40 protein-coding genes (1 of these 40 running past the window's edge) are annotated in these 42,285 nt (G+C 68.4%); 30 read left to right on the forward strand and 10 right to left on the reverse strand.

Annotated features, from left to right (window positions below; translation table 11 throughout):
* On the reverse strand, window positions 1–948 hold the 5' portion of the coding sequence (locus ACWF4Z_RS10620; RefSeq protein WP_452242733.1) for a phytoene desaturase family protein. The gene continues 360 nt to the left of window position 1, outside the view; the window shows 948 of its 1,308 coding nt (coding positions 1–948); it begins with the start codon at window positions 946–948; its stop codon lies off the left edge, out of view.
* 35 nt (window positions 949–983) lie between these two features.
* Window positions 984–1,595, reverse strand: a complete 612-nt coding sequence (locus ACWF4Z_RS10625; protein WP_452242734.1) for a DUF4126 domain-containing protein — start codon at window positions 1,593–1,595, stop codon at window positions 984–986.
* 173 nt (window positions 1,596–1,768) lie between these two features.
* Between ACWF4Z_RS10625 and ACWF4Z_RS10630 the strand changes: the two genes are divergently transcribed.
* Both ACWF4Z_RS10630 and ACWF4Z_RS10635 read left to right on the forward strand, forming a co-directional pair.
* A complete protein-coding gene (locus ACWF4Z_RS10630; protein ID WP_452242735.1) occupies window positions 1,769–3,691 on the forward strand; it encodes an N-acetylmuramoyl-L-alanine amidase in 1,923 nt (640 codons plus the stop codon).
* Window positions 3,692–3,700: 9 nt separating this feature from the next.
* On the forward strand, window positions 3,701–4,444 hold the full coding sequence (locus tag ACWF4Z_RS10635; protein WP_452242736.1) for a nucleotidyltransferase domain-containing protein: 744 nt from the start codon (window positions 3,701–3,703) through the stop codon (window positions 4,442–4,444).
* On the opposite strand, the gene ACWF4Z_RS10640 is transcribed toward ACWF4Z_RS10635, so the two are convergent.
* The 3 genes from ACWF4Z_RS10640 to ACWF4Z_RS10650 are packed head-to-tail and all read right to left on the reverse strand — an operon-like array spanning window position 4,431 to window position 5,502.
* Entirely contained in the window at window positions 4,431–4,901 is a 471-nt protein-coding gene (locus tag ACWF4Z_RS10640) for a YbaK/EbsC family protein (protein WP_452242737.1), read from the reverse strand. The two genes, ACWF4Z_RS10635 and ACWF4Z_RS10640, sit on opposite strands and share 14 nt — an antisense overlap.
* A 10-nt stretch (window positions 4,902–4,911) precedes the next feature.
* Window positions 4,912–5,127 carry a DM13 domain-containing protein gene (locus ACWF4Z_RS10645; protein ID WP_452243007.1) on the reverse strand — a complete coding sequence of 72 codons (216 nt, stop codon included), beginning with the start codon at window positions 5,125–5,127 and terminating at the stop codon, window positions 4,912–4,914.
* Between the two features lie 6 nt (window positions 5,128–5,133).
* A complete protein-coding gene (locus tag ACWF4Z_RS10650) occupies window positions 5,134–5,502 on the reverse strand; it encodes a hypothetical protein (RefSeq protein WP_452242738.1) in 369 nt (122 codons plus the stop codon).
* Between the two features lie 403 nt (window positions 5,503–5,905).
* Between ACWF4Z_RS10650 and ACWF4Z_RS10655 the strand changes: the two genes are divergently transcribed.
* From ACWF4Z_RS10655 to ACWF4Z_RS10675, 5 genes are all read left to right on the forward strand, one after another.
* Window positions 5,906–6,310, forward strand: a complete 405-nt coding sequence (locus tag ACWF4Z_RS10655) for a DUF6504 family protein (protein ID WP_452242739.1) — start codon at window positions 5,906–5,908, stop codon at window positions 6,308–6,310.
* Window positions 6,307–6,780 carry an SAV_6107 family HEPN domain-containing protein gene (locus ACWF4Z_RS10660; protein WP_452242740.1) on the forward strand — a complete coding sequence of 158 codons (474 nt, stop codon included), beginning with the start codon at window positions 6,307–6,309 and terminating at the stop codon, window positions 6,778–6,780. The genes ACWF4Z_RS10655 and ACWF4Z_RS10660 overlap by 4 nt, the downstream gene beginning before the upstream one ends.
* A gap of 129 nt (window positions 6,781–6,909) precedes the next feature.
* Window positions 6,910–7,164 carry a hypothetical protein gene (locus ACWF4Z_RS10665; RefSeq protein ID WP_452242741.1) on the forward strand — a complete coding sequence of 85 codons (255 nt, stop codon included), beginning with the start codon at window positions 6,910–6,912 and terminating at the stop codon, window positions 7,162–7,164.
* Window positions 7,165–7,276: 112 nt separating this feature from the next.
* Window positions 7,277–7,849, forward strand: coding sequence for a hypothetical protein (locus tag ACWF4Z_RS10670; RefSeq protein WP_452242742.1), 573 nt, complete (start codon window positions 7,277–7,279; stop codon window positions 7,847–7,849).
* Window positions 7,846–9,300, forward strand: a complete 1,455-nt coding sequence (locus ACWF4Z_RS10675) for an outer membrane protein assembly factor BamB family protein (protein ID WP_452242743.1) — start codon at window positions 7,846–7,848, stop codon at window positions 9,298–9,300. Before ACWF4Z_RS10670 ends, ACWF4Z_RS10675 begins: the two co-directional genes overlap by 4 nt.
* Before the next feature lie 93 nt (window positions 9,301–9,393).
* Here the strand turns inward: ACWF4Z_RS10675 and ACWF4Z_RS10680 are convergent, their stop codons facing one another.
* Both ACWF4Z_RS10680 and ACWF4Z_RS10685 read right to left on the reverse strand, forming a co-directional pair.
* The gene (locus ACWF4Z_RS10680; protein ID WP_452242744.1) at window positions 9,394–10,479 is read right to left on the reverse strand and encodes a DNA glycosylase AlkZ-like family protein; all 1,086 of its coding nucleotides are present in this window, start codon (window positions 10,477–10,479) and stop codon (window positions 9,394–9,396) included.
* Window positions 10,480–10,509: 30 nt separating this feature from the next.
* A complete protein-coding gene (locus ACWF4Z_RS10685) occupies window positions 10,510–11,460 on the reverse strand; it encodes a sigma-70 family RNA polymerase sigma factor (protein ID WP_452242745.1) in 951 nt (316 codons plus the stop codon).
* Between the two features lie 151 nt (window positions 11,461–11,611).
* On the opposite strand from ACWF4Z_RS10685, the gene ACWF4Z_RS10690 reads away from it, so the two are divergent.
* From ACWF4Z_RS10690 to ACWF4Z_RS10705, 4 genes are all read left to right on the forward strand, one after another.
* Window positions 11,612–13,021, forward strand: a complete 1,410-nt coding sequence (locus ACWF4Z_RS10690) for an MFS transporter (protein WP_452242746.1) — start codon at window positions 11,612–11,614, stop codon at window positions 13,019–13,021.
* A 48-nt stretch (window positions 13,022–13,069) separates the two neighbouring features.
* Window positions 13,070–14,281, forward strand: a complete 1,212-nt coding sequence (locus tag ACWF4Z_RS10695; RefSeq protein WP_452242747.1) for a DUF480 domain-containing protein — start codon at window positions 13,070–13,072, stop codon at window positions 14,279–14,281.
* A 72-nt stretch (window positions 14,282–14,353) separates the two neighbouring features.
* Window positions 14,354–15,100 (forward strand): class I SAM-dependent methyltransferase, encoded by a 747-nt coding sequence (locus ACWF4Z_RS10700; RefSeq protein WP_452242748.1) that lies wholly within the window; start codon window positions 14,354–14,356, stop codon window positions 15,098–15,100.
* Between the two features lie 269 nt (window positions 15,101–15,369).
* The gene (locus ACWF4Z_RS10705; RefSeq protein WP_452242749.1) at window positions 15,370–15,771 is read left to right on the forward strand and encodes a DUF3040 domain-containing protein; all 402 of its coding nucleotides are present in this window, start codon (window positions 15,370–15,372) and stop codon (window positions 15,769–15,771) included.
* Window positions 15,772–16,176: 405 nt separating this feature from the next.
* Here the strand turns inward: ACWF4Z_RS10705 and ACWF4Z_RS10710 are convergent, their stop codons facing one another.
* Genes ACWF4Z_RS10710 through ACWF4Z_RS10720 form a run of 3 tightly spaced genes read right to left on the reverse strand, consistent with a single transcriptional unit; the run spans window position 16,177 to window position 20,803 of the window.
* A complete protein-coding gene (locus ACWF4Z_RS10710; RefSeq protein ID WP_452242750.1) occupies window positions 16,177–18,534 on the reverse strand; it encodes a transglutaminase family protein in 2,358 nt (785 codons plus the stop codon).
* 40 nt (window positions 18,535–18,574) lie between these two features.
* Window positions 18,575–19,861, reverse strand: coding sequence for a DUF58 domain-containing protein (locus ACWF4Z_RS10715; RefSeq protein ID WP_452242751.1), 1,287 nt, complete (start codon window positions 19,859–19,861; stop codon window positions 18,575–18,577).
* Window positions 19,862–19,864: 3 nt separating this feature from the next.
* Window positions 19,865–20,803 (reverse strand): AAA family ATPase, encoded by a 939-nt coding sequence (locus tag ACWF4Z_RS10720; RefSeq protein WP_452243008.1) that lies wholly within the window; start codon window positions 20,801–20,803, stop codon window positions 19,865–19,867.
* Between the two features lie 515 nt (window positions 20,804–21,318).
* On the opposite strand from ACWF4Z_RS10720, the gene mraZ reads away from it, so the two are divergent.
* The 19 genes from mraZ (at window position 21,319) to ACWF4Z_RS10815 (ending at window position 42,116) form a co-directional block, all read left to right on the forward strand.
* A complete protein-coding gene (gene mraZ, locus ACWF4Z_RS10725; protein WP_131351384.1) occupies window positions 21,319–21,750 on the forward strand; it encodes a division/cell wall cluster transcriptional repressor MraZ in 432 nt (143 codons plus the stop codon).
* Window positions 21,751–22,014: 264 nt separating this feature from the next.
* Entirely contained in the window at window positions 22,015–22,980 is a 966-nt protein-coding gene (rsmH, locus tag ACWF4Z_RS10730; protein WP_452242752.1) for a 16S rRNA (cytosine(1402)-N(4))-methyltransferase RsmH, read from the forward strand.
* Window positions 22,980–23,606 (forward strand): hypothetical protein, encoded by a 627-nt coding sequence (locus ACWF4Z_RS10735; RefSeq protein ID WP_452242753.1) that lies wholly within the window; start codon window positions 22,980–22,982, stop codon window positions 23,604–23,606. The genes rsmH and ACWF4Z_RS10735 overlap by 1 nt, the downstream gene beginning before the upstream one ends.
* A 4-nt stretch (window positions 23,607–23,610) precedes the next feature.
* The gene (locus ACWF4Z_RS10740) at window positions 23,611–25,791 is read left to right on the forward strand and encodes a peptidoglycan D,D-transpeptidase FtsI family protein (protein ID WP_452242754.1); all 2,181 of its coding nucleotides are present in this window, start codon (window positions 23,611–23,613) and stop codon (window positions 25,789–25,791) included.
* A gap of 50 nt (window positions 25,792–25,841) precedes the next feature.
* A complete protein-coding gene (locus ACWF4Z_RS10745; protein ID WP_452242755.1) occupies window positions 25,842–27,371 on the forward strand; it encodes a UDP-N-acetylmuramoyl-L-alanyl-D-glutamate--2,6-diaminopimelate ligase in 1,530 nt (509 codons plus the stop codon).
* On the forward strand, window positions 27,368–28,783 hold the full coding sequence (locus ACWF4Z_RS10750) for a UDP-N-acetylmuramoyl-tripeptide--D-alanyl-D-alanine ligase (RefSeq protein ID WP_452242756.1): 1,416 nt from the start codon (window positions 27,368–27,370) through the stop codon (window positions 28,781–28,783). The genes ACWF4Z_RS10745 and ACWF4Z_RS10750 overlap by 4 nt, the downstream gene beginning before the upstream one ends.
* Complete coding sequence (gene mraY, locus ACWF4Z_RS10755) at window positions 28,780–29,841, forward strand: phospho-N-acetylmuramoyl-pentapeptide-transferase (RefSeq protein ID WP_452242757.1); 1,062 nt, start codon at window positions 28,780–28,782, stop codon at window positions 29,839–29,841. The genes ACWF4Z_RS10750 and mraY overlap by 4 nt, the downstream gene beginning before the upstream one ends.
* The gene (murD, locus tag ACWF4Z_RS10760) at window positions 29,838–31,277 is read left to right on the forward strand and encodes a UDP-N-acetylmuramoyl-L-alanine--D-glutamate ligase (RefSeq protein WP_452242758.1); all 1,440 of its coding nucleotides are present in this window, start codon (window positions 29,838–29,840) and stop codon (window positions 31,275–31,277) included. Before mraY ends, murD begins: the two co-directional genes overlap by 4 nt.
* 15 nt (window positions 31,278–31,292) lie before the next feature.
* Complete coding sequence (gene ftsW, locus ACWF4Z_RS10765; RefSeq protein ID WP_452242759.1) at window positions 31,293–32,552, forward strand: putative lipid II flippase FtsW; 1,260 nt, start codon at window positions 31,293–31,295, stop codon at window positions 32,550–32,552.
* A gap of 26 nt (window positions 32,553–32,578) precedes the next feature.
* Window positions 32,579–33,667, forward strand: a complete 1,089-nt coding sequence (gene murG, locus ACWF4Z_RS10770) for an undecaprenyldiphospho-muramoylpentapeptide beta-N-acetylglucosaminyltransferase (RefSeq protein ID WP_452242760.1) — start codon at window positions 32,579–32,581, stop codon at window positions 33,665–33,667.
* Window positions 33,664–35,118, forward strand: a complete 1,455-nt coding sequence (murC, locus tag ACWF4Z_RS10775) for a UDP-N-acetylmuramate--L-alanine ligase (protein ID WP_452242761.1) — start codon at window positions 33,664–33,666, stop codon at window positions 35,116–35,118. The genes murG and murC overlap by 4 nt, the downstream gene beginning before the upstream one ends.
* A gap of 18 nt (window positions 35,119–35,136) precedes the next feature.
* Complete coding sequence (locus ACWF4Z_RS10780; RefSeq protein WP_452242762.1) at window positions 35,137–35,877, forward strand: cell division protein FtsQ/DivIB; 741 nt, start codon at window positions 35,137–35,139, stop codon at window positions 35,875–35,877.
* Window positions 35,878–36,037: 160 nt separating this feature from the next.
* On the forward strand, window positions 36,038–37,549 hold the full coding sequence (gene ftsZ, locus ACWF4Z_RS10785; protein ID WP_452242763.1) for a cell division protein FtsZ: 1,512 nt from the start codon (window positions 36,038–36,040) through the stop codon (window positions 37,547–37,549).
* Window positions 37,550–37,611: 62 nt separating this feature from the next.
* Window positions 37,612–38,616 (forward strand): S41 family peptidase, encoded by a 1,005-nt coding sequence (locus ACWF4Z_RS10790; RefSeq protein WP_452242764.1) that lies wholly within the window; start codon window positions 37,612–37,614, stop codon window positions 38,614–38,616.
* A 27-nt stretch (window positions 38,617–38,643) separates the two neighbouring features.
* Window positions 38,644–39,375, forward strand: a complete 732-nt coding sequence (pgeF, locus tag ACWF4Z_RS10795) for a peptidoglycan editing factor PgeF (protein ID WP_452242765.1) — start codon at window positions 38,644–38,646, stop codon at window positions 39,373–39,375.
* A complete protein-coding gene (locus ACWF4Z_RS10800; RefSeq protein WP_452242766.1) occupies window positions 39,372–40,082 on the forward strand; it encodes a YggS family pyridoxal phosphate-dependent enzyme in 711 nt (236 codons plus the stop codon). Before pgeF ends, ACWF4Z_RS10800 begins: the two co-directional genes overlap by 4 nt.
* A 73-nt stretch (window positions 40,083–40,155) precedes the next feature.
* Window positions 40,156–40,740, forward strand: coding sequence for a cell division protein SepF (locus ACWF4Z_RS10805; RefSeq protein ID WP_452242767.1), 585 nt, complete (start codon window positions 40,156–40,158; stop codon window positions 40,738–40,740).
* Window positions 40,741–40,790: 50 nt separating this feature from the next.
* The gene (locus tag ACWF4Z_RS10810; RefSeq protein ID WP_452242768.1) at window positions 40,791–41,096 is read left to right on the forward strand and encodes a YggT family protein; all 306 of its coding nucleotides are present in this window, start codon (window positions 40,791–40,793) and stop codon (window positions 41,094–41,096) included.
* 258 nt (window positions 41,097–41,354) lie between these two features.
* Window positions 41,355–42,116, forward strand: a complete 762-nt coding sequence (locus ACWF4Z_RS10815) for a DivIVA domain-containing protein (protein ID WP_452242769.1) — start codon at window positions 41,355–41,357, stop codon at window positions 42,114–42,116.
* The last annotated feature ends 169 nt before the right edge of the window (window positions 42,117–42,285 follow it).

The following is a 42,285-nucleotide window of genomic DNA, read 5'->3' on the forward strand; positions in this document are numbered from 1 at the left end:
GTCCGGCACCGGCTCCTGTAGCCCAAGATGTACGACGTAGGCCGCCTGCGCCTGGTGAGTCGACAAGACCTTCTTGCGAGCCTTCCTGGCCGCGGAGTCATCCACCAAGTGCCCGTAGAGCTCGCTGGGGTCGATGTCACTCACCACGATGTCCGCAGGCAACTCTGAACCGTCAGCCAGCCGTACGCCGGTGACACGGCCGCCGGACGTGGTCACTGCGACCACCTCGGCGCTGGTGTGGACGGTGACCTTCCGCTCGCTCGCCCGCTGCACCAGTGCGTCGGCCAGCGCGCCGAAACCACCGTCGATCGTCCAGCGGCCGAACGTGCGTTCCAGATACGACCAGACCCCGACGTACCCGGGGGTGAGCTTGGCATCGGATCCACCCTGGGCTGCGAAGTGCCGCAGCACCGCTCGGGTCCGTTCGTCGCTCAGCTCGCTCTGCGCGACCTTCTCGATCGATTGCCAGGGCTTGAGCTGCCGGACGGTCTTGAGCGGCAGCTTGTCCTGCAGGGGTGGCTCGAGTGAGGTCTTCCGCAGGATCTGCCAGGTCTCGCCGTACGCGTCGACCAGCGCTGTCCACTCCGCGGCGACCTTCGCGTCGGCCAGATCAGCCCAGGCATCCTGCTGTGCTCCGCGGTCACCGACCGGCAGGTCCAGCACCGAGCCGTCGCCGAACATGTGCCGCCGTGGCTCGGTGACCGGGTCCAGCTGAACCAGGCTCTCGATCGGACGACCGCTCTTGCGGAACAGGTCCCGCAGGGCGGCCGGGAGCGTCGTACTGGCCGCTCCGGCGTCCCAGGTGAACCCGTCCGCTTCGATGCGGCCGAGGACTCCGCCGAGGTGCTCGTCGCGTTCGCAGACGGTCACCTGGTGGCCGAGCTTGGCCAGTCGAACAGCACTGGCGAGACCGGCCAAGCCGGCCCCAACCACGATCACATCAGCCATTCCTTTTCCTTCCCCGCCCCACCGCCCCGGTCAGGCTACGCGGCACTACTCCCAGTCGCAGGATTGCTTCGTTTCTCTCGCCAGGCTTGGAATCTGACGTAACCCCGCCGGATGAAGCGGAAGGCGACGTACACCCCGATCAGGCCGAGCAGCAGGAGGACCGCCGCGATGATCAGCGCGGCCTGCGGATGGAACGCGGCCAGCGAGACCACACCCGCGACGGCGACGTCCTCACCGGACGACGCGGCGATGTTGGTGACCGGCTCGGGGGAGGTGTTGATCGCGAGCCGGAGACTCGCCTTCACGGTGTGCGAGAGCAGCGCGACCAGACCGCCGATGGTTGCGATCACGGCCTGGTGCAGAGTGCTCGCCTGACCTGACAGCAGAGCGGCCACGATCGCGCCGATGGCCGGCCGGATCACGGTCGAGATCGCGTCCCAGGCGGAGTCGATGTACGGAATTTTGTCGGCGACGAATTCGAAGGCGAAGAGAACACCCGCTGCAATCAGAACGCCGTTGCTCGTCAACGCGGCCGGTACGTCGTCGGCACCGGCGAAACGGCCCAGCAGACCCAGAATCAGCACGCAGGCATAGGCATTGATGCCACTGGCCCAGCCCGTCGTGAACGCCAACGGCAACGCTTCCATCGTCCTGCCTCATAACCCTCAGTCGCCGTCGAGCCCGCGACATGCCTTCGTCAGTATCGAACCCATCCGGGTGAGTTTTGGTTAACCGTTGACATCCGGGTCGCCTCGACCCACAGTGAGCAAGCCTGCCAGTCTTTGTGACCGGCACCCCGCCTTGGGTTCAGGAGATCAACATGCTGCGTCGTTCGAAGATTCTCGCCGCACTGGCTGCGGTAGCGCTGCCCATCACCCTGACCGGCGTGTCGTCCGGAGGTCCACCCGCCGCTGCGGCACCGCCCCCCGCGCCTTCGCTTGTCGAGGCCTCGGCGTACCAGGCCGCCGCCGCGCAGTACGGCGTACCGGAGGCGGTGCTGCTGGCCGTGTCGTACTCGGAATCACGCTGGGACGACCACAAGGGTTCGCCCAGCACGTCGGGCGGCTACGGCCCGATGCACCTGACCGCACTGGACCCCACCGAGGTGGAGAACCTGTCCGGCAAGCAGAAGGTCGCCAAGGCCGAGTCTCTGCGGACGTTGTACACGGCGTCCGACCTGACCGGTTTGGATCCCGCCGCGCTGCGTACGGACGCCACCGCCAACATCAACGGTGGTGCGGCCCTGCTGGCGTCGTACCAGCGGTCCCTGGGCCTGCCGGTCGGCGCGGACACCTCTCCGGCCCAGTGGTATGGCGCGGTGGCGTCGTACGCCGAGGCAGGGGACAAGGTCGCCGCAGCCGGATTCGCTGACGACGTGTACTCGATCATGGCGCGCGGAGCGGTGCGTACGACGAACACCGGTCAGCAGGTCGTGATGCCTGCCACCGCGGTGACGCCGGACAAGTCGCAGGTTCAGAAACTGTCCCTGCCCGCCGGAGTCAAGCCCGGTACGTCCGACGTGGAGTGCCCAGCGTCGCTCGGGTGCGAGTGGCTGCCCGCGCCGTACGCCGAGTTCGGCACGACCGGCGACTACGGCAACCATGACACGGCGGACCGGCCGAAGACCGGGAAGATCGACTACATCGTCATCCACGACACCGAAGGCACCTGGCAGGGTGTGCTGAACCTGGTGCAGGACCCGACGTACGTCAGCTGGAACTACACGATGCGGTCGTCCGACGGTCACACCTGGCAGCACGTGAAGGCCAAGGACGTCGCGTGGCACGCCGGCAACTGGTACGTGAACATGCACAGCATCGGCATCGAGCACGAGGGCTTCGCGCCGCAGGGTGCGACCTGGTTCACCGAGGCGCTGTACCGCAACTCGGCCAAGCTGGTGAAGTACCTGGCCGCCAAGAACAACATCCCGCTCGACCGGGCCCACATCATCGGCCACGACCAGGTACCGGGCACGGTGCCGTCGACGGTGGCCGGCATGCACTGGGATCCGGGACCCTACTGGGACTGGGAGCACTACTTCGACCTGATGGACGCACCGATCTACGGGCACTCGATCTTCCCGGTGCACGCCGGTTCGATCGTGACCATCAAGCCGGGATTCGAGGGCAACGTCCAGGTCGTCAGCAACTGCGACGCTCCGAACACGCCCTGCACGCCGCAGGCGACGAACTTCGTCTACCTGCGCCAGGCGGCCGACGACAACGCTCCACTGGTCAAGGACATCGGACTGCACCCGAGCGGGATCGATGGGACCACTGCCGTCTCCGACATGGGTTCACGAGCCGCTGCGGGCTCGCAGTACGTCGTGGCGCAGCGACAGGGTGACTGGGTCGCGGTCTGGTACCTCGGTGCGCTGGCGTGGTTCAAGAGCCCGGCTTCCGCGCCGGATGCGTTCGCCAAGCCGGGTGTGGTGGTGAAGCCGAAGGCGGGGAAGACGTCCGTTCCTGTGTATGGACGTGCCTATCCCGAGCAGACGGCGTACCCGGTTGGTATTCCCTACCAGACCGTCACTCCGCTGCAGTACTCGATCGGGGCGGGCCAGGCCTACCCGGTCGCTGACCTCAACATCGAGACGGACTACTACCGGGCCGTGACGTTCGCGGGACAGCCGCCGACGGACCACGTCCAGGTGCTCGGCAAGGACAAGTACTACGAGATCTGGTTCGGCCACCGGATGGCCTACGTCCGGGCCGCCGACGTGGACGTCCGCCCGGCCTTCTAAACTGACGGAGTGATCGACGAAGCCGTTCAGCAGCTGCTGGACGGCTTCGTCGTTGCTGTCGGCAAGGTCGCCGCTGTCGAGGCGGTCTGGCTGCATGGCTCGCTGGCCTTGGGGGACTACCAGCTGGGTCGCAGCGACCTGGACGTGATCGTCGTGACGTCGTCGCCGCCACCGCCCGCTGTGGCCGATGTCCACCGGCAGCTGATCCGCGACTTTCCACTCGCCGCGAAGCTGCACTGCTCGTACATGACAGACCTGAGCGATGTCTCGGTCCGGCACCCGACGTTCGCTCACCAGGAATACTTCGATCGGCTGGTTTCGCCGGTGACGCGGCGGGAGCTTGCCATTGGCAACTTCACCCTGATCGGTCCGCCGCCGTCGGAGTTGCTGCCGGCGATCACCGACGACGAGCTCTTGGACTTCGTCCGCCGTGACCTGCACGACTTCTGGCTCCCGGCCACGCAGAAGTGGAGGAACTGGTACACCGACATCTGGGTCGACCTGGGCCTGCTGACCGTGGCCCGTGCGCACGTCACGCTGGCGTCGGGTGACTTGATCACCAAACGCGCCGCCTTCGACGTACTGCCGTATCTGGGTGCTCCGGCGGACGTTGTCGAGGACGTTCGGCGCCGCCGGTACGGTCCGGTGTTCCGGACCGGGCCGGCGTGGCGGCACACCCGCGCCGGGCTGACCCGGCGGTTCCTGAGTACGGCGATCCCCGCCGTACTCGGGTCGTCGGTCAGTTCACGCTGATGGGCCTGCCGTTGGTGATGGCGACAAGCTCGGCGTAGGTGGTCGGGAAGACCGAGTGCGGGATCCCGGCAGCGGCCCAGACGACGTCGTACTGCTCGAGTGCGGTGTCGACGTACGTCGGGACCTGGCCCGGATGACCGACCGGGGCGACACCGCCGATCGACTGACCGGTGTGCTCCTTCACGAACTCCGGAGTGGCGCGGCGGAGCTTGCCGAGGCCGAGCTCGGCCGCGACCTTCGCCGTGTCGACGCGATGCGCACCGGAGGTCAGGATCAGCACCGGGGTGCCGTCGCCGTCGAAGATGAGGCTGTTGGCGATCGCGCCGACCTCGCAGCCGAGCTCGGCCGCCGCGGCAGCAGCCGTCGGGACCGCCTCGTCCAGGATCTTGATCTGTCCGGTGGCGCCGGCCTCCGTCAAAGCGTCGGCCACTTTCTGCACATTGGGATGACTGCTCACGATTCGCACCCTATGCGAGCTCGGCCGCTCCGAACGAAACATTGAAGCGGTCGCACCAGATGGCGAGACTGCGGAACTCCCCGAGCTGCACATTCGCGGGAATCACATAGTTCTGATTGCCGCGGTTGCCCTTCAGGCTGCCGAGATCGCGATAGTTGCCGTCGTCGAAGACGTGCCAGCCGGGCCGGCCCGCGACTACCTGGGCATCGCTCAGCCAGACCTTCAGGTCGGGTCAGTCGGACGTGTTCAGGTCCTCGATGCGCAGGATCCGGCGGCCGTCGGGCAACTTCAGCACGGCGACTGTGCCGGACGTCGAGTGTTCGTGGGTGATCAGCCTCCCGGTCAGGAGGATTTCCGGGGCTTCGGGTGGCGTGGATTTCGGTGTCGGATTCGGTGGGGGATTCGGTGTGGGTCGAGGGGCCACGGAAATTGTCGGTGGCGTCGTCGACGATGGCTGTGTGGAGATCGGAGCAGCGACCGGGAGCTCTTCGTCGACGATCGTGTCGGTGAAGAGCCGCCAGGGCTGGAAGAGCGGCAGTGCGACTGCCAACGCCACGACGACTACCGCCGTCGCGGTGATTCCTGCTGTCCGGATCGTCACTGCCGTCCTTCCCTTCGATGTCTGTCCAGTCTCGGGGCCGTGGGGCCCGCGTGGCGGCGCGCCGGGCTTACCGGCCGTTGACGATTGTCGGCGGGCGGCGCTACGCTTCCAGTGTTCGAACAGATGTTCGATTACCTCAACCCCGGTTTCGTCGGGAGGCCGGGCGCCTGATCAGCGGTCCAGGTGTGCAGAGGTGAGCCGGACAGCTGGACGGCTCCGGTGCGGAGTTGCGGCCGCATCGGAAACCGGTGGTCCCGGCGGGCCGGGCACCGGGGTGGACCTCGACCCCCACCCCGGACCGGCCCGCCGGGCCTCCGACCAGGCCGTCGAACGGGCCGTCGAACGGGCCGACGACAAGGCTCGCTGTCAGGGGAAGCGTTTCGTACACAGGAGGCGATGGAATATGTGGGAGTTCGACCAAGCCGTCGACGTGCATTCGGTGCCGGTGGACGGCGTCGAGACCCCGGACCAGTTCCTGTGGCGCGGACGCCTCTGGCGAGTCTGTTCGGTCCAGGCGCACTGGACCGAGACCGCGGCCTGGTGGGAGCGCGGCGTCATCGGCACGCGCGCTGACCAGGACACCCTCGTCGGTGTCCGCGCGGAGCAGGAGGCACTGGTGCCATGCGTGGCCGGCGGAGTCGCGGAGAGCTCAGCGGCGGTCGGTGTCCTGGATGCGGATTGGGGCCCTCGGCGCGCGGTGTTTCGGGTCGAGGCAGGGTGCGGCCGGCACGGTCGGCGGGAGCTGTTCGATCTCGCGCACGACCCGGATTCGGGCCGCTGGCAACTGGAGAGGGTGACGGACCGATGACTGTTTCACCAGTGTCCCCGGCGGCCGCGGGGTCGGCCAGCCGGGACTTGTCCCGCGCGCGAGCCGCGCTGGTCGAGGCGATGGAGACGAGCGACCACCTGATCCGCTACTCGACCGCGCACATCGCGGCGCTGCGGGTTGCGGCCGCTGTGCTCGCCGTTCGCGCCCGGCCGGTTCGCTCGAGCAGCCGTCGCAAGGTCCAGCGCAATGCCTGGGTGCTGCTGGCCGAGGTGGCGCCCGAGTTCGGCGAGTGGGCCACGTTCTTCCACGCCGGCGCCGCTCAGCGCGCCGCCGCCGAGGCCGGGCTCGCCCGCGCCGTCACCACCCGCGAGGCGGACGACCTGGTCCGCGCCGTCGACACCTTCTACACCCAGGTCGAAGCGAGCCTTCGCCTGTCCGACAGCCCCGCCCTCACGGCGACCACCGACCCCCAGTCCGTCCTCACCCAACCGTGGATGCAAGCCAGCTGACCCAGCCCTGGGCCGTGTCTGGCAATCCCTTGCCTACAGCGCGGCACTCGGCACGGCACCTCGCACCGAGCACCTGCTCGCGACGGCGACGGATTACCAGACACGACCTCCGACGCAGGAGACCCGACCGTGACTGAACAACGCCGAGGCATCGGCGAAGACCTGTGCGGCAGAGTGCACGCGATCACCGGTAGCGAATGCTACCTGCCCGACACGCACTACCCCCGACCCCACCACTCACTCACCGACGAGTCCTGGCACGACGGCCTCTGCACCCACTGCGCAGGCTCCGGCACCTACGCCAACACCCCCTGCCCCCGCTGCAACGGCACCGCCTTCGAGCCCCTCCTCCTCCCCGACCCAGAAACCCACCAACCCGGCTAGGCGCGTGCATCGGCCATCTGCCCGGGTTGTTGCACCGGGCAAGGTTCGCAGTGGCCGGTGCGATCGCGTGGTCAGCGAGCGGCCGGCCCGCAGGCTCTCGCAGGTCGTCTGATTGCAGGTTGCTGCAATCAGCGACTTTCTGACGGCCTGTCGACCTCAAGTCTGTCAGGATGCACGCGACGACGACCTGGGGAACGGGGCTTTGGTGCGCGACGCAGATGAGAAACGGCGGGACTTTCGGCTGATGTGCTTCGCCGCGTCTCTTGCCCTCCTGGTCCTTCTCGCCACGCCATGGCTGACAACCTGGAACGACGGCCGCGTGACGCCGCCGCAGGTGTACAGCGGCGTCAGCCTGATGGATCTGCTGTACGACCCCGGCACGCCGCTGGGCAGCCTGGGTCCCTGGCTGTTTCGCGGTTATCTCTTACTAGCCCTGGTGTGTCTGGTGTTTCCGGCAACTATCGGTGCCGTGATCGGCAGTTGTGCAGGGTTCGCGGTCACCGTCCTGATCATCATCGTCAAGCCGGACTCCTCGGCCTCCTCGCCCAGTATCGAGCACGTCGACTGGAGCGGGGCACCAGGTGTCGCGGCCGGCATCTGGCTGGTGACCGCGTGCGTCGCCGTTGCAGGTTGGTCCGCTCGGTCCGAACCGGCTGCACCGAAGCCCGATTCAACGGAGGCATGATGAAACAGCGGATTGTTGCGGTCGTTGCTGGAGTTGCGGTGGTTGCGGCCGCCGGCGTGGTGATCGGGCGGCCCGCGTGGGCGGGGCGGTGCTCGGCGAGTTTTGACGAGGTGCCGGCCGCGGACTTGGCCAAGCTTCACGCGGTGCCGGTCGGTCAGGTGAAGGCCGACGACTTCGAGCAGGAGTATCGGGAGAACGTCCGGAACCTGCTGGCGGTCGCACAGCATCCGGTGGCCCCTCTGGGGCAGGCCCGGAGTGCCGTCGTCGTACCCCATCAGGGCGGCTCGGCCAAGGCGAGCCTGATCAACTCGAACGACGGGAACGTCCGGTTGTCGGTCGGCGGTGGCGGCCTGATCGGGACCGCGACATCTGGCGCCGTCGTGCAAGTCAACGGACCGACCGGGCAGGCGGCGTGGGGACGCCGCCAGGTGGGCTACGGCGCCGGCGGTGGGGACGTGGCCGACCACATGGTGCTGATGCACACCCCCAGGAACAAGGCGCCACGGGTCACCGCGGTGAACACCAGCAATGGCGACCTCGACTGGTGCACGAAACTCGGCAAGGACAGCAGCACCGAGTACCGGCCGACCTTCGACTCGGCGGCGGCCGGAGATGCGATCTTCGTCGTTCGCGAGTCCGATGCGGACAACGATTCCGACGACGACGTGCGGTTGTCCCGACTCGACGCCGGCTCCGGCAAGGTCAACTGGGACAAGCCCCTCGCCGGCCTTCGCCAGGCTGATTCCTTGTGGGTGTTGCACGACCAACTCTTGCTCAGCCCGTTCCACACCGACCTCGACAACAACGGCCGACGGCAGATCCTGGAGCCGGACCAGCTGACCCAGCCGGTGAACGACCGTGGTGCGATTGTGGCGCGGTCGGCTGCGGACGGCGGCGCGAGCTGGTTGTACCGCGGACCGGACGATCGCGGCTGGATCAACAACGTCGTCGGCACCGGAAAGGATGTCGCGGTGGTGATCTCCCGCCGTTCGTCCTATCAAGGCAAGCTCATGGTCAACGAGACCTGGATGACCGGTATCGACCGGACCGGCAAGCGACTGTGGAAGCACGACTTCAAGGACCAGTTCGATTGGGAGATCAGAGACTCGTTCCTGGTGACCGGCGACCTCGTCCTCTCCTACGAGAAAGTGGGCGGCAAAACGCCCTCGGCCCTGGTCGCCCGCAGCCTCGCCACCGGTGCCGAGCTGTGGCGAACCCAGTTGATCACCACGGGCTCGCCGCTCAGACACAATGCCGCCCAGGTCCTCGGAGACAGTCTCCTGGCGAACAGCTACGACGACGGACTCACGGCCGTCGACCTCCGCACAGGCGCCGTGACCAACCCACTTCCCGGCCGGAAGATCGGCCCGATCGACCGCATCGTCAGCGACGGCCGCACCGTGACGATCGACGCCAACGGCCTCTTCCTGACCTTCGACCGAACCCCCTGACACGTCTGCGGCTGCTGAGGTCGAGCCCAGAGCTACAGCCTGAAGCTCCGAACTGCTGCCTGGATGGGTCGTCAGTGTCGTCGCGAGCGGAGGTCAGATCAGATGGAGGTTCCGGCCGAGGAGGGTGGCCAAGCGGTTGACCGCCGACTCGAGTTCGGTGGGCGGGGTGTCTGTGGACCGGGGGAACCAGGAGATGGTGAGGGTGTCTTTGCGGGTTGTCCAGGTGCCGGTGAGGACACCGCCGGTGAGGACGAGGCCGGCGCCGCGGGTGATTTCGGCGCGGTGTTTCGCGGGGACGACGCGGGCGTCCGCCGTACCGGGGCCGAGGACCCACTGGTCGTAGCCCGGCAGCAGGGTCACGGCTTTGGTGACTGGCTGTTGGGCCAAGGCGTCGAGGTGCTGCTTGGCGTGCAGCATCGGCTCGCCGTCTACGGTGATGTCGACGAGTTCATCGGACAGCTCGGACAGCCAGCGAGTAATCCGCTTGCGACCGGCGCTGAGGCAGTTGCCGAGCCAGTACTGGAGATTGTCCGCAGTCGCCGGACCGTACGCGTCGAAGTAGGCGCGGACAGCCTCGCGGCCGGCGAGTTCGAGTTCGGGGATCCCACTCCAGCCGGGGATCGCCTCAGGCGACTGGTACGTCGGTTGACCGTCGCGGACCGGTCCGAAACACAGATCGCCTTGCCACGCGAACGGCTTCAGCAACGTGTCGCTGGTATGCGCCAAACCAGGCCCAAGGTGACTGAATCGGCGATCCGCGGTCACGCCGGCGATCAGCTCCGCCCTGGTTACCGGACCGTCCGAGACCACGCCGCGGACGACCTCACGCAGCGCCGGCCAATCCTGTGCGCCGAGTTCGTAGTGACTCACCCAGCTTGGTAGCTCCCACATCCTGCTGGCGGCTCGCAGTGCCAGATGAACTCCCGCGCCAGCAGGCGTCATGAAGTGAGTCGCGCCGCGGAACGCATAGGTCTTCATGACGCGGCCGTCCTGCAAAGCCTGCGCGACATCGGCTTCACCGGGCACGGACAATCGGCGTCGTACGGCGAGCTCGGGATCACCCGAATGTGCCCCGACCGCGACCAGCCGGCCGACAACCTCCTTCACCGACCCGGCACCCTCGATCAGGAACTGCCGCCCTGACCGCCATGCCAGCGCCTGCCGCAGCGGAATGTCCACGACGCCACCATAAACACACCCTGGGTCCGCTCAGGTGGAGAGTTGTTGGGGGAGGTCGAAGTGGGGGAAGAGGGCTTGGTCGAAGAACGTGACGTTGTGGGTGATGCCGGGTTTGGTGACGGTGAAGACCTGGATGCTGTGGGCTTGGAAGTGGCCGTCGGGGTGGCGGACGTAGGCGCCGATGGCTGGTTGGGTGTTGGCGGCCGTGGGGACGAGTCGCCAGACCGGGCCGCGGAGGGTGTAGACGCGGGAGATGAATTCGGCGTACGCGTCGCGGCCGACGAACCACAGCGGGGCCGGCGGCATCTCGAGGATGACTCGGTCGGCGAGTAGGCGGGCCAGCCCGTTGACGTCGGCGGCTTCGAAGGCCTGGATGTAGCTCTCGATGACCGCACGGATCTCTCGGTCGTCGGGCACATCCACGTCGTCCTCGGTGAGGTCGATCTCGGCCAGGCGGGTCCGCGCGCGTTGCAGTGCGCTGTTGACGGCGGCCGGAGTGGTTTCGAGCGCCTCGGCGATGTCGGCGATCGGCCAGTCGAGGACGTCGCGGAGGACGAGGACTGCTCGCTGGCGAGCGGGCAGGTACTGCATCGCGGCGATAAGCGCGAGCCGCAGGCTGCCACGAGCCGCGAGAGCGGCGGCCGGGTCGCCTGTTGTGGGAAAGGGCTGCAGCCAAGGGACGTCCGGCGTGAGTTCGATCGGGATCTGTGGGTCGTTGGCCGGCTGCACCAGGCCGGACGGCAAGGCTCGGCGCGCCCTGCCCTTCAACGCGGTCAGGCAGACATTGGTCGCGATCCGGTACAGCCAGGTCCGCAGCGACGCCCGCCGTTCGTCGAAGGTCCCGTACGCGCGCCACGCTCGCAGCAGCGTCTCCTGGACCAGGTCTTCGGCGTCGTGGATCGAGCCGAGCATCCGGTAGCAATGCGCGAGCAGTTCCTGCCGGTACGGCGCGGCACGCAGTTCGAAGTCGTCGCGATCCATCGCGGTCAGCCTTCCACACGGGGTCTCAGGGGTCTACGTGAGTACGTACCGCGCAGCACACCGAAAATCATCGGTCCGGCGGCGATGAATCCAGCGGCCGTCGCAGGTACATACCCACGACACCGCCGACGAGCCGACACCGGAGCACCCGATGACCGCTGTGACGAACGCACCCACCCACCTGCCCGGAGAAGGAGACACTCGCCGCTGGCTGATGCTTGCGGTGCTGTTGCTCGGCCAGTTCATGGCACTGCTCGACACCTCGATCGTGAACGTCGCGATGCCGACGGTCGGTGCCGACCTGCACGCCTCCGGTGCCTGGCTGCAGCTGGTCATCGGCGGCTACATGGTCGCGTACGGGATGGCGCTCATCACCGGTGCGCGGCTCGGCGCGCTCTACGGTCGTCGCCGCATGTACCTGACCGGCGTCATCCTCTTCACCCTCGCCTCCCTGGCCTGCGGGCTCGCACCGGCGATCCTCCCGCTGGTGGTCGCCCGCTTCGTCCAAGGCCTCGCGGCCGCGGTGATGGTCCCGCAGATCATGAGCGTGATGCAGATGCAGTTCAGTGGAGCGGCCCGCGCGAAGGCACTCTCGGCGTACGGCGCTGTGCTGTCGGCCGGTCTGGTCGCCGGGCTCATCATCGGCGGGCTGCTGGTCGGTGCGAACCTGTTCGGCACGCACTGGCGGCCGGTCTTCCTCATCAACGTTCCGATCGGCATCGTCCTCGTCCTTCTGGTCCCGCGGCTGGTACCGGCGGATCAGCCGGCCGGCAAGCGGCGCCTCGATCTGCCCGGTCTCGCGATCGCGACGACCGCGGTCCTGCTGATCGTGCTGCCGCTCGTAGTCGGCCACGAGATCGGCTGGCCGTGGTGGACTTTCGCCTGCATTGCGGCCGGCCTCGTGCTGGCGGCGCTCTTCGTGCGGGTCGAGCAGCGGATCGCTAAGCGCGGTGGTGACCCGCTGCTCAATCTCGACGTTCTGCGTGCACCGGGTCTGTCGGCCGGCCTCGGAGCGCTGCTCTGCATGCAGCTGACAGTCGGCGGATTCCTGTTCTGCTTCACACTGCACCTGCAGACCGGGCTCGGGGAGACACCGATGCGAGCGGCCCTGACCTGGCTACCCTTCTCCACGACGTTCGGCCTGGTCGGCTACTTCTGGCGCTCACTGCCGCAACGGCTGCACCACCTGGTCGTGCCAGTCGGGCTTGCGCTCGTTGCGGTCGGGTTCGCCGGCGTGGCGCTGGCGGCGAACAGTCCGCTGTTGTGGCCGCTGCTCGTGGTCAGCGGTGCAGGTATGGGTCTGAGTGCTAGTCCGTTGGTGACGCAATCGCTGTCGCACGTGCCGCTCAGCCGGGCGGCCGACGCGAGTGGCGTGCTCACGACGACGATGCAGCTTGGGCAGGTCGGTGGCGTCGCGGCGTTCGGCACGCTGTTCCTGTCGCTTAACCCGCGGCTGACCGACGCGACCGCACTCACGGCCACCGGCTGGGCGCTTGCACTCGTCGCCGTGGCCGGTGTTGTCGCCAGCACCTTCCTCGCACGGCACGTCAGGCAGGCTTAACGGCGTCGCCACAGCGTGGTGGCCGCCGCCGCGGCTAGGGTCGGGGGAGTGAGCGACCTTCCTGTGCTTGATGCCGAGGATCAGCGGGTGCTGGGGAGTCTGATGGAGAAGCAGACCACCGTTCCCGCGTCGTACCCACTCACCGCCAACGCCTTGCGGTCAGCGTGCAATCAGACGAGTAATCGCGATCCCGTGACCGACTACGACCAGGGCACCGTCGAGCGGGTGGCGCGGTCGCTGCGCGATCGCGACCTGCTGCGAATCGTGTGGGTCGACACAGGTCGTCGGACGCTGAAGTACCACCAGATCCTGGACGAACGTCTCGGGCTCGAAGCGGACGAGCGGGCGCTGCTGACGGTGTTGCTGCTGCGCGGCGCCCAGGCGCCGGGGGAGCTGCGGACCCGGACCGATCGACTGCACCCGTTCACCGACCGGGGCGAGGTCGAGGTCTGCCTGCGCCGGATGGCAAGCCGGCCCGAGCCTTTGGTCCGCGAGCTCGAGCGACAGGCCGGTCAGCACGACCGCCGCTGGATCCATCTGCTCGGGCCGCTGCCGGAGGTCGCCGAACAGATCGCCGTCGCGACGGTCGATCGAGATGCGGTGATCGCTGACGGCGTGGAGGCGCGGGATGCTCGGGTGCGATCGTCGTACGACGTGATTGCCGGCGCGTACGCCGATCAGTTGCTGGACGAGCTGGAGGGCCTGCCGTTCGAAAGGTGGCTGCTGGATCGAGTGGTCGACCAGGCCGCCGGGCAGCCGATCGTCGAGGTGGGCTCGGGTCCGGGGCATGTCACCGCCTATCTGGCCGATCGTGGCGCCGATGTCACCGGGATCGACTTCGCGCCCGAGATGGTGGCCGAAGCGCGTCGACGGTTCCCGGAACAGAACTTCGAGGTCGGGGACCTCCGCCGCCTGGGCCGTCCGCCGACGAGCTCGGGATGGGCGGCCGTGCTGGCGTGGTACTCGTTGATCCACCTGGCGGCCGCTGAGCTTCCCGACGCGATTGGCGCGCTGGTACGCCCGCTCGATCCGGGTGGCTGGCTCGTGCTCGGATTGCATTCCGGCGCTGAGATCCGTCACGTCGACTCGCTGTTCGGCGCGGAGGTCGACCTCGACTACGTGCTGTACGACCCGGCGAGTGTGGTCAGGGTGCTCGAGGCCGCAGGGCTCGTCGACATCGAGTGGTACCTCCGCGGACCGATCACCACCCGGCAGGAGACGACCCAACGCCTGTACGTCGTCGCACGCCGAACCTCCTGACCGCCTGGCGAGGCGCCGGGCCTGGTGGAAGTAGGGTGTGGCGCGGCGGGCTGGACGGCTTGGAGGGTGTTGATGGTGGATCGGCGGCGGCGCGGGATTCGGACGGCGCTGGTGGGCGAGGCGCTGCGTGTCGCCCTGGCGGGACGGACGCGGACCGACCCGGGAGCTGGCCTGGACATCGTCGACCTCGGTGGTGGAACTGGCGGCTTCGCCGTACCGCTGGCGGTCGAGGGGCATCGGGTGACGGTGGTCGATCCGAGCCCGGACGCGCTCGCGTCGTTGGAACGGCGTGCCAGCGACGAAGGTGTCAGCAAGTTGGTCCGCGGTGTCCAAGGCGATGCCGCCGAGCTCCCGGGACTCGCCGGTGAATCGAGTGCCGACGCCGTTCTGTGTCATGGCGTGCTGGAGGTCGTCGACGATCCGGTGCAGGCGTTGCAGGCGATGGCCTCGGTCCTGCGCGAGGGCGGCGTACTGAGTCTGCTTGTTGCTCAGCGCAACGCTGTCGTTCTGGCTCGTGCGCTGGCCGGTCACCTGGCCGAGGCGCGGGTCGCCTTGCAGGATCCGGACGGCCGGTGGGGTCCGAGCGACCCGATGCCGCGGCGCTTCGACGAGGCCGGGATCACCGCGCAGCTCGCCGACGCCGGGTTCATGGTCCACACGGTGCACGGCGTACGAACGTTCGCCGACCTCGTCCCGTCCGCATTCGTCGACTCCGAGCCGGGCGCGGGTGAATCGCTGGGCGAGCTCGAGCGCGCGGCGAGCCAGCACCCGGCCTTCCGCGCCCTCGCCACCCAGCTACACATCCTCGCGACCCGCTGAGCTCTGGTTCCGGTACTAGGGCGTAGCTCACAGTTCGGCGACGGATAGTGACCGGCGGGTAACGGGCGGCGGCGTACGGTGATCCCTTGCCAGGAAACTGTCAGTGAGCCGTCAGCAACACGCCCGATGGGGCATGTTTGGGACGGGTGCAACGGGGCAGTTGCGGGACCGTGACGCGCGGGACAGCCGGTCAGGGTTTCGTGGGAGGCACGCGCGGCCTAGACTGAAGGCGGCCTATCGAGATCGCGCTCATCATGGAGGGATCGACGGTGCCCCTCTCGGAAGAAGAGCAGCGCCAGTTCGAGCAGCTCGAACGTGCCCTTGCTGCGGAAGACCCGAAGTTCGTTTCCGCCATGCGTGGGACCAATGTGCGCTTGTACTACAGGCGCCGGGCAGTGCTCGCCGGCGTCGGATTCGTGCTGGGCATTGCAGTACTGATGGCCGGCGCGATCATCCCCAACACCATCATCGGAGTCGTTGGCTTCGTGATGATGGTCGCCTGCCTCTACATCGCGGCGCTGAGCATGAAGCGCATCAGCAACGCGGGGGAGTCCAGCGACATCCCACCGCCTCCGCCGACCAAGAAACACCGGACCAAGCACGACTCGTCCGGCAGCTTCATGGAGCGGATGGAGGATCGCTGGCGGCGTCGCCGCGACGAAGACCTCTGACGGTTCGGAGCGCCGCCTGAGCGCGTAGAACTCGACCAACCACACCCGTGCCCTGGTGGAACGGGTGTGGTCGTTTTATGCCCACCCGCGCCCGCACCCCGCACCCCGGCACAGGCGCCCCGGCGCCCGGCAACCGCACCCGGCACCACCACCCCGGCACCTCGGCCCCGGCACCCGCACCCGGCACCCGGCACCCGCACCCGGCACCCGGCACTCGCACCCGGCACCCGGGTGTCGCTTCGCGAGGCAGCCGTCGTCTCCCGGGCAAGCTGATGGGAGAACCCTTCAGTTTGCTCCTTCTCCCGCCGGATTTCGGGGGGAGAAGGGTGCAGCTGGAGGGTTCTCCCATGAGATGGCGCACGGGAGGTGGTGGGCGTGGGATGCCCGGGTTTGCGTCCTGGCTGGCTAGTTGGCGTGGCCGCGGCGGAGGAACAGGGACCGGAGGCGGGCCAGGAGGAGGTCGAACTCGTCCAGGAGGTCGGACGCCTCGGTGCTGCCCCGGTTCAGGTACCAGCGCCAGGACGGTGGCAGCAGGCGAGCCCGCCACCGCCGCACCGGCCGAGCCTGCACCCACAACGCCTTGCGTACGGCGGCAGCCTCGGTCCGCAGGTCCACCGTCGGGTTCGAGTCACCGGCGTACCGGAGCGCCTCGATCCCGCGGGCCAGCCGAAGCGCATCAGGATGGGTCTCGGTGGGCAGTTTGGACACGAGCCACTCACCCGACTGTCTGGGCGTCGCTACCTCCGACCAGTCCAGCCCGAGGTCGCGGGACGTATCCCGGATCTCGGCCCAGAGGCCCTCGGCCGCCGCGCGCCCCGGTTCTCGCATGAACCGCCGGCGCCGGGTCAGGCTGCGGATCAGCCAGGGAATGCAGAGCAGCAGGAGCACGGCGAGGACGATCCCGATCACTCGCACGCCGCCGTTGGTGAACCAGTTCCCGCCACCGGTCGCCGCGAGTCCGCTGTCGCCGGCCAGGTTGCGGTCCGGGTTCGGCCGGTTGATCTCGGGGTCCTCGGTCGCGCCTGGCGTGACCGGGGCGGTGGTCGGCGCCGTCGTCGGGCTGGTCGGGTCCGGGGTGCTGGCGGTCGTCCAGCCCGGCGGGGTTGCCACCCGGGCGGCGGGCGTCGGCTCGAAGCGGACCCAGCCCGTGCCCTGGAAGTACAGCTCCGGCCACGCGTGCATGTCGTGCATCCGCACGGTGAACTGGCCGTCCTTGCCCGACTGACCCGGCAGGAACCCGATCCCGACCCGGGACGGGATGCCGAGGATCCGCGCCATCAGCGCCATTCCGGTGGCGAACTGCTCGCAGTACCCGGTCTTGTTCTCCAGCAGGAAGTCGTGCAGCGCGCGCATCCCGCTGCCCTTGGCGTTGTCGGTGCTGTAGGTGTAGCCGCCGTCGGTGCGGAACCACTTCTGCAGCGCCACGGCCTCCTCGAAGTGGTTGCCCTTGGCATCGCCAACGATCTGTTCGGTCTTCTGCCTGATGTCCGCCGGCGTGCTCTTCGGTACGACGCTGGTGTTCACGTCGGGCGGACCCGCATCGACCGCGTTGGCCATCAGCTCCGGCGCGGGCTGCAGGTTGTACGACGTGGTCGTGTACTTCTTGCCCGCGACTACCGACCCGTTCGACGAGACCACGTCGAGCGCGCTGGCGTCGAAGCGCCAATCCCGCTTCAGGGTGATCGCGTGCAGCGGGTAGGGGACCGGCACGAACTGGGACCGGAAGTTCCGGCTGACGTCGATCTCCAGCTTGGACTGCTCCACCTTGCTCAGGTCGCCGGTGTATCCCGGCGGCGGAGTCAGGTCGCCACTGATCTTGCGACCCTCGGGCCGTGGCGCGATCCGCCAGGTGTTGCCGTCGAAGAGGTCGAGCGCCGTCAGCCGCAGATACGTGCCGGAGCTCGAACCGCCCTTGTAGGTCAGCGCGACGACGTTGTCGCCGCGCTTCAGGTTCTTGCCCATGTCGAGCATCGGATCGGTCGACGAGATCGACGCGCCGAGTCCACCACCGGGACCGCTGCCGGCCAGACCGTTGCCGATGACACCTTCGGGGAGGGCGGGGAGCAAGGCCGGTAGCAGCGCGGCCAAAGCGACCACGGACAGGCCGATCCGGCGACCCGCCTGACCGAGGGCGGATGCCTCGACCGGCTGGGCCGCGTCCAGATGCGACACCCCGGAGATGCGACGACCCCAGCGACTCAGCCGGCTCCGGCCTTCCGCGGACAGCAGCACGATGTAGCCGACCGCCGGCGGGATGAACAGCAGCGCCGGCAGTCCGCCGTGCACGGTCGCGGCCGGCACGGTGTACATGATCAGCAACAACAGTCCGGCCCACGCGGCCTGCTTCAGCTGTACGGCGATGACGTGGATGAGCAGCCCGGTCGTCGCGATCACCGAGACCGCGAACAGCGTCAGGGACGAGTCAGGCGGAAGCGGTGCACTGAACCGGTTGATCGAGTCCATCGCGCTGACCATCTGCGTGTTGAACTCGATCGCGGTGGCCGGCACCGGGATCACGCCGAACTTCAAGGTTCCCTGCAGGAAGAACAGCGAGAGCAGCTCGACCAGCACGACCAACTGGACCAGCGGTACGACGACTCGCGGGGTACGCAGGTTCTGCAGGCCGACGCCGACGCCGGTGATCGCGGCACAAAGCAGCGCGCTGACGATCAGGAAGGGTCCCGAGAAGACCGGCGTGAGCACCAGCGACCCGAGCACGGTCGCAACCCAAGCAGCAATGGATATCCGAGCGTGACCGGTCATAGGGCCTCCTGCCACGCGTGCGGCGCGGCCACCAATGCACTCATGCGATTCGTCCGGTTCGTAGTCCGAGCGTGGACCACACCGTGGGGAGGGGATCGCCGCGCTGAACCTTGGCGACCCGCCAACCGTTGCGTCGTAGCTCGTTCTCGGTGGCGGCCGTGGCCGCGTTCAGCCGGGCGCCCTTCTCGGTCGCTTCGACACCGACCGCCCAGCTGGCGGCATCCAGCAGCAGCGCGACACCCGTCGCCTGGCTGGTCCGCCACCGGTTCAGGGAGGTGATGTCGTCGGAGCTGCACGCGCCGACGATCGCGACTACGAGGCTCGGTTCTTGGGAATGCCGGTCGACGGTCAGCAGTGGACCGAGCTCGGCGTACTTGTGTTCCTCGACGGTCGCGCACTCGGTCAGCAACTGCTGCGCGGTCAACGGCTGATGGACGGCGGCCGACGTACGGTGGCTGATCGCCGACAGCGTCGTCGGCCCACCGAGCAGGGTGGTGACGTAGCCGCGGCGGAGTCGGTCGATACCGATCGAGGCGGCCGCACTCACGGCCCACTCGAGACTGGACGACGGCCCGTGCCCGTGATGCGAGATCGTCCGCGCATCGAGGAACAACGCGCACCGGCTCTGCCAAGGCTGCTCCTCCCGCCGGACCATCAGCTCTCCGCGCCGCGCCGTCGAGCGCCAGTGCACGCGACGCAGGTCGTCGCCGTCGCGGTACTCGCGAACGGTCGCGTCCTCTTCACCGGCCGAGGCGATGGCCCGCGGCCGGTTCTCACCCGATCCGGCCCGGTCCGCACCGAGCCGGATCTCAGGAAGCTTGTAGACCCGCGGCGTGACCAGGAGGTGCTGGCTGCGGGTGAAGGTCCGGCTGGTCTCGACCAACCCGAACGGGTCGGCAACAGTCAGCATCAGCGGCCCGACCTGAAACAGTCCGCGAACGTCGGACTTGACCGGATAACTGACCGTACGACGCCAGTTCGGACTGACTCGATCGACGACGAACCGGGGCCGGTGCCCGAGGACGTACGGGATCCGGTCCTCGAGCAGGAGCAGCCCGGCCGGCATCCGGCCTTGGTTGCTCAAGGCAAGCTCTACCGTCGCCTGCGTCCCGACCGGGACCTGGTCCGGCGCGAGACTCCGGCGTACCTGTAGGCGCAGCCTGGTCCGGCCGACCACGAGCGCCGCGACGATCGGCAGAGCCACCAGGAGGATGCCGACCCGGAGCAGGTCCTTCTGCCCGAGCAGTAGAGCGCAGAGCGAGGCCGTGATACCGGCTGCGACGAACGCCCGGCCTCTGGTGGTGAGCCCGCGCAGTGCCTGCCGCACAGCTCAGTCCCGACGAGTGCGGGGCAGCGGCACGGTGGCCACCAGCCCGGCGACGATGTCGGCTGATCCGCGCCCACCGAGATGCGCTTCAGCCGCGGGGAGAACGCGGTGTGCCAGCACCGGCACGGCGAGCTCCTGGATGTCGTCCGGCAGCACGAACTCGCGGGCGTCGAGCGCCGCGGCGGCCCGAGCAGCCCGGATCAGGTGCAGCGTCGAGCGTGGGCTCGCGCCCAGCCGGAGCTCCTGGGAACGACGGGTCGCTCCGACGAGGGCAACGGCGTACTCCTTGACCGACTCCGACACGTGCACCGACTGCACCGTCTTCACCAGGCGGAGGATCTGCTGTCCGTCGGTGACCGGCTGCAGGTTCGCCAGGGGGTCGTCGGCGGCGTGGCCGTCGAGCATCCGCAGCTCGGCGGCCGGCTCGGGGTAGCCCATCGAGACACGGGCCATGAAGCGGTCGCGCTGTGCCTCGGGCAGCGGGTACGTGCCTTCCATCTCGATCGGGTTCTGGGTCGCGATGACCATGAACGGCGCCTCGAGGTGGTACGTCGTGGTGTCGACGGTGACCTGGCGTTCCTCCATCGACTCCAGCAGTGCGGCCTGGGTCTTCGGCGAGGCGCGGTTGATCTCGTCGCCGACGACGATGTTCGCGAACACCGCGCCGGGCTTGAACTCGAAGTCGCGGATCTCCTGGTTGAAGACCGAGACGCCGGTGATGTCGGACGGCAACAGGTCCGGGGTGAACTGGATCCGGCGCACGGTGCAGTCGATCGACTTGGCCAGCGCCTTGGCCAGCATCGTCTTGCCGACTCCCGGCACGTCCTCGATCAGCAGGTGCCCTTCGGCCAGCAGGACCGTGATGGCGACCTCGACCACGTCGGGCTTGCCCTCGATCACCTGCTCCATGGCCCGGCGGACTCGCACCGCCACCTCCGACAATTCGTCGAAGTCTCCGGCTCCTGCCAGCGCCGAGCTGGTCACGGTGCTGCTCACGCTGAGTCCTCCCCATTCATTGACGGCCGACACATTCTCACCCGCTGTAGGGGTCGGGCCTAGGGCAGCGGGTGTTTCGTTACCTGGCGTTTCGGTGTTCATCGGCACACGCCCTCTGTGGCGGGGTCGGTCTCCGGTCAACAACTGACTTCCTCCAAGCGTACGGGCGGTCAAAGCCGTGCGTGCCGCGTACGACGCCAGAACCATTCGTTCGGTTCACGGCTGTTGCGTCAAGAAAGTTCAGCGGGGCGGTACGGACGAATCGGCGGTGGAGCGAAAGGGAGCGGCTGACACGACAGCGACACGCGGATCGCGGGCCTGGAATTCAGGCGGCACAGGGAGGGAATGGGGCGGAAGTTGGTTGACGGTGGTGCAAAGTGGAGTAAGGTGGAGCGCAGTGGAACTGAAGTGGTGGAAATCAGCTCACCTGAGTCGGAAAGTCCGCAACGGGGAGGTGGAGCGTGTTCCTCGGAACTCACTTCCCCAAGCTCGACGACAAGGGGCGGCTGTTCCTACCGGCGAAGTTCCGGGACGAACTGGCTGACGGCCTGGTGATCACGCGTGGACAGGAGCGGTCGCTGTCCGTGTGGCCCGAGCGTGAGTTCGTCCAGCTGACCGAGCAGTTGAAGCAGGCGCCGATCACCAACAAAGGTGCGCGGGACTACCTGCGGATGTTGTTCGCCGGAGCCTCCAACGAGGTGCCGGACAAGCAGGGCCGGGTCACCATCCCACCGATGCTGCGCGACTACGCGGGACTGGATCGCGACTGCGTCGTCATCGGGGCGATGAACCGGGTGGAGATCTGGAACACCGAGAACTGGAACCGGTACTCGCAGGAGCAGGAGCAGGCCTTCGCCGATCTCTCCGAGGAAGTACTGCCCGGGATCTTCTGAGAACAGCAGAGCTTCTGGAAACACAGCAGAACAGTGGGTGAGCGGTACCGCGAGCAGCACCGGCCGTCCGGTGAGATCACGGGTCCGACTTCCGACCTCACGTGTTGACGCCACTTCCCCGGCGCCAACCCCCCGAGGTACTTCCCCGGAAGACGTACTCGTGATCTGACCGGACGGAGTCGTCTCCGGCCACCGTCCCCAGAGCATCACCAGACAAGACCTGCGGGGGCAGGGTCGCTCCCCGCGGCGACGGGAAGGGTCGAGATGGACGCTGCGGAGCGGCATGTGCCGGTGATGCTGGAGCGCGTGGTCGCGCTGCTGGCGCCGGCACTCGCGCATCCCGGCGCGGTCCTCGTCGACGCGACCCTCGGTCTGGGTGGGCACTCCGAGGCCTTCCTGCAGCGGTTCCCCGAAGCCCGGCTGATCGGGCTCGACCGCGACCCCGCCGCACTGCGGCTCGCCGGTGACCGGCTGACGCCGTACCGGGAGCGGATCACTCTCGTCCACGCCGTGTACGACGAACTTCCGCGCGTACTCGCGGAGCTCGACGTGCCGGCCGTCGACGGGATCCTGTTCGACCTCGGTGTCTCCTCGATGCAGCTGGACGAAGCCGACCGTGGTTTCGCCTATGCGCAGGACGCGCCGCTCGACATGCGGATGGACACGACCGGCCCGACCACGGCCGCCGACATCGTCAACACGTACAGCGCGGCCGAGCTGGCCCGGGTGCTGTTCCAGTACGGCGAGGAGAAGTTCGCCCGCCGGATCGCGGACCGGATCGTGCGTGCGCGCGAGACCGAGCCGTTCACGAACAGCGCGCGGTTGTCCGAGCTGGTGCGCAACGCGATCCCGCAGGCGGCTCGTCGTACCGGGGGACACCCGGCGAAGCGGACGTTCCAGGCGCTGCGGATCGAGGTGAACGGCGAGCTCGAGGTGCTGCGACGGGCCTTGCCGGCCGCGCTCGCGGCGCTGGCGCTGCACGGGCGGATCGTGGTGATGAGCTACCAGTCGCTCGAGGACCGGATCGCGAAGCAGACATTCGCCGCCGCGACCAAGTCCGACGTACCTGATGACCTGCCGGTGATTCCGGCCGGGCACGAGCCGTACCTGAAGCTGCTGACCCGGGGTGCCGAACGGCCGACCGAGGAGGAGGTCGCGGTGAACCCGCGCGCCGCCTCAGCTCGCGTGCGGGCGGCCGAGCGGATCCGAGAGAAAGGGCTGGTGGCCTGATGAGCACTGTGTTCAGTCCGGACAAGGCCCGCGTCACGCCGGCCGCCCCGGCCAAGCGCGCGGAGCCGAAGCTCCGGGTGGTGTACGGCGCGCCGTTCCGGCCGCCGCGGATGCCGTTCGTCATCTTCGTGGTGTCGCTGCTCGCAGCGGGGCTCGTCGGTCTGCTGCTGCTCAACACCGAGCTGCAGCGGGGGACGTTCGACATCACGAACCTGAGCAACCAGGCCAACCAGCTGCGTGATCAGCAGGAAGGTTTGGAGAAGCAGGTCCGCACGCTCGAATCGCCGCAGAACCTGGCGGATCGCGCGTTGAAGATGGGCATGGTGCCGAACCCGAACCCGGTCTTCCTGCGGCTGTCCGACGGGCGGGTGCTCGGAGTGCCGGCCGAGGGCAAGGCAGGCACAGGGACGCTGATGTTCGGGCCCAGTACGGCCGCTGGTACGGCGACGAAACCGCCCGTGCAGCCGGTCAAACCGGTCAAGCCCGTGACGCCGGTCAAACCCGTCAAGCCGGTCACCGGAACCACCAAGCCAGGAACCACCAAGCCGGGAACCACCAAGCCAGGAACCACCGGAACGACCAAGCCGGGTACGACCAAGCCAGGGACGACGACCACCGGGGGATGATCGGATGACGGACCGACGGGGTAACGAGCCGCCACGCAAACGTGGCACAGAACCACGCCGGGGCACCCAGCCCCGCAAGGCTCAGCCTCGCCCGTCCGCCACTACCGACAGCACCCGCAAAACCCCACAACGTCCCGAATCCACCCGCGAACGCCTCCTGCGTAAGGCGCGCGAGGAACAGCGCGCAACAGAACAGGCCGCGGCACCGCGTCCGGTGAAGAAGGTCGCGGCGGCCCCGCGGAAGCGAACTGCCGAGGGTGGTGCGCGGCCGGTCAAGAAGGCGGCGGTTAAGAAGGCGGCGGGTAAGAAGGCGGCGGTTAAGAAGGGGGCGAAGCGGCCGCCGCAGAATCGGCCTCGGCCGCGGCCTAAGAAGAAGCGGGTTCGGAAGCCGCCGCGGATGTTGCGGTTGGGGCGGCCGGCGTTGCGGTTGCGGGTGACGTTCGGGGTGATGGCGTTCGTGCTGTCGCTGTTCGCGGGACGGCTCGTGCTGCTGCAGGGGGTTGACCCGGACAGCTACGCGCAGGCGGCGACCCGGGAGAACACGCGGCCGTTCATCCTGCCCGCGTCGCGTGGCACGGTGGAGGATCGCAACGGCGTGGAGCTGGCCGTGTCCGAGGATGCGGTGGCGATCACCGCCGACCCGACCCAGACGAAGAACGCCGCCCAGCAGTTGGCCGCGATCATCGCCGCCAAGGTCCCCGGGACGACAACAGCCAAGCTCGTCGCCGCGATGACCGGCAAGGGCCGCTTCGCCTACCTCGCCCGCCAGGTCAGCCCGCAGGCCTGGAACGACATCGAGGCCGAGGTCAAGCGGACCAACGCCTCCATCCTCGAGCAGAACAAGGGCAAACCGGAAGCGCAGCAGGCCCCGCTGCTCGCCGGCCTGTACACCGAGGACGACCCGATCCGCAGCCACCCGAACGGCAGCGTCGCCGCGACCGTCGTCGGCGTGGTCGGCGCCGACGGCAAGGGCCTGTCCGGGCTCGAGTACGGCCTGAACGACAAGCTGTCCGGCCAGGACGGCAAGGCGATGTACGAGGTCGACACCAAGGGCAACAAGATCCCGAACGCGAACCACACGGTCGAGGAGCCGAAGCCCGGCGTCGGCCTGCAGTTGACGCTGGACCGGGACCTGCAGTGGTTCGCGGAGGAGCGGATCGCCAAAGCGGTCCAGGACACCGGCGCGAGCTCCGGCAGCGTGGTCGTGATGGACCGCGTGTCCGGTGAGATCCTGGCGATGGCCAACGCGCCGTCGTTCGACCCGAACAGCAAGTACAAGCCCAGCGACCTGAAGAACCCGGCGCTGGAACACAGCTACGAGCCGGGCAGCGTGCAGAAGGTGGTCACGATGGCCGCCCTCGCCGACGCCGGCAAGATCAACCTGAACACGAAGCTCCAGGTCCCCGGCAGCATCGAGGTGCAGCGCCGCAAGATCAAGGACTTCTGGCCGCACGGCAAGCTGAACCTGACCATCTCCGGCGTCGTGGCCAAGTCGTCGAACGTCGGCACGATCATCGCCGCGCAGCAGATGCCGGTGGCGCAGTTCGTGAAATACCTGCACGACTTCGGCTTCGGCGCGCCGAGCGGGCTGAACTTCCCCGGCGAGACGAGCGGCCGGCTGGCGCCGGGCGACGAGTGGCCGGAGATCACCAAGTCGACGGTCGCGTTCGGCCAGGGCCTCGCGGTCAACGCCGTCCAGATGACCGCCGCCGTGAACGCGGTCGCGAACGGCGGCGTCTACGTACCGCCGAAGCTCGTCCGCGGCTACATCGCCCCGGACGGCACGGTCACGCCGAACCAGACCGCCGCGCCGCACCGGGTGGTGAGCGAGCAGGCCGCCAAGGAGGTCACCACGATGATGGAGTCGGTGACCGCGAAGAAGGGCGGCACCGCGCCGATGGCCGCGATCGACGGCTACCTGGTCGCGGGCAAGACCGGAACCGCGCAGGAAGTGGTGCCGGGGACCAACCACTACGGCGCCTGGACGGTGTCTTTCGCCGGATTTGCTCCGGCCGACAACCCACGGTTCGTTACGTACGTCGTACTGCACGACCCGAAGAACGGTGCCCGGGGTGGTGGTCTGCAAGGAGGACCGGTGTTTCGTGACGTGATGAGCTACGCGCTGCAGAAGTACGTCGTCCCGCCGACGGGGGCGAAGCAGCCGAACATTCCGCTGACCTGGTGACCCAGGGTCAGGTAGGAGTCACACGGCCCGGAGCGGTAGCCTCAGGGCCCGTGTCCACCCCTACCGCCGCAGGCGGCGCGGTTGCGGCGATCAGGCCGCATCACGTCGTACCGGTCCGACTCGCCGACGTCGCGAACGTCGCGCACGCGCCGGTCCCGCATCAGTCCGCAGACACCACCGTTACCGGCGTCTCGCTCGACTCGCGATCGATCCACCCCGGCGACCTGTACGCCGCTCTGCCCGGCACAGTCACGCATGGCGCCGAGTACGTCGCGAAAGCGCAGCAGGCCGGTGCAGTCGCCGTACTGACCGACCCCGCCGGCGCGGAGCGGTCCGCAGGGACCGGTCTGCCGGTGCTGGTGGTCGACAAGCCCAGGAGCGTGCTCGGCGCGGTCGCGGCCCGGATCTACGGTGAGCCGACCAGTGAGCTGCGGCTGCTCGGGGTGACCGGCACCAACGGCAAGACCACGACCAGCTTCCTCTTGGACTCGGTACTGCGGGAGCTCGGCCCGGCAGCGTTGATCGGGACCATTCAGACGCGCATCGGCGACGAGGTGGTCAAGAGCGTCCGGACCACTCCGGAGGCCACTGACCTGCAGGCGCTGTTCGCGGTCATGCGTGAGCGCGCGGTCGCTTGGTGCTCGATGGAGGTCTCGAGCCACGCGCTGGCGATGGGCCGGGTCGACGGAGCGCGATTCGCGGTTGCCGGGTTCACCAACCTGACGCAGGACCACCTGGACTTCCACCGCACGTTCGAGGAGTACTTCGCGGCGAAGGCCTCGCTGTTCACCCCGGAGCGCTGTGATGTCGCCGTGGTGAACATCGACGACGAGTACGGCCGCCGGCTCGCCGCGCAGACCGTCGTACCGCTGATCACTGTCTCCACCAAGGGCGCCGCCGACTGGACTGTGGTGAACCGGCACGAGTCCGAGCACGGCACGACGGTCGTGGACATTCAGGGACCGAACGAGACGCTGACGATCGAGATCGCATTGCCCGGCGACTTCAACGTGGCCAACGCGCTGCTCGCGACCGCGATGCTGCGGCAGCTCGATGTACCCGCAGAGGCGATCGCGAACGGATTGCGGACGGCGACGGTCCCAGGGCGGATGGAGGCATTCACCCGTCAGGACGGCCTGGCGGTGATCGTCGACTACGCTCACACACCGGACGCGGTCGAGCTGGCGTTGCAGGCCGCGCGGACCGCGACCAAGGGCCGGCTGTTCGCGATCCTCGGATGCGGTGGCGACCGTGATCCCGGCAAGCGGCCCGGGATGGGTGCCGCCGCGGCCCGGACCGCGGACGTGGTGATCGTCACCGACGACAACCCCCGTAGCGAGGACCCGGCCACGATCCGCGCCGCCGCGCTGGCCGGCGCTCGGGAGGCCGTCCCTGCCGCCGACCTGCGCGAGATCGGCGACCGCCGGCAGGCCATCGCCGCAGCGATCGAGCTGGCCGGTCCGGGCGACACCGTCGTCGTCCTCGGCAAAGGACATGAGACAGGCCAGGACGTCGGCGGTGTGATCCACCCGTTCGACGATCGCGAAACCGTGCGTGAGTTGTTGGAGGCAGACCGGTGATCCCTGTCAGTTGCGGCGATATCGCCGACGCCGTGGGCGGCGTGCTTGCGGGGGTCTCCCCGTCGGCCGTCGTGGACGGCGCGGTGGTGATCGACTCGCGCGCCGCCGGACCGGGTGGGCTGTTCGTGGCCTTGCCCGGCGAGAGCCGAGACGGGCACGACTTTGTCGGTACGGGGACAACCGCCGGAGTCACTGCGTCACTCACTACCCGGCCGATCGACGGCAGCCCGTGCATTGTGGTGGCGGACTCCGCGGCCGCGCTCGGTCAGCTGGCCCGACTGGTCGTCAGCCGTCTGCCCGACCTGACGGTGGTGGCTCTGACCGGATCGTCGGGAAAGACCAGCACGAAGGACCTGATCACGCAGCTGGTCCGGCTGGACGGCGAGACCGTCTCGACGGAAGGCTCGCTCAACAACGAGCTCGGGCATCCGTTGACCGCCTTGCAGGCAACGGACACCACGAAGTACCTGGTCGTCGAGATGGGTGCGCGCCACCTCGGCGACATCAACCACCTGACAAGCCTCACCCCACCGACCGTCGGCCTAGTGCTGAACGTCGGCACCTCCCACATCGGCGAGTTCGGTACGCAGGACAACATCGCGGTCGGCAAGGGCGAGATGGTTGAGGCCGTGATCCCTGGCGGCACCGCAGTCCTCAATGCCGACGACCACCGCGTCGCGGCGATGCGGAGCCGGACGAAGGAGCAGGTCCGTACCTTCGGGCAGGCACCGGAGGCCGACGTCCGCGCCGACGACATCAAGCTCGACGCAGAGGGACGCCCGTCGTTCACGCTGCACATCGGCGACGTCGGCGGGCAGGTGCAGCTGCAGTACGTCGGTGAGCACTACGTATCCAACGCACTCGCCGCGGCCGCAGTCGCTTCGGTGGTCGGTCTGACCGAAGAGCAGATCGTCGACGGACTGAACGCGGCCACCCCGCTCTCGGCCGCGCGGATGGAGGTCACCGAGCGTGCGGACGGCGTGACGGTGATCAACGACGCGTTCAACGCGAACCCGGACTCGACCCGCGCGGCGCTCAAGTCGCTGGTCGCCATCGGCCGGTCCCGCGGCGCGCGGACCTGGGCGGTGCTCGGCGAGATGCTGGAGCTGGGCGACACGTCGATGGAGGCGCACGACGCGATCGGAAGGCTCGTGGTCCGGCTCGACGTCAACCGGCTGCTCGTGGTGGGTCCAGGCGCCAAGCCGATCCACCTCGGCGCTTCGCTGGAAGGCTCCTGGGGCAACGAGTCGGCCTACGTCGACACGATCCCCGAGGCTCTCGAGCTGCTGCGCGGTGAGTTGCGGGCGGGCGACGTCGTACTGGTGAAGTCCTCGAAGGCTTCGAAACTTCGTAGCCTCGCCGATGCGCTGCTTTCCGAGACGCTGGTGTCCGAGGGGGAGAACGCGCAGTGATCTCGATCCTGTTCGGCGGCGCCGTCTCGATGGTGCTGACGCTGATCGGCACCCGCTGGGCGATCACCCTGCTGGCCAAGCGCGGCTACGGTCAGGAGATCCGCGACGACGGCCCGACGTCGCACCACACCAAGCGCGGTACGCCGACCATGGGCGGCACCGTCTTCATCATCGCGACCATCGTCGGCTACTTCGCGGCGAAGCTGTTCACGATGACTGCCCCGACCGCCTCGGCGCTGCTCGTGCTGTTCCTCTTCGCCGGGATGGGCGCCGTCGGCTTCCTCGACGACTTCATCAAGATCTTCCGCCAGCGCAGCCTCGGCCTGCGCAGCAAGGCGAAACTGGCCGGCCAGACGACGGTCGCGGTCATCTTCGCCGTGCTCGCGTTGCAGTTCCCCGACGAGCGCGGGCAGCGACCGGCGTCGCCGTTCATCTCGTTCATCCGCGACATCGGCTGGCTCGAGCTGCCGTCGATCGTGATCGTGATCTGGATCCTGCTCCTGATCGCGGGCATGTCGAACGGCGTCAACCTGGCCGACGGTCTGGACGGCCTGGCCACCGGCGCATCGATGATGGTGTTCGGTGCGTACACGCTGATCTGCATCTGGCAGTTCAACCAGAGCTGCGCCACCACGCCCGAGGCCAGATGTTACGAGGTCCGAGATCCGCACGATCTGGCCGTCGTGGCGGCGGCGCTGACCGGCGCGTTGTTCGGCTTCCTGTGGTGGAACGCGTCGCCGGCCAAGATCTTCATGGGTGACACCGGTTCGCTGTCGCTGGGTGGGGCGCTGGCCGGGTTCGCCGTGATGACCCGGACCGAGCTGCTCGTGCTCCTGCTCGGCGGGCTGTTCGTGATCATCACCGCGTCGGTCATCCTGCAGGTCGGGTACTTCAAGATCACCCACGGCAAACGCCTGTTCCGGATGGCGCCGCTGCATCACCACTTCGAGATGCTCGGCTGGGAACAGGTGAACGTGGTGATCCGGTTCTGGATCATCCAGGGCCTGTGCGTGGTGATCGGTCTCGGGGTCTTCTATGCGGAATGGGTGGCCACATGAGCCTGGAGACACGGACGGACGACGGCTGGGCGACGACACGCTTCGTCGTGCTGGGATTCGGTACGGCGGGCTACGCCTGCGCCGACTCACTGATCCAGGCCGGCGCGGAGCACCTTGTCGTACTGGATGATCGCGACACCGAGGCGTTGCGCGAGAAGGCAGTGATCCTCGAGACACTCGGCGCGACGATCAGGCTGGGTCCGGGCAGTACGGCGGAGTTGCCCGCGGACGTCGAGGTGGTCGTGACCTCGCCCGGCATACCGCCGCATGCGCCCCTGCTGGCCCAGGCGGCCGAGCGGGGCGTGCCGATCTGGAGCGAGATCGAGCTGGCCTGGCGGTTGCGCGACCCCGCGAACGCCGCGCCGTGGCTGTGTATCACCGGCACCAACGGCAAGACCACGACCGTGCAGATGCTGACCGCGATCCTGACCGCGGCCGGCCACCGTACTGTTGCCGCAGGCAACGTTGGGCTGCCGCTGCTCGAGGTCGTCATGGACCCGGAGCCGTACGACGTGATCGCGGTCGAGCTGTCGAGTTACCAGCTGCACTACACGCATTCGATGTCCGCGCACTCGGCCGCCATCCTGAACCTCGCGCCCGACCATGTCGACTGGCACGGCTCGATGGAGGCCTATGCCAAGGACAAGGGCCGGATCTACGCGAACTGCCAGATCGCCTGTATCTACAACGTTGCCGACCCGGCGACGGAGCAGCTGGTGATCGACGCGGACGTGATCGAGGGATGCCGCGCGATCGGCTTCACCCTCGGTACACCGGGTCCCTCGATGATCGGTCTGGTCGACGAGTTGCTGGTCGACCGCGCGTTCGTCGAGCAGCGGGCGACGTCCGCACTGGAGCTCGCGACGATCGCGGACGTCAACCCGCCCGCGCCGCACAACGTGGCGAACGCGTTGGCGGCCGCGGCGTTGGCGCGGTCCTTCGGCGTACCGGCGACCGCGGTCCGCGACGGGCTGCGTGGGTTCCGGCCGGACAAGCACCGGATCGCGCAGGTCGCTGAGGTTGCCGGGGTCAACTATGTCGACGATTCGAAGGCCACCAACCCCCATGCGGCGCAGGCTTCGTTGCTTGCGTACGAGCACGTCGTGTGGATCGCGGGTGGTCAGGCCAAGGGCGCGACGTTCGACGAGTTGGTGATCGCAGCGCGGGATCGCCTGCGTGGCGTCGTACTGCTCGGACAGGACAAGGCGGTGATCGCCGAAGCACTCGAGCGACACGCACCGGATGTCCCGAGGATCGTCATCGAGGCGACCGACACTGGAGCCATGGAGATCGTGGTGGGGGAGGCGGCGAAGCTCGCACAGGTCGGTGACACCGTGCTGCTCGCGCCTGGCTGCGCATCCTGGGACATGTTCGCCAACTACGGAGCCCGCGGAGACGCCTTCGCCGAAGCCGTCAACCGGCTGGGTTCGAACTGACCCGGGGGTGATCGAGTGACATCGATCGCGGACGAGCCGGACCAGCGGAAGAAGGCCGGCGAACGGGTTCAGGAACGGCCGTGGATCGCGGCGATCCGGGAGGTGCTGGACCGGCCGTTGACGTCGTACCACATCCTGCTCGGGGCGACCGGCCTGCTGCTGGTGCTCGGGTTGCTGATGGTGCTGTCGGCATCGAGCGTGCTGTCGTTCCGCGCGAACGGGAACAGCTACACGATCTTCATCCGCCAGTTGATCTGGGTCGGCGTCGGTCTGCCGATGGCGTACGTCGCCTCCCGGATGACGCCGCGGCATTTCCGCATGCTCTCGTACGTCGCACTCCTCGGCTCGATCTTCCTGCTCGTGCTCACCTACGTCCCAGGGCTCGGCGTCGGCGTGAACGGCAACACCAACTGGCTGAACCTCGGTGGACCGTTGCAGATCCAGCCGAGCGAGTTCGCCAAGCTGGCGATGGTGATGTGGTGCGCGGATCTCTATGCCCGCAAGGAAAAACTGCTCACCCAGTGGAAGCATCTGCTGGTCCCAATGGTCCCGGTCTGCGGTCTGGTGATCGCTCTCGTCGTCGGTCAGCGCGACCTCGGGACGGCGCTGGTGCTGATGGCCGTGATGATCGGCATGATCTGGGTGGTCGGGGCACCGACCAGGTTGTTCGTCGCGACGATCGCGGTCGTCGGCACGATCGCGACGTACTTCGTGATGACCGCGCAGCACCGCCTCGACCGGGTGACGTCGTTCATGAACCCGTTCGGTGACCCGTCCGGGATCGGCTGGCAGGCGTACCACTCGTTCTACGCGCTGTCGACCGGTGGCTGGTGGGGTGTCGGGATCGGCAACAGCCGGCAGAAGTGGGGCAACCTGCCCGAGGCGCACACCGACTTCATCTTCTCGGTGATCGGTGAGGAGCTCGGCCTGGTCGGGTCGCTCACCGTGCTCGCCCTGTTCCTCACTCTCGCGTACGCCGGAGTGCGGATCGCGACCCGGAACACCGAGCCGTTCGTCCGCTATGCGGCGGCCGGAATCACGATCTGGCTGATGGCCCAGACGCTGGTCAACCTGGGTGCCGTGATCGGTCTGCTACCGATCGTGGGGATTCCGCTCCCGCTTTTGTCGTACGGTGGTTCCGCACTGCTGCCGACGCTGATCGCGATCGGCATGCTGCTGTCCTTCGCGAAGGCCGAACCCGGCGCGCGAGCCGCCCTGAAGGAGACCAGGCGGCCACGCTTCGGATGGTTGCCGTCGCGGCGAGCGAACGACTGAGAGAATCCGCGGGAGCGTTGAAAGCTGTGCCCAGCATCGTTCTGGCCGGTGGCGGTAGCGCCGGCCACACCTCACCCCTGATCGCCACCGCCGACGCCCTGCGCCGGATCGATCCGACCATCGAGATCCTCGCCCTCGGCACCGAGCGCGGCCTGGAGACCCGGGTCGTCCCGGACGCCGGGTACCGGCTCGAGCTGATCCCGCCGGTGCCGCTGCCACGGAAGCCGACCCCGGCGTTGTTCGCCGTTCCCGGCAAGATGCTGGGCTCGGTGAGCGCGGCCCGCCGCATCCTCGACGAGGCCAAGGCCGACGTCCTGGTCGGCTTCGGTGGGTATGTCTCGACGCCGGCGTACGTCGCGGCCTGGCGGCGGAAGACGCCGATCGTGGTGCACGAGGGCAACGCCCTGCCGGGCATCGCGAACAAGTTCGCCGCCCGCTACTGCACGCAGAACGTGAAGACCTCGTTCCCGGGCACCGAGCTGCCACACGCCGAGTACGTCGGTCTGCCGATCCGGCGCGCCATCTCCCAGCTCGACCGGGCCGCCTCGCGGGCCGAGGCGCGGCGGTTCTTCGGGCTGGATCCGGATGCGCCGACGGTGTTCGTCACCGGCGGTTCGCAGGGCGCTCAGAAGTTGAACGAGTCGTTCGCCGGCGCGGCCGCGGATCTGCAGGCGGCCGGGATCCAGGTGCTGCACGCGATCGGGCCGAAGCGCACTCTCGAGGTTCCGCCGACCGGGCCCCTGCCCTACGTGGTGCTGAACTACGTCGACCGGATGGATCTCGCGTACGCGGCCGCCGATCTCGTGGTCTGCCGGTCGGGCGCGAACACGGTGACGGAGGTCTCCGGCGTCGGACTGCCCGCGATCTACGTTCCGCTGCCGATCGGTAACGGTGAGCAAGCGTTCAACGCCAGGCCTGTGGTGGATGCGGGCGGCGGCCTGCTGGTGGACAACGCGACGGTGAGCCCGGAGTGGGTTCGCTCGACCGTTCCGCAACTTCTGCACGACACCGCGCGTCTGACAGCCATGTCCACTGCAGCCAAAGGCGTGATCCGGATCGATGCCGATGACCGATTGGCGCGGATCATCCTCGATGTGGTGAGGTCTGCTTCGTGATCGTGACCGCTCCTGACACCCTGCTGCCGGCTGAGAAGCTCGGCCGGGTGCATTTCGTCGGAATCGGTGGCGCCGGGATGTCCGGGATCGCCCGGATCATGGCGTCGCGTGGTATCGAGGTGTCCGGTTCGGACGCCAAGGACGGCAAGGTGCTCGCCGCGCTGCGTGCGCTCGGCGCGACCTGCTGGGTCGGCCACGCCGCTGAGCATGTCGCCGGCGTCGACACGGTCGTGGTGTCGACCGCGATCCGGGAGACCAACCCCGAGGTCGTCGCGGCCCGGGCCGCCGGGATTCCGATCCTGCCGCGCGCCGCCGCGCTCGCCGCGGTGATGGTCGGTCGGCGGACGATCGCCGTCGCCGGGACGCACGGCAAGACGACCACGACGTCGATGCTGACCGTCGCGTTGCAGCATTGCGCGGCCGATCCGTCGTACGCGATCGGCGGCAACCTGAACGAGTCGGGCTCCAACGCCCACGACGGCACCGGTGACCTGTTCGTCGCCGAGGCCGACGAGTCGGACAAGTCGTTCCTGACCTACACGCCCGAGGTGTCGATCGTCACGTCGGTCGAGCCGGACCACCTGGACAACTACGGCGACGAAGCCAGCTACCGCAAGGCATTCGAGGAGTTCTGCGCTCGCGTGCTGCCCGGTGGTTTCATGGTGATCTGCTACGACGACGCGGGCGCCCGGCGGCTGGCGTCGTACGCGGTCGAGCGGGGCATCGACGTCCGGACGTACGGCGAGGCCGAGGACGCGGACCTTCGCGTCACCGAGATCGTCGCGACCGGGGCGACGCAGTCGTTCGTGCCGGTGTACCACGGCCGGAAGCTGCCGCTCGTGGAGTTGCAGCAGGCGGGCAAGCACAACGTCCTGAACGCCTCGGCCGCGCTGACGGTCGGGCTCGGGCTCGGCTTCTCGGCGGCGGATCTGGCCGAGGGGCTGGCGTCGTTCACCGGCACCGGCCGGCGGTTCGAGTTCAAGGGGCTCGAGGACGGGGTGCGGGTCTTCGACTCGTACGCACACCACCCGACCGAGGTCGCCGTGGACCTGGCCGCGGCGCGGCAGGTGGCAGGGGAGGGGCGCGTGATCGCGTGCTTCCAGCCGCATCTGTTCAGCCGGACCAGGATCTTCGCCGCCGACTTCTCCGAGGCGCTCGCGCTGGCCGACGAGGTCGTGGTGATGGACATCTTCGCGGCCCGTGAGGACCCGGAGCCCGGTGTCACCGGTGCCCTGATCGCGAACCACGTGCCGCTGAAGCCCGAGCAGGTGCGGTTCGAGCCGTCGTGGTCCGCCGTACCGCAGGTGCTCGCGGAGCTCGCCGAGCCCGGCGACGTGGTCGTGACGATGGGTGCCGGCGACGTGACGCTGATCGGCCCGGAAGTCGTTGGTCTGCTGGCCGAACGCGCCCGCGAGTCTGCGCCGGAGCCCGCCGAGCCTGTGGTTTCGTAACAGCGTGGGGTTCTTTGGATGACCCAGAGCGCTGACCTGGCTCGGGCACAACAGCGGTTCGCGCGCCGGCAACGGCTGGTGCGCTGGCGGAGTTGGCTTCCGTGGGCGACCGGCGGCGTGCTGGTCGTTGTGGCCGCGACCGTCGTGTGGTTGTTCTACTACTCGTCCGCCTTCGCGGTCGCCGGCGTGCGCGTGAGCGGCGCGGATACGGTGCCGGTGGCAACGATCGAGCACGAGGCGGCGGCGCCGATCGGCACGCCGCTGGCCAAGGTCGACCTGCGCTCGATCGCCGACCGGGTCCGGACCATCCCGGCGGTCGCGGACGCACAGGTGACCCGGGCCTGGCCGAACAAGGTCGTGATCGTTGTCACCGAACGGGTCCCGGTGGTCGTGGTGACGGACGGCTCACGCTTCGAGCTGGTCGACGGGACCGGTTCGACGTTCAAATCGGTGCCGAACCGGCCGGCCGGGCTGCCGGAGGCGAAGGTGACCGGCAACCGGCGCGATGTCACGATCCGCTCGGTGGTCACGGTTTCCGCCGCTCTACCGGACACCCTGCGGACACAGGTCGAGACGATTTCGGCGCAATCGCCGGATTCGATCACACTGAACCTGACGTCCGGGGTCAAGGTCGTTTGGGGAAGTTCCGATGACAGCGAGCGCAAGGCGCAGGTACTCAGCGTGCTGATGAAGCGCGACGCGAAGGTGTACGACGTCTCGGCGCCCGATCTCCCTGTTACCAAAGGGGAAAAGAGGTGACGGGTCACATCGTGACCGCCGACGGCGAGGCGCGTGGACTTTGGTCGGAAGCGTCCCGTACCGTGCGTCGTAATCTAAAGTTGACATAACTCTAAGCATTCAGTTGAGGTTCAGTCTTTTCGCTGGACAACGGGAAACGAACGAGGCGAGAGGCGCGGACGTGGCGGCACCGCAGAACTACCTGGCACTCATCAAGGTCGTCGGCATCGGCGGGGGCGGCGTGAACGCCGTCAACCGGATGATCGAGCACGGTCTGAAGGGCGTTGAGTTCATCGCCATCAACACCGACGCGCAAGCGCTGTTGATGAGCGACGCGGACGTCAAGCTCGACATCGGCCGGGAGGAGACGCGCGGCCTCGGCGCCGGCGCGAACCCGGCGATCGGGCAGAAGGCCGCCGAGGACCACTCCGAGGAGATCGAGGAGGCGCTGAAGGGCGCCGACATGGTCTTCGTCACCGCCGGTGAGGGCGGCGGCACCGGGACCGGCGGCGCGCCCGTGGTCTCCCGGATCGCCCGCTCGCTCGGCGCGCTGACCATCGGTGTGGTGACTCGGCCGTTCTCGTTCGAGGGGAAGCGCCGTGCGACCCAGGCCGAGGACGGCATCGCCGCGCTCCGCGAAGAGGTCGACACGCTGATCGTCATCCCGAACGATCGCCTGCTCACGATCTCCGACCGCGCCGTCTCCGTGCTGGACGCCTTCAAGCAGGCCGACCAGGTGCTGCTGCAAGGTGTCTCCGGCATCACCGACCTGATCACGACGCCCGGCCTGATCAACGTCGACTTCGCCGACGTCAAGGCGGTCATGTCGAATGCCGGCTCCGCGCTGATGGGCATCGGTTCGTCGCGCGGTGAGGACCGTGCGGTCGCGGCGGCCGAGGCGGCCATCTCCTCACCGTTGCTGGAGGCAAGCATCGAGGGCGCGCACGGCGTACTGCTCTCGATCGCCGGTGGCTCGGACCTGGGGCTGTTCGAGATCAACGAGGCGGCCCAGCTGGTTTCGGAGTCCGCCCACACCGACGCGAACATCATCTTCGGCGCGGTCATCGACGACGCGCTCGGCGACGAGGTCCGCGTCACCGTGATCGCGGCGGGCTTCGACGGCGGGATGCCGAAGCGCCGCGAGCAGGCGATGAGCCAGGCCCGCCCGCAGTCGTCCCGTCCGGAGTCGCAGTCCTACTCGGCCCCGATGTCGTCGACCCCGGCCCAGCCTCAAACGCAGCCGCAAGCGCAGCCTCAGGCGCCTGCTCAGCAGGCAGCGCCGCCGCCGGTGCCGGGTCAGCCCGGCACGACGGGACAGTCAGGCCCTGGCCCTGCCGTCCAACCGCCGACCCCGGCGCCCACTCAGTCGCCTGCGCAGGCGACTGGACAGCCGACGAATCCGCCGTCGCCGACCGACGACACGATTCCGGTGCCGGCCCCGACCGAGCCGCGCCCGGGCGTGGGCACAACCCACTCGGCCCGCCCGCAGGCCGGCGAACCGGTGCGGACACCGCAGCCGACCAGCCAGCCGCCGGCCCCGCGCACCTCGGCGCCGACCCAGCACTCCTGGCCCACCAACGGCCCGTCGACCTCGCCGTCGACCCCACCCCCGTCACAGCCGGCGCCGCAGCGTCAGCCCCGCAAGCCCGAGAACGACGACGACGATCTCGACATCCCCGACTTCCTCAAATGAGACACAGCGCGACGTAGGAAATTCGAGGGACGTCCGGCGCCGGCGGTGCTTCACTGACCGCCATGCGTACAGACGAGATCGCCGCAGTCATCGACCAGGTCGCCACCCTGGTCCGGACCCACTACGTGTTCCCCGAGGTCGGCGCGGAGGTTGCCGACCGGCTGACCGCGGCCGGGTCCGAGGGCCGGTACGACGACCTCACCGAGCCCGAGGCGTTGGCCGAACGCGTGACCGCCGACCTCCAGGTCGGTAACGAGGACAAGCACCTTCGCCTGCTGTTCCACGTCGACGAGTTGTTCGACGACGACGAGGACCCGGTCGCCGAAGAGGCTGCCTGGGTACGGCGGGTCGAGCTGAACGCGGCCGGGATGGCGCGAGCGGAGCGACTGGCCGGGAACATCGGCGTACTCGAGATCCGGCCGACACTCTTCGAGCCGAAATACGCGGCGGCCGCGCTGTCCGGTGCGATGGCGATGCTGTGGGCGACCGACGCGTTGCTGCTGGATCTGCGCGGCTGCCGTGGTGGCTCGCCCGACATGGTCGCGCTCGTGTGCAGCTACCTGTTCGAGGACGAACCGGTTCACCTGAACGACCTGGTCACGCCGTCCGCCGGATCGGTTCGCCAGTACTGGACTGTGCCGCAGCTGGTCGGGCCACGGTTCGGTGGCAGCAAGCCGATCTGGGTGCTGACCTCGTCGACCACCTTCTCGGCGGCCGAGGAGTTGACCTACAACCTCCAGCAACTCGGCCGTGCCGTCGTTGTCGGCGAACGCACCCGCGGTGGCGCGCACCCGCGCGAAGGATTCACCGTCCACCCCCACCTCGAAGCCACTGTCCCGATCGCGCGGGCGGTCAATCCGGTGTCCGGGACGAACTGGGAAGGCGCTGGGATCACGCCTGATCTCGAGGTGCCGGCCGACGCGGCGTTCGCACTGGCCCTCGGTCATGCGCTTGATCACGTGATCTCCCGGCAGGACGGCGAAGGCCGCCGCGAGGTCACCGAGGAGGCGCGGGCAGCGATCGCCGAGCTGCGGACGACTCCAGCTGTTGAGCCGGTCACTGCCTGAGTGGTCCTGGCTGGATAGCCTTCAGGTGTGTTCGGTTACGACGAGGTTCTCGACAACGTCCGCTTCGCGTTCACCGATCGCTTCGGCGGAGCGAGTCAACCGCCGTACGGCGAGTTCAACCTCGGCGGCACCGGCGAGGAGCCGGAGCGGATCCTCGCCAACTATCGGCAGGTTGCGGACGCCTTCGGAGTCGGGCCCGACGCGGTGATCCGCGTCGGTCAGGTCCACGGCCGCGACGTGCACGTAGTCGGCCCCGATGACGCCGTCCCGTTCGTCCCCCAACCGGTGGCGGATGCGCAGGTCACCACCCGCACCGACGTCGTGCTCGCGGTGCGAGCCGCCGACTGTCTGCCGGTCTTGCTGGCCGACTCCGGCAACCGCGTCGTCGGGGCCGCGCACTCCGGACGACGTGGCCTGTACGCCGGCGTCGTCCCCGCGACTGTGGCAGCGATGCGGGAGCTCGGCGCGCAGCGGATCACCGCCGTGCTCGGACCGTACGCATGTGGGAAGTGTTACGAGGTGCCCGCCGAGATGCGGGCGGAGGTCGCCGAGCGGGTGCCGGCGTCGTACGCCGAGACGAGCTGGGGTACACCGTCGATCGATGTCGCGGCCGGAGTGCGTTCCCAGCTCGACGACCTGGACGTCGAGATCGTCGACGCGACCGCGTGCACGATCGAATCGGCGAACCTGTACTCGTACCGGCGCGAAGGCCCGGTGAGCGGGCGAATGGCCGGGCTGATCCGGTTGCTGCCACGATGAGCCGCGCGGACGAGCTCCGGGTCAACCTCGAGCAGACCCAGGAACGGATCGAGAAGGCCTGTCAGGCGGCCGGGAGGGCGCCGGAGGAGGTCACCCTCGTGGCGATCACCAAAACCTTCCCAGTCAGCGACGTGCGGACGCTGGCAGGCCTCGGCGTCCGCGACGTCGGCGAGAATCGCGAGCAGGAGCTCAAGGAGAAGGCGCCGGAGTGCCCTGACCTCACCTGGCACTTCGTCGGCCAGCTCCAGTCGAAGAAGGCTCGATCGGTCGTGCGGTCGGCGTCGGTCGTGCACTCGGTCGACCGTTCGTCGCTCGTCTCCGCGCTGTCCAAGGCCGCGGTGGCCGAGGAGAAGACCCTGCGGTGTCTGCTGCAGGTGAGCTTGGCGTCGTACGGAACGGCGGATGCCGCGACCGGCGTCGCCCGTGGTGGTGTCGAGCCGGACGCCGTACTGGAGCTCGCCGCCGAGGTCGCAGCGGCCGAAGCGCTCGAGCTCGGGGGAGTGATGGCGGTCGCGCCGCTGGGATCGGACCCCGATGAGGCGTTCGCGGCACTTCTGGAGGTAGCGTCGCGGCTACGCACCGAACACGCCGGCGCCGATTGGATCTCGGCCGGGATGACCGGCGATCTGGAGGCGGCGATCAGGCACGGAGCGACACACGTGCGGCTCGGGCGCGCCTTACTCGGTACGCGTCCTTCACTCGGTTAGTGTCGACATCGAGCAGGTTTTGCTTCCTGCTCACCGTTGTCGTACGAGACCGGGATCGAGGGGCTGGAGGGCCATGAGCGGCGCGTTGCGCAAGATGGGTGTCTACCTCGGCTTGGTCGAGGACGGGGAGCGCTACAACGCCCGGTACGACGACGAGTACGACGACTACGACGAGTACGAGGACGAAGCCGTCGACGGGGAGTCCCACGAGGCCGAGCCGGTGCCTGCCGGCCGGGAGAGCCGCGAGACCCGAGACTCCCGCGACACGCGCGACGGTCGCGAGTCCCGCGACAGCCGCGACCCGCGGGACGACCAGGGCGGCACGGTCAGCAAGTTCCCAGAGCGACGTGGCGTCGTACCGTCCCCGGAGGTTACCGAGTTGGCCCGCATCACCACCGTGCACCCGCGCAGCTACAACGAGGCGCGAGTCATCGGTGAGCACTTCCGCGACGGCACGCCCGTCATCATGAACCTGACCGAGATGGACCACGCGGACGCCAAGCGGCTGGTGGATTTCGCCGCCGGGCTGATCTTCTGCTGCCGTGGCTCGATCGAGCGGATCACCACCAAGGTGTTCCTGGTCTGCCCGCCCAACGTCACGGTCGCCGCCGAGGAGAAGGAGAAGATCGCCGCGGACGGGTTCTACAACCAGAGCTGACGCTCCGGTGTGGTTCCGGGCCTTCCGCCGTCTTCTACACTCATGGAGACATGGTTGCTCTAGAGATCGTCCTCAGCATTCTCAGCTGGGTGCTGCTCGCCTTCTTCCTGGTGCTGGTGGCGAGGTTCGTGCTCAGTCTGATCGTCATGTTCGCGCCCCAGTGGCACCCGAAAGGGCCGCTGCTGCTCTTCTTCGAGCTGATCTACTCGATCACCGATCCCATCCTGCGGCCGCTGCGCCGGATCCTGCCCCCGATCGGGGCCGGCGGCGTGCGGATCGACCTGTCCATGCTGATGCTCTTCGTCATCGTGTCGGTGGCGATGTCCATCAACTCGACGGCGCTGCGCTCGCTGTGATCCTGCTGACCTGCTCCGCGTGATCCAGTAGGGGCAGGAACCGTTGCCAGCGCAGCAGTCCGAGGGTGAGGGCGGCGGCAACGGGGTAGGTAGAGTCTCGACAACGGGGCCGATGCGTGACCGGCGTACTGCCGGGCATCCGACGTTATCGCCCGCCCGGATTCCGTTAGAACACAACGAAGCGATAACGTGATCTACTGAGTCGCCGAGGTTTGCGCCACGGGGACTCCGCCAAGACACAGACAAACGAGGTGAAAGATGCCGCTGACGCCGGATGACGTCCGCTCGAAGCAATTCACGCCCGTCCGACTACGGGAGGGCTACGACGTCACAGAGGTCGACTCCTTCTTGGACGAGGTCGAGGCCGAGCTCGAGCGGCTTCTCGCCGAGAACGAGGAGCTGCGGGCCAAGCTCGCGGCGGCCCAGCGCGCCGGAGCGGGACAGGAGCGGCCGGTCGACCAGACCGCCGCGCTGCCGCCGGTCGTGCAGCAGCCGAAGCCCCCGGTCGTGGTCGAGAAGCCCAAGGAGGAGCCGCCGGTCGTGATGCCGGTGGTTGCGGCCCCGGGTGCTGCTGCTGCGGCAGGGACCGTCGGGGACGCCTCCAGCTCGGCCGTGCGGCTGCTGGAGATGGCCACCAAGCACTCCGACGACCTGGTCCAGGAGGCGAAGGACACCGCCGACAAGATCATCGGCGAGGCTCGCGCCAAGGCCGAGCGCCTGGAGAACGAGGCGCGTGGCAAGGCCGACCGGATGACCGGCGAGGCTCGCGCCCGCGCCGAGAAGCTGGACGGCGAGATCGCTGAGCGTCGCGCTCAGATGCTCGGCACCCTGGAGAAGCAGAAGGGCCAGCTGGAGCGCACGATCGACGACCTGCACGCCTACGAGCGCGAGTACCGCAGCCGCCTGAAGACGTACTTCACCGAGCAGCTCAAGGCGCTCGGGAACGGCGACGACACGCTCAGCCCGCGCAACGGCTTCCGCCCGGAGGCGCGCGCGCAGGCTCACGGTCACGGCGTGTAAACACTCGGCGGGGTTTGACCCCTGCGAAGGGGCGGTGCTTTCCGGCAGCACCGCCTCTTCGTCATGTCCGGACCCTTTTGACACACGGTCCCAATCCGGGCAACGGCTTCCGCCCGGAGGCGCGCGCGCAGGCTCACGGTCACGGCGTGTAAACACTCGGCGGGGTTTC

Source organism: Kribbella sp. NPDC055071, assembly GCF_053608045.1.

Coding starts and splice junctions, on each gene's coding strand:
- ACWF4Z_RS10790 (WP_452242764.1), top strand. CDS start 37,612: ATGCGTACAGACGAGATCGCCGCAGTCATCGACCAGGTCGCCACCCTG.
- ACWF4Z_RS10800 (WP_452242766.1), top strand. CDS start 39,372: ATGAGCCGCGCGGACGAGCTCCGGGTCAACCTCGAGCAGACCCAGGAA.
- ACWF4Z_RS10780 (WP_452242762.1), top strand. CDS start 35,137: ATGACCCAGAGCGCTGACCTGGCTCGGGCACAACAGCGGTTCGCGCGC.
- ACWF4Z_RS10685 (WP_452242745.1), bottom strand. CDS start 11,460: ATGGATCGCGACGACTTCGAACTGCGTGCCGCGCCGTACCGGCAGGAA.
- murD (WP_452242758.1), top strand. CDS start 29,838: ATGAGCCTGGAGACACGGACGGACGACGGCTGGGCGACGACACGCTTC.
- ACWF4Z_RS10690 (WP_452242746.1), top strand. CDS start 11,612: ATGACCGCTGTGACGAACGCACCCACCCACCTGCCCGGAGAAGGAGAC.
- ACWF4Z_RS10700 (WP_452242748.1), top strand. CDS start 14,354: ATGGTGGATCGGCGGCGGCGCGGGATTCGGACGGCGCTGGTGGGCGAG.
- ACWF4Z_RS10630 (WP_452242735.1), top strand. CDS start 1,769: ATGCTGCGTCGTTCGAAGATTCTCGCCGCACTGGCTGCGGTAGCGCTG.
- ACWF4Z_RS10735 (WP_452242753.1), top strand. CDS start 22,980: ATGAGCACTGTGTTCAGTCCGGACAAGGCCCGCGTCACGCCGGCCGCC.
- ACWF4Z_RS10675 (WP_452242743.1), top strand. CDS start 7,846: ATGATGAAACAGCGGATTGTTGCGGTCGTTGCTGGAGTTGCGGTGGTT.
- ACWF4Z_RS10740 (WP_452242754.1), top strand. CDS start 23,611: ATGACGGACCGACGGGGTAACGAGCCGCCACGCAAACGTGGCACAGAA.
- ACWF4Z_RS10655 (WP_452242739.1), top strand. CDS start 5,906: ATGTGGGAGTTCGACCAAGCCGTCGACGTGCATTCGGTGCCGGTGGAC.
- ACWF4Z_RS10625 (WP_452242734.1), bottom strand. CDS start 1,595: ATGGAAGCGTTGCCGTTGGCGTTCACGACGGGCTGGGCCAGTGGCATC.
- ACWF4Z_RS10815 (WP_452242769.1), top strand. CDS start 41,355: ATGCCGCTGACGCCGGATGACGTCCGCTCGAAGCAATTCACGCCCGTC.
- ACWF4Z_RS10810 (WP_452242768.1), top strand. CDS start 40,791: ATGGTTGCTCTAGAGATCGTCCTCAGCATTCTCAGCTGGGTGCTGCTC.
- ACWF4Z_RS10805 (WP_452242767.1), top strand. CDS start 40,156: ATGAGCGGCGCGTTGCGCAAGATGGGTGTCTACCTCGGCTTGGTCGAG.
- ACWF4Z_RS10710 (WP_452242750.1), bottom strand. CDS start 18,534: ATGACCGGTCACGCTCGGATATCCATTGCTGCTTGGGTTGCGACCGTG.
- ACWF4Z_RS10660 (WP_452242740.1), top strand. CDS start 6,307: ATGACTGTTTCACCAGTGTCCCCGGCGGCCGCGGGGTCGGCCAGCCGG.
- rsmH (WP_452242752.1), top strand. CDS start 22,015: ATGGACGCTGCGGAGCGGCATGTGCCGGTGATGCTGGAGCGCGTGGTC.